This window comes from Brevibacillus sp. NRS-1366 (assembly GCF_050467985.1).
On record NZ_JBITPN010000002.1, the window covers coordinates 287,638 to 344,250 of the forward strand.

53 protein-coding genes and 1 pseudogene (1 of these 54 only partly in view) are annotated in these 56,613 nt (G+C 47.5%); 39 read left to right on the top strand and 15 right to left on the bottom strand.

The features are described from left to right. A protein-coding gene (locus ACIFQN_RS02090; RefSeq protein WP_429831349.1) for an MFS transporter crosses the window boundary here: on the bottom strand, positions 1 to 358 show its start. It extends 1,028 nt beyond the left edge of the window; the window shows 358 of its 1,386 coding nt (coding positions 1–358); its start codon is at positions 356 to 358; the stop codon falls past the left edge of the window. Between the two features lie 159 nt (positions 359 to 517). On the opposite strand from ACIFQN_RS02090, the gene ACIFQN_RS02095 reads away from it, so the two are divergent. The 6 genes from ACIFQN_RS02095 to ACIFQN_RS02120 all read left to right on the top strand — a co-directional run bounded on the left by ACIFQN_RS02095 (position 518) and on the right by ACIFQN_RS02120 (position 4,621). Beyond that, entirely contained in the window at positions 518 to 1,186 is a 669-nt protein-coding gene (locus tag ACIFQN_RS02095) for a helix-turn-helix transcriptional regulator (RefSeq protein WP_429831350.1), read from the top strand. Between the two features lie 155 nt (positions 1,187 to 1,341). Further along, positions 1,342 to 1,782, top strand: a complete 441-nt coding sequence (locus tag ACIFQN_RS02100) for an Rrf2 family transcriptional regulator (RefSeq protein WP_429831351.1) — start codon at positions 1,342 to 1,344, stop codon at positions 1,780 to 1,782. 60 nt (positions 1,783 to 1,842) lie between these two features. Beyond that, positions 1,843 to 2,232, top strand: a complete 390-nt coding sequence (locus tag ACIFQN_RS02105) for an IDEAL domain-containing protein (RefSeq protein ID WP_429831352.1) — start codon at positions 1,843 to 1,845, stop codon at positions 2,230 to 2,232. 31 nt (positions 2,233 to 2,263) lie between these two features. Further along, positions 2,264 to 2,827 (top strand): thioredoxin family protein, encoded by a 564-nt coding sequence (locus ACIFQN_RS02110; protein WP_429831353.1) that lies wholly within the window; start codon positions 2,264 to 2,266, stop codon positions 2,825 to 2,827. Positions 2,828 to 2,870: 43 nt separating this feature from the next. Next, positions 2,871 to 4,085 carry an MFS transporter gene (locus ACIFQN_RS02115; RefSeq protein ID WP_429831354.1) on the top strand — a complete coding sequence of 405 codons (1,215 nt, stop codon included), beginning with the start codon at positions 2,871 to 2,873 and terminating at the stop codon, positions 4,083 to 4,085. A 113-nt stretch (positions 4,086 to 4,198) separates the two neighbouring features. Beyond that, entirely contained in the window at positions 4,199 to 4,621 is a 423-nt protein-coding gene (locus tag ACIFQN_RS02120; RefSeq protein ID WP_429831355.1) for a hypothetical protein, read from the top strand. A gap of 60 nt (positions 4,622 to 4,681) precedes the next feature. On the opposite strand, the gene ACIFQN_RS02125 is transcribed toward ACIFQN_RS02120, so the two are convergent. Both ACIFQN_RS02125 and ACIFQN_RS02130 read right to left on the bottom strand, forming a co-directional pair. Beyond that, positions 4,682 to 5,083, bottom strand: a complete 402-nt coding sequence (locus tag ACIFQN_RS02125; RefSeq protein ID WP_429831356.1) for an ArsR/SmtB family transcription factor — start codon at positions 5,081 to 5,083, stop codon at positions 4,682 to 4,684. Then, positions 5,084 to 5,500: an SRPBCC family protein gene (locus tag ACIFQN_RS02130; protein WP_429831357.1), complete on the bottom strand. Its 417-nt coding sequence runs from the start codon at positions 5,498 to 5,500 to the stop codon at positions 5,084 to 5,086. It lies immediately after the preceding gene. Positions 5,501 to 5,824: 324 nt separating this feature from the next. Here ACIFQN_RS02130 and ACIFQN_RS02135 point away from each other — a divergent pair, with 324 nt between their 5' ends. Both ACIFQN_RS02135 and ACIFQN_RS02140 read left to right on the top strand, forming a co-directional pair. Further along, the gene (locus tag ACIFQN_RS02135) at positions 5,825 to 6,781 is read left to right on the top strand and encodes a Gfo/Idh/MocA family protein (RefSeq protein WP_429831358.1); all 957 of its coding nucleotides are present in this window, start codon (positions 5,825 to 5,827) and stop codon (positions 6,779 to 6,781) included. 109 nt (positions 6,782 to 6,890) lie between these two features. After that, positions 6,891 to 7,721, top strand: coding sequence for an alpha/beta fold hydrolase (locus ACIFQN_RS02140; RefSeq protein WP_429831359.1), 831 nt, complete (start codon positions 6,891 to 6,893; stop codon positions 7,719 to 7,721). A 99-nt stretch (positions 7,722 to 7,820) separates the two neighbouring features. On the opposite strand, the gene ACIFQN_RS02145 is transcribed toward ACIFQN_RS02140, so the two are convergent. After that, on the bottom strand, positions 7,821 to 8,705 hold the full coding sequence (locus ACIFQN_RS02145) for a LysR substrate-binding domain-containing protein (protein WP_429831360.1): 885 nt from the start codon (positions 8,703 to 8,705) through the stop codon (positions 7,821 to 7,823). Positions 8,706 to 8,843: 138 nt separating this feature from the next. On the opposite strand from ACIFQN_RS02145, the gene ACIFQN_RS02150 reads away from it, so the two are divergent. The 10 genes from ACIFQN_RS02150 (at position 8,844) to ACIFQN_RS02195 (ending at position 19,788) form a co-directional block, all read left to right on the top strand. Next, positions 8,844 to 9,779 carry a dipeptidase gene (locus tag ACIFQN_RS02150; RefSeq protein ID WP_429831418.1) on the top strand — a complete coding sequence of 312 codons (936 nt, stop codon included), beginning with the start codon at positions 8,844 to 8,846 and terminating at the stop codon, positions 9,777 to 9,779. 53 nt (positions 9,780 to 9,832) lie between these two features. After that, positions 9,833 to 10,900 (top strand): P1 family peptidase, encoded by a 1,068-nt coding sequence (locus ACIFQN_RS02155; protein WP_429831361.1) that lies wholly within the window; start codon positions 9,833 to 9,835, stop codon positions 10,898 to 10,900. Beyond that, the gene (locus ACIFQN_RS02160; RefSeq protein WP_429831363.1) at positions 10,897 to 12,213 is read left to right on the top strand and encodes a serine hydrolase domain-containing protein; all 1,317 of its coding nucleotides are present in this window, start codon (positions 10,897 to 10,899) and stop codon (positions 12,211 to 12,213) included. The genes ACIFQN_RS02155 and ACIFQN_RS02160 overlap by 4 nt, the downstream gene beginning before the upstream one ends. 307 nt (positions 12,214 to 12,520) lie before the next feature. After that, positions 12,521 to 13,861 carry an ABC transporter substrate-binding protein gene (locus ACIFQN_RS02165; protein WP_429831364.1) on the top strand — a complete coding sequence of 447 codons (1,341 nt, stop codon included), beginning with the start codon at positions 12,521 to 12,523 and terminating at the stop codon, positions 13,859 to 13,861. Between the two features lie 18 nt (positions 13,862 to 13,879). After that, positions 13,880 to 14,830, top strand: coding sequence for a carbohydrate ABC transporter permease (locus ACIFQN_RS02170; protein WP_429831365.1), 951 nt, complete (start codon positions 13,880 to 13,882; stop codon positions 14,828 to 14,830). Then, positions 14,830 to 15,663 carry a carbohydrate ABC transporter permease gene (locus ACIFQN_RS02175; protein WP_429831366.1) on the top strand — a complete coding sequence of 278 codons (834 nt, stop codon included), beginning with the start codon at positions 14,830 to 14,832 and terminating at the stop codon, positions 15,661 to 15,663. Before ACIFQN_RS02170 ends, ACIFQN_RS02175 begins: the two co-directional genes overlap by 1 nt. 726 nt (positions 15,664 to 16,389) lie before the next feature. Beyond that, positions 16,390 to 16,557 (top strand): hypothetical protein, encoded by a 168-nt coding sequence (locus tag ACIFQN_RS02180; RefSeq protein ID WP_429831367.1) that lies wholly within the window; start codon positions 16,390 to 16,392, stop codon positions 16,555 to 16,557. 28 nt (positions 16,558 to 16,585) lie between these two features. Next, complete coding sequence (locus ACIFQN_RS02185) at positions 16,586 to 17,221, top strand: hypothetical protein (protein WP_429831368.1); 636 nt, start codon at positions 16,586 to 16,588, stop codon at positions 17,219 to 17,221. Further along, positions 17,218 to 19,026 (top strand): fumarate reductase flavoprotein subunit, encoded by a 1,809-nt coding sequence (locus ACIFQN_RS02190; RefSeq protein ID WP_429831369.1) that lies wholly within the window; start codon positions 17,218 to 17,220, stop codon positions 19,024 to 19,026. The genes ACIFQN_RS02185 and ACIFQN_RS02190 overlap by 4 nt, the downstream gene beginning before the upstream one ends. Before the next feature lie 33 nt (positions 19,027 to 19,059). Then, positions 19,060 to 19,788 (top strand): fumarate reductase iron-sulfur subunit, encoded by a 729-nt coding sequence (locus ACIFQN_RS02195; protein WP_429831370.1) that lies wholly within the window; start codon positions 19,060 to 19,062, stop codon positions 19,786 to 19,788. A gap of 597 nt (positions 19,789 to 20,385) precedes the next feature. Here the strand turns inward: ACIFQN_RS02195 and ACIFQN_RS02200 are convergent. From ACIFQN_RS02200 to nikC, 9 genes are all read right to left on the bottom strand, one after another. Continuing rightward, entirely contained in the window at positions 20,386 to 20,838 is a 453-nt protein-coding gene (locus ACIFQN_RS02200; protein ID WP_429831371.1) for a hypothetical protein, read from the bottom strand. A 125-nt stretch (positions 20,839 to 20,963) separates the two neighbouring features. Further along, on the bottom strand, positions 20,964 to 21,863 hold the full coding sequence (locus tag ACIFQN_RS02205; RefSeq protein ID WP_429831372.1) for a DMT family transporter: 900 nt from the start codon (positions 21,861 to 21,863) through the stop codon (positions 20,964 to 20,966). Between the two features lie 40 nt (positions 21,864 to 21,903). Next, positions 21,904 to 23,238: a sodium:solute symporter family transporter gene (locus ACIFQN_RS02210; RefSeq protein WP_429831373.1), complete on the bottom strand. Its 1,335-nt coding sequence runs from the start codon at positions 23,236 to 23,238 to the stop codon at positions 21,904 to 21,906. After that, positions 23,235 to 23,939, bottom strand: a complete 705-nt coding sequence (locus ACIFQN_RS02215; protein ID WP_429831374.1) for a response regulator transcription factor — start codon at positions 23,937 to 23,939, stop codon at positions 23,235 to 23,237. The genes ACIFQN_RS02210 and ACIFQN_RS02215 overlap by 4 nt, the downstream gene beginning before the upstream one ends. Before the next feature lie 4 nt (positions 23,940 to 23,943). Continuing rightward, the gene (locus ACIFQN_RS02220) at positions 23,944 to 24,732 is read right to left on the bottom strand and encodes a sensor histidine kinase (protein WP_429831375.1); all 789 of its coding nucleotides are present in this window, start codon (positions 24,730 to 24,732) and stop codon (positions 23,944 to 23,946) included. A 94-nt stretch (positions 24,733 to 24,826) separates the two neighbouring features. Beyond that, positions 24,827 to 25,816 carry an ABC transporter ATP-binding protein gene (locus tag ACIFQN_RS02225; protein WP_429831376.1) on the bottom strand — a complete coding sequence of 330 codons (990 nt, stop codon included), beginning with the start codon at positions 25,814 to 25,816 and terminating at the stop codon, positions 24,827 to 24,829. Positions 25,817 to 25,820: 4 nt separating this feature from the next. Next, positions 25,821 to 26,843 (bottom strand): ABC transporter ATP-binding protein, encoded by a 1,023-nt coding sequence (locus tag ACIFQN_RS02230; RefSeq protein WP_429831377.1) that lies wholly within the window; start codon positions 26,841 to 26,843, stop codon positions 25,821 to 25,823. Positions 26,844 to 26,855: 12 nt separating this feature from the next. Then, positions 26,856 to 27,776 carry a nickel ABC transporter permease gene (gene nikB / locus ACIFQN_RS02235; protein ID WP_429831378.1) on the bottom strand — a complete coding sequence of 307 codons (921 nt, stop codon included), beginning with the start codon at positions 27,774 to 27,776 and terminating at the stop codon, positions 26,856 to 26,858. A gap of 13 nt (positions 27,777 to 27,789) precedes the next feature. Further along, positions 27,790 to 28,689 carry a nickel transporter permease gene (nikC, locus tag ACIFQN_RS02240; protein ID WP_429831379.1) on the bottom strand — a complete coding sequence of 300 codons (900 nt, stop codon included), beginning with the start codon at positions 28,687 to 28,689 and terminating at the stop codon, positions 27,790 to 27,792. A 182-nt stretch (positions 28,690 to 28,871) separates the two neighbouring features. Between nikC and ACIFQN_RS02245 the strand changes: the two genes are divergently transcribed. The 3 genes from ACIFQN_RS02245 to ACIFQN_RS02255 are packed head-to-tail and all read left to right on the top strand — an operon-like array spanning position 28,872 to position 32,623. Further along, positions 28,872 to 30,116 carry an amidohydrolase gene (locus ACIFQN_RS02245; RefSeq protein ID WP_429831380.1) on the top strand — a complete coding sequence of 415 codons (1,245 nt, stop codon included), beginning with the start codon at positions 28,872 to 28,874 and terminating at the stop codon, positions 30,114 to 30,116. A gap of 9 nt (positions 30,117 to 30,125) precedes the next feature. Further along, positions 30,126 to 31,349, top strand: coding sequence for an amidohydrolase (locus tag ACIFQN_RS02250; protein WP_429831381.1), 1,224 nt, complete (start codon positions 30,126 to 30,128; stop codon positions 31,347 to 31,349). A gap of 53 nt (positions 31,350 to 31,402) precedes the next feature. Then, positions 31,403 to 32,623 carry an amidohydrolase family protein gene (locus ACIFQN_RS02255; RefSeq protein ID WP_429831382.1) on the top strand — a complete coding sequence of 407 codons (1,221 nt, stop codon included), beginning with the start codon at positions 31,403 to 31,405 and terminating at the stop codon, positions 32,621 to 32,623. 186 nt (positions 32,624 to 32,809) lie between these two features. Here the strand turns inward: ACIFQN_RS02255 and ACIFQN_RS02260 are convergent, their stop codons facing one another. Continuing rightward, positions 32,810 to 34,201 carry a purine-cytosine permease family protein gene (locus tag ACIFQN_RS02260; RefSeq protein ID WP_429831383.1) on the bottom strand — a complete coding sequence of 464 codons (1,392 nt, stop codon included), beginning with the start codon at positions 34,199 to 34,201 and terminating at the stop codon, positions 32,810 to 32,812. A 451-nt stretch (positions 34,202 to 34,652) separates the two neighbouring features. Here ACIFQN_RS02260 and ACIFQN_RS02265 point away from each other — a divergent pair, with 451 nt between their 5' ends. The 8 genes from ACIFQN_RS02265 to ACIFQN_RS02300 all read left to right on the top strand — a co-directional run bounded on the left by ACIFQN_RS02265 (position 34,653) and on the right by ACIFQN_RS02300 (position 43,041). Then, complete coding sequence (locus ACIFQN_RS02265) at positions 34,653 to 35,528, top strand: 5-oxoprolinase subunit B family protein (protein WP_429831384.1); 876 nt, start codon at positions 34,653 to 34,655, stop codon at positions 35,526 to 35,528. After that, positions 35,521 to 36,492: a biotin-dependent carboxyltransferase family protein gene (locus ACIFQN_RS02270; protein ID WP_429831385.1), complete on the top strand. Its 972-nt coding sequence runs from the start codon at positions 35,521 to 35,523 to the stop codon at positions 36,490 to 36,492. Before ACIFQN_RS02265 ends, ACIFQN_RS02270 begins: the two co-directional genes overlap by 8 nt. 16 nt (positions 36,493 to 36,508) lie before the next feature. Then, positions 36,509 to 36,757, top strand: coding sequence for an acetyl-CoA carboxylase (locus ACIFQN_RS02275; RefSeq protein WP_429831386.1), 249 nt, complete (start codon positions 36,509 to 36,511; stop codon positions 36,755 to 36,757). A gap of 30 nt (positions 36,758 to 36,787) precedes the next feature. Then, the gene (locus ACIFQN_RS02280) at positions 36,788 to 38,137 is read left to right on the top strand and encodes an acetyl-CoA carboxylase biotin carboxylase subunit (RefSeq protein ID WP_429831387.1); all 1,350 of its coding nucleotides are present in this window, start codon (positions 36,788 to 36,790) and stop codon (positions 38,135 to 38,137) included. Positions 38,138 to 38,175: 38 nt separating this feature from the next. Beyond that, positions 38,176 to 38,952, top strand: coding sequence for a LamB/YcsF family protein (locus ACIFQN_RS02285; RefSeq protein WP_429831419.1), 777 nt, complete (start codon positions 38,176 to 38,178; stop codon positions 38,950 to 38,952). A 148-nt stretch (positions 38,953 to 39,100) separates the two neighbouring features. After that, complete coding sequence (locus tag ACIFQN_RS02290; RefSeq protein ID WP_429831388.1) at positions 39,101 to 41,167, top strand: sigma 54-interacting transcriptional regulator; 2,067 nt, start codon at positions 39,101 to 39,103, stop codon at positions 41,165 to 41,167. Between the two features lie 14 nt (positions 41,168 to 41,181). Continuing rightward, positions 41,182 to 42,066 carry a 5-oxoprolinase subunit B family protein gene (locus ACIFQN_RS02295; RefSeq protein ID WP_429831389.1) on the top strand — a complete coding sequence of 295 codons (885 nt, stop codon included), beginning with the start codon at positions 41,182 to 41,184 and terminating at the stop codon, positions 42,064 to 42,066. Continuing rightward, on the top strand, positions 42,067 to 43,041 hold the full coding sequence (locus tag ACIFQN_RS02300; RefSeq protein WP_429831390.1) for a biotin-dependent carboxyltransferase family protein: 975 nt from the start codon (positions 42,067 to 42,069) through the stop codon (positions 43,039 to 43,041). It begins immediately after the preceding gene. A 77-nt stretch (positions 43,042 to 43,118) separates the two neighbouring features. Here ACIFQN_RS02300 and ACIFQN_RS02305 read toward each other — a convergent pair whose 3' ends face one another. Next, a complete protein-coding gene (locus ACIFQN_RS02305; protein WP_429831391.1) occupies positions 43,119 to 45,074 on the bottom strand; it encodes a sigma-54 interaction domain-containing protein in 1,956 nt (651 codons plus the stop codon). Positions 45,075 to 45,336: 262 nt separating this feature from the next. On the opposite strand from ACIFQN_RS02305, the gene ACIFQN_RS02310 reads away from it, so the two are divergent. From ACIFQN_RS02310 to ACIFQN_RS02355, 10 genes and pseudogenes are all read left to right on the top strand, one after another. Next, complete coding sequence (locus tag ACIFQN_RS02310; protein ID WP_429831420.1) at positions 45,337 to 46,839, top strand: aldehyde dehydrogenase family protein; 1,503 nt, start codon at positions 45,337 to 45,339, stop codon at positions 46,837 to 46,839. Positions 46,840 to 46,912: 73 nt separating this feature from the next. After that, positions 46,913 to 48,055 (top strand): ABC transporter substrate-binding protein, encoded by a 1,143-nt coding sequence (locus ACIFQN_RS02315; protein ID WP_429831392.1) that lies wholly within the window; start codon positions 46,913 to 46,915, stop codon positions 48,053 to 48,055. Positions 48,056 to 48,132: 77 nt separating this feature from the next. Then, entirely contained in the window at positions 48,133 to 49,095 is a 963-nt protein-coding gene (locus ACIFQN_RS02320) for an ABC transporter permease (protein ID WP_429831393.1), read from the top strand. 13 nt (positions 49,096 to 49,108) lie between these two features. Further along, positions 49,109 to 49,897 (top strand): ABC transporter permease, encoded by a 789-nt coding sequence (locus ACIFQN_RS02325; protein WP_429831394.1) that lies wholly within the window; start codon positions 49,109 to 49,111, stop codon positions 49,895 to 49,897. Positions 49,898 to 49,905: 8 nt separating this feature from the next. Next, positions 49,906 to 50,976 carry an ABC transporter ATP-binding protein gene (locus ACIFQN_RS02330; RefSeq protein ID WP_429831395.1) on the top strand — a complete coding sequence of 357 codons (1,071 nt, stop codon included), beginning with the start codon at positions 49,906 to 49,908 and terminating at the stop codon, positions 50,974 to 50,976. A gap of 176 nt (positions 50,977 to 51,152) precedes the next feature. Further along, positions 51,153 to 52,658: a spore germination protein gene (locus ACIFQN_RS02335; RefSeq protein WP_429831396.1), complete on the top strand. Its 1,506-nt coding sequence runs from the start codon at positions 51,153 to 51,155 to the stop codon at positions 52,656 to 52,658. A gap of 2 nt (positions 52,659 to 52,660) precedes the next feature. Then, on the top strand, positions 52,661 to 53,869 hold the full coding sequence (locus ACIFQN_RS02340; protein WP_429831397.1) for a Ger(x)C family spore germination protein: 1,209 nt from the start codon (positions 52,661 to 52,663) through the stop codon (positions 53,867 to 53,869). Next, positions 53,866 to 54,966, top strand: coding sequence for a GerAB/ArcD/ProY family transporter (locus ACIFQN_RS02345; RefSeq protein WP_429831398.1), 1,101 nt, complete (start codon positions 53,866 to 53,868; stop codon positions 54,964 to 54,966). The genes ACIFQN_RS02340 and ACIFQN_RS02345 overlap by 4 nt, the downstream gene beginning before the upstream one ends. Before the next feature lie 172 nt (positions 54,967 to 55,138). Next, positions 55,139 to 55,789: pseudogene (locus ACIFQN_RS02350) on the top strand (amidohydrolase family protein); the annotation flags it as partial. Between the two features lie 534 nt (positions 55,790 to 56,323). After that, the gene (locus tag ACIFQN_RS02355) at positions 56,324 to 56,527 is read left to right on the top strand and encodes a GNAT family N-acetyltransferase (RefSeq protein ID WP_429831399.1); all 204 of its coding nucleotides are present in this window, start codon (positions 56,324 to 56,326) and stop codon (positions 56,525 to 56,527) included. The last annotated feature ends 86 nt before the right edge of the window (positions 56,528 to 56,613 follow it).

Below are 56,613 nucleotides of genomic sequence, written 5' to 3' on the forward strand. Positions count from 1 at the left end.
CGCCTGCACCAAATCCTTGCAGAGCGCGTGAGCCGATCAGAACGTACATGTTGGTTGCGACAGCGGCCACGACCAGACCGACAGCAAATAATACAATGGCGATGCTAAATAGCATAGCTGGTCCTTTTCTATCAATTTGGCGACCTATCACCAATGTACCGACTATTTGTGCGAGCAGATAAGCGCTGAATATCCAACCGAAGAGATGAATGCCTTGCAAATCGCCGGCGATGGCGGGGGCGACCGTCGTGACGGCCAATCCTTCAAACCCGATAGTCATCGCAGCCAATATGATGCCGATCGATAATGCTAGATAGCGTGGTGCAAAAATGCTTTGTTCAGAAGACAACCTGTTCACCTTCCTTCATGTATTCAAAAGTAAATGCAAAACCCGGATGGTTTTTAAAGAAATTTCTTTATAAAGAAAGATCTTTACAAACAAAATATACCAATGGTTTTGACTTTGTCAACATTTTTCTTTATAATGTTTTTAGGACCAAATTTGAAGGTGAATGGAATGAAAAAAAAGAATTCCCAGGCAAAAGAAGGGGCCGAAAGAACAAGAAGAGCCATTGTGAAATTGCTCAAACAAAACGGACCGATGGATGCCAATCACTTGGCAACCGAGCTAGGTGTTACCGCAATGGCAGTGCGGCAGCATTTGTACGATCTGCAAGAGCAAAAGCTGGTCACCTTCTCAGAAGAGTCAAGAGCGATGGGGCGACCTGCGAAGATGTGGACGCTTACCTCCGAGGCGAATCGGCTTTTTCCGGACGGGTACGCCGATCTTACAGTCAGTTTGATCGAATCCATGAAAGAAGCGTTTGGAGAAGAAGGTCTGGATAAACTGCTGGAGATCCGCAACAGAAAATTAGTCAAGGATTATCAGAGCAAAATTCCGACGAGCCTTCCATTGAAGGAAAAATTACAGGCATTCGCAGAGTCACGTACGTCTGAGGGGTATATGGCCGATATTATTGAAAACCCCGATGGCTCATTCTATTTGGTGGAAAAGCATTGCCCGGTTTGCGAGGCGGCAAAAGCGTGCACCGGCATTTGCAACAAGGAATTGGAAATGTTCCAGGAAGTCCTTGGCGACGGTGCCCAGATCTCAAGAGGCGAGCATATTTTAAAAGGTGACAACCGCTGCGTGTATGTGATAAAACCGGAAGAGACATCTGATTGAGCGTGCAGTTGATGCGGAGCAAAACGAAAAAGGAGCCCTGCCAAGGCTCCTTTTTCCAGTGTATAAGAATGTATAATCGCGAAACTTGTGTTATTGACTTTCTTAACTGTACGCAATATGATTACAGTATCGCTCTTGAGGAGGCTGTCTGTGAAGTGAATAGTGAATTTACTATAGCTGTCCACAGTCTAGTCTTATTGGCTCACATACCGGACCATATGGCTAGCAGTGAGCTTATCGCAAAAAATGTACGTACCAATCCAGCCAGAATTCGCAAAATCATGAGTATTTTGCGTAACCAGGGCTTCGTGAAGACAAAAGAGGGAATCGGTGGCGGCTATATTTTGGGCTGTGATCCAACAAAGGTCACTTTGGCCCAGATTTATCGCTCCGTCTCCAATGGAACATTGAAGCCGCATTGGTGCTCAGGAGATCCGGAAGAATCATGTCTGGTTTCTGCTAATATGCATAATGTAATGGATCAAATTTTTTGTGAAGCAGAAGTCTATTTTACGAATTACCTGGATCGGATTACGATTGAATCGGTATTGGAAAAAATTAAGCAAGGATCATGCCAAGTAAGGAAAGAAAAGTAGGGACGATGTTCCTTAGCCAAACTGTAACTTTTATAACAACAATTAAGGTGGTGCGACAGTATGAATCACGGAGAGCTTGTGGAAATTGGGGATTGGGTCACTGGCAAAACCAAAAATGGAGAGTTAATACACGGCTTTGTTGAAAGCACTGATTCATTACGAGGTACCGTGAAAGTATATGTGGTGGACAGTGACAACGACATCGCAGTAGGCAAAAGCATCGTAACGGTAAAACAATGGATTGATGTCCTTCCGGTGTCGACCTTCGAGGATGAAGAGCATATGAGTGATTTGATCGATCTGGCGCTGGTAACCAAAGATAAAGAGTGGTTTAGAGAGCTCACTGCGAAAACAGCGAAAAGGCAGGCATCGCGATCAAGCGGGGGCTTTATAGCGAGAAAATCAAGCATTCGAAATCGGTTAGGCAGTTCCGCAATTTGGGAGCAATAACACATTTACAATAAAGGCAGGGGAATGTAAGATGGCTACGGTCGATCACAGTGTTTGGTATGAAAAAGGGATGACATTCGGTCAGTACTTGGAGAGTATGAAGGTAAATCGGGATGAAATGACACGCGTTTATGAACAGCTCGAATTTACCGATGAAGACCGGGCCGTCTGGCAAGAGGTTGCCAAGAAAAATGGGAAAGGTATCGTCCTTACTGCTGATTGGTGCGGAGACGCTGCCTTGAATGTTCCTGTTTTGCAGCGGATAGCAGAAGAGAGTAACATCGAGTGGCGTTATCTCATTCGTGACGAGAACCTGGAACTGATGGATCAGTATTTGACCAATGGAACATCCAGAGCGATTCCGATTTTCATTTTCCTCGATCAGGAAGGTCACGAAACAGCGGTGTGGGGACCACGTGCCCTAGAAGTACAGGAGATGATCACTTCTTTGCGTTCTACCTTGCCAGCAACGGATTCCCCTGATTTTGAAGAGAAACAGAAAGACCTGTACCGTTCCTTCAAAGAAAACATCACGTCTGATCCAACCATCTGGCGTGCCGTAATTGAAAGTGTGAAAGCGAAGCTCCAAGGATAAATAGAGAGAAAAAACAAATCTATAAACGGATAGGAATGGATAAATGAATATGAATGCTTCTGGGAATAGTGGGCGACCGATTCTCTTTCTAATGATTAACATGTTTATTGCGATGCTTGGAATCGGCCTCATTATTCCAATCCTGCCCGAGTTCTTAAAGGAATTCGGAGCGGGTGGAAAAACAGCCGGTTACCTTGTCGCGGCATTTGGATTAACACAGTTTCTTTTTTCACCCATTGCGGGGGAATGGTCGGATAAATACGGTCGTAAAATGATGATCGTATCTGGTCTTGTATTGTTTACCATCTCCAATTTGGTTTTTGCTTTGGCGGAACACACATGGGTACTGTATCTTTCCCGTTTGATCGGGGGAATCGGTGCAGCGGCGATGATTCCGTCCATGCTTGCCTATGTAGCAGATATCACAACCGAGGATAAGCGCGGAAAAGGGCTTGGACTTCTAGGCGCGGCGATGTCACTTGGCTTTGTTATTGGCCCTGGGATTGGTGGTTTCCTAGCGGAGCTGGGGCTGCGGATGCCATTTTACATTTCAGCCGCGGTTGCTGCTGTGGCGTCGATTGGCTCCATATTCTTTTTGTCCGAGTCTCTTTCCAAAGAAAAACAGTTGGCTGCACGAAACGATCAGTCAAAGAAGGAAAACATTTTTCTGCAACTGGGTTCTTCCTTTAAATCGTCGTATTTCATCATGCTCGTGCTGATTTTCACGATGACCTTTGGCTTAGCCAATTTTGAAGTGATCTTTCCACTGTTTGTAGATGCCAAATTCGGATATACACCTCGTGATATTTCCATCATTATTACAGTGGGGGCACTCGCCGGAACGATTGTTCAAGCAGTGCTGATCGGTAAGCTCATTACTCGTTTTGGCGAGAAAAAACTGATCAACTGGACATTTTTCTTTTCCGCAGTTGCCATTGTGCTGATGCTGCTATCAGGTAATTTCTGGTATATGCTTGTGCTCACTGTTCTCTTCTTTACCCTGACGTCGATCATGCGTCCAGCGATCAACACGCTGCTATCCAAGCAAGCGGGAGATGAACAAGGTTTTGTCGCAGGGATGAACAATGCTTATATGAGCTTAGGGAATATTTTTGGCCCGGCAGTTGCGGGAACTTTGTATGGAGTCCATCTGAATGCACCGTACTTGTTCGGTGCGATCATCTTGGTACTCAGCTTGTATTTGTCGCGCATGGAAGGGCGTCGAAGCATGAAGCCGGTTACGGCTTCATCCAATTAAGTTCAATCAAAGAGCAGCACAAAGGGGGATAAACTCTTTGTGTTGCTTTTTTTTTTGCCCGACGAAGGCCCTGCTTGCTTGAAAAATGTCCCATTCCAGAAAAAAAGACCTGTATGCGATTGGATAATACGTCCAGTTGTGGCAGTTGGGATTATTTGGGACACTTGGGAGTAGTGGTTTTTGAAGGGGGAACGTTCTTTGAAAAAAGGGACAGTCCTGATCCTGCTGGCAGCGCTGCTTTTGACAAGCTGCAGCCAGCCGGGTTCAGAGGTGCAAGCTACGCCTGTCAGCCAGGAAGCCGAGAAGCAAGCAAAGACAGCGGCTGCAACAGAAACAACAGCGTCCTCACTCGAGAAATTATGCAAACCGATAATATGATCATTGATCGGAAACAGCAGATCTGGCAGTACGCCGTGGATACAGGTAATCGGCTGTGGAGAGAGTCTGTCCATAACGGAAATCAGGAATTCCGAGATGTGATTAAGGAAGGGCGTCAAGGAAATCAAGAGTCAATCGAGAAGCGAAATTCCCAGTAAATGAAAAGGATAGCGACATCAGATGTATCTCGTGTCGCTATCCTTTTTGTTGCGGACAAGCTATTTTTTATCAGGTACTTCTATTGTTTGCCCTTCATTGTTGTGAACAAGACGTGGACCGGCAGGTTCGTTGTCTGTGGTCGGATTGTTTTCTACCAGTCGCTTGAGGGCATTCAATTTATTGTCCCAGAAGCGCTCGTAGTAGGATAACCAGCTTTGCAGCTCTTGAAGCGGCTCGGGCTGCAGACGATACCGTGTCTCACGCCCTACCTTTTGCTCCTTGACCAGACCGGCATCGCTGAGAATGCGCAGATGCTTGGAGACGGCAGTACGGCTGATGGGAAAATGCGAGCTGATTACCGTCACAGCCATGTCACGATCGGTGAGCAATTCAAGCAGCTTGCGGCGAGTCGGATCGGCTATCGCCTGAAATACGTCGTGCTTGGCAGGTGAGGCGCCCATTTACGCTTCCACGTACGCCTTCAGCTTCGGCAGCACACTTGAATCCCAGCCTTGGTTCATTCGATCGCGTACAACTGTATGCGTTTCACCGAACTCGGTAACGGTATCTTCCGACCAGCCGGAGTGGATCAGCGTAAATTCTGTCCGTCCATCCAACTCTTTTAAGGCAAAGGTAATGACCCAGTCTTTCCCCCATTTGAACACAAGGCGGTTAGGCGGATCAATCTCCTGCACTTCGCAAGGCGAGTCGCCATATGGGGAGTGGATGGTGAAGGCTTGTCCTGCCACAGGCTGAAAATCGTTGGGCATGAACCAGGCGGCGATGCCATCTGCTGTTGCGACTGCATCCCATACTTTTTGCAGCGGTGCCTGAAATACTTGGGTTTGGACAATGTCTGGAATGGAGTGGTTGGACATAAGGAATTCCTCCGTATCATAAAGTTTGTTTGTAACGAGTACCAAAAAAATAGGAAACCAAAACGTTTCGCTTTTTGAGTATACGAAACCAAATGGTTGCGTGTCAATGGGACACGCTCGGGAATGAGGAGAATCCCTGTCCATTCAGAGTATCCCCCGTTACAATTTATCGCGTAGTGTCACAATTACCAGTGATGTACGGGATCGAACGGACGACGCTTGTAACTCTCTTTTTTTCAATTCAATTGTTTATTCACAAGGAAAGTTCAGGTAAATGGAGAAATGGGGTAGGGAGAACTTTCATCAAGAAACGAGGGAAACGAGATGAACCAGAAAAAATGGAATGTAGGTGTCATCGGTGCAGGTGTAATGGGTGAGCGCATGATGAATGCGATGCGTACTCACGAAAAATTTCGCGTAGCAGCAGTGAGTGATGTATCAGCAGAAAGGGCACAAGAAGCAGCTAAACTATCCGAAGACGTGCCTTGGTATACAGATTACAAGCTGTTATTGGAAAAGGAAGAGCTGGACGTCATTTATTTGGCCGTTCCTCCGAAGTTCCATCACGCCATCGCTTTGGATGTGCTGGCTCACAAAAAGCATTTGCTGTGCGAAAAGCCATTGGCGAATTCTCTCGCGGAAGCGGAAGAAATGCTGGCAGCTGCAAAAGAGGCGGGAGTGATTCATGCGATGAATTTCCCGCTCTACTATCAGGCGATCTTCCCGCAGCTGCGCTCTCGCTTGGAAGAGTTGGGGACGATCCGCCGAATCGACATTTTGACTCATTTCCACCAGTGGCCGCGTCCATGGCAGCAAACGCCTTGGCTGTCTGGCCGAGAGCAGGGTGGATTCATCCGCGAAGTCCTGCCCCATTTTACCCATTTGACGTATGCGTTGTTCGGCGATGTAGAGGTCGTTCGCTCCGAGGTCGAATATCCGGCAGATCCAGCCGCTTGCGAAACAGGGGTATCCGCTTATTTGCGATTGGCAGATGGGACGCCTGTTACGATTAATGGGCTCGCTGGTATTGGTCATCAGGAGCACTTGGATTATCGGATATATGGTACAGAGGGCACGCTTAGCGTCGTGAACTGGGCGAATCTTTTTGTCGGTGGAAACGGGGATGCGCCTGTACCGGTGGAGATCGCACCGTTCGACCGCCTGTCATTGCTATTAGATGAGCTGGCGACTGCGATAGATGGCGGCGAAGCTAGACTGGTTACTTTTGAGACGGGTGTGAAAGTACAAAAGGTGCTGGAAGCGCTGCTCGGTCACGAATAAGAAGATTCATCATGAAAAGGCGAGGATATCGCCTTTTTTTCGTAACAATGATGACAAAACAATTCTGACATCCAATATGTTAAAATCTGGATGAGGAGTCCGGATTTCAGTGAAGAGGGTGAAGGGATTGGGACAAACAGGGTTTGTAACGGTTAAGGAAGCGGACATTTATTACGAGATCGCAGGTAAAGGAAACTCGATTGTATTCTTGCACGGAGCTCCATTGGACAGTCGGATGTGGGAACCGCAGATGGACGCACTTTCCAAACAGTTCCAGGTCATTCGGTTTGACCTGAGAGGTCTTGGAAAAACGAAAGATCCCGGCTTTCCGTTTACCTTGTATGAGGACATCCATTCTCTCTTGCAAACGCTGCAGATAGAAAAGGCATCATTTGTGGGGGCATCCTTTGGCAGCTATGTGGGTGTAGAATTCGCTCTAGCCTATCCTGAAATGGTAGAGCGGCTCGTTCTTGTTTGTCCAGGCGGCTTCGAGCCACCATCTGAGGACAGGCAGCAATGGTTCAAAAAGATGACGGAAGCATTCCATCACGGAAATATAGAAGAAGCGCTGGATATCAATCTTCATCTGCTTTTAGATGGTCCCGAGCAGCAAAAAGGGCGCGTGCAAGAAAGGCGCGAATGGCTCAATGAGATCTTTCGCGAAATTTTTAGCCAGTCAGCAGCGCAGGGGAATAAACCGACATGGCTTGAGCCCGACCCTAGGGGACGCTTGGAGGAAGTTTGGGTACCGACATTGATTGTTTCCGGTCAGTTGGACCATCCCGATTTTATTCGAACAGCAGAGAGACTTGCCAGTCAAATTTCCCATGCCAAACATGTAATGCTTCATAACTCCGCGCATTTTCCCAACATCGACAGTCCAAATGAAATGAATGAATTAATCGAACGCTTCTGTTCAGCGGACATCCTCTCAAAGTAATACGTAAAAAGAAAAAAAGCTCGTAACCATTAGGCTACGGGCTTTTCGGTGGCCCTTCCAATACCTTGCTTTGCATGATCAGGAAGCAAGTTCATGAAGTTATACTTTCTGATTCAGTAAAAAATCAACAAACGTTCGCATGATCCCGTGAAATGGCGTATCCTTCAGGTAGATCAGTTCAAAATTGCGATTGATTTGGGGCAGATTGAGCACCGCTACTTCTTTCAGCTCACCCTCTTGCAAATCCCGGGTAATGGCAAAACGGGGCAAAAAGGCGATGCCCAGCTTTTGCTTGACCATCCGTTTGACCACTTCGATATTGTCTGCCTCCATGACGACGTTGTTTTGCAGCTGGTAATGACTGAAGGCATTGTTGATCAGCTTCCAGTCGAGCGAGCCGCGATTGAACAGGATCAGTGGCTCGCGGGCAACCTCTTCAATCGAAACCTGGTGGCGGAAGGCGAAGGGATGCTCTGGGAAAATGGCCAGCACCATATCATCGGACATCAATTGAATGCGATTAATTTGCGGATGGGTAACAGCCCGGGCTATGCCGAACGATACCTCGTGATTAAGCACCATATCGAGCACCTGGTGGGAATGTCCGGTGAGAATCGTCAGCTTGATCTTGGGGTAAAGCTGCTGAAATTGCTCAACCAATGCAGGCAGAATGTAAAAGGCCGAGACGAATACTGCCGAGATGGTCAACTCGCCTTCTACGTCGCCGTGGGAGCGCTGGATAGCCTGCTGCCCTTCCTGCAGCAGGTGCATGATATTTTTGGCGTATGGAAGGAACAGGTCTCCTTCTTTGGTTAGGGAGATGGTATGCCCCGTGCGCTGGAACAATTTACAGTCCAACGATGTTTCGAGTGCCTTGATTCGCATGCTGACGGTTGGCTGGGAAAGGTACAGCAAATCAGCCGTTTTACTGAAGCTCCCAGTCAGGGCAACGAATATAAACGCTTCAATTTGCTCCATATTCATAGAAATTGCTCCATTATGCAAAATTTTTAAGATGCCTATTGCAATATTTTATTGGAATCGCTCTCAAAAATACCTTACCGTAAAATCAGGAGAATAGGTAGTGTACTTTAAAGAAAAAGATAGGGGACAACGATGGCAATGACAAGCATGAATATCATTGATTTTCACTGCGACGCTCTTTTGAAAATCTGGGAGAATAAAGGGAATCTGGCCTTTCATGATGCAGGAGAGCTGGATGTCAATAAAAAACGTTTGCTCCAAGGCGGGGTAAAGGTCCAGTGCTTTGCTATTTTCACGCCTCCGGACATGCCGTCCGAGCAAAAATTTCAGGCGGCCTTGGATCAAATCCATTACTTCTATGTAGAGGTGCTGGGCAAAAATCCAGAGATGAAGCAGATTCGCAATTGGAGTGAGTTGGACCTTTTGCAGGAGGGGGAAATCGGGGCCATACTTACTCTGGAAGGAGTCGAGCCGATCGGTAATGATCTGAAAAGGCTGAACATTCTTTATCGATTGGGCGTGCTTTCTGTCGGGCTGACGTGGAATCCTGCGAATTTGGCGGCAGATGGTGTTTTGGAGCCGAGAAATGCAGGATTGACGGCGTTTGGCAAGGAGATCATTCAGTTCCATAACGAGCACAAAATCCTGACAGATGTTTCTCATCTGAGCGAGCAAAGCTTTTGGGATACATTGGAGGTTGCTGTATACCCAATCGCGAGCCATTCCAATGCGAGAGCTGTGTGCGACAACCCGCGCAATCTGAATGACGAACAGGCCAAAGCCATGTTTGCAAAAGGGGCAAACGTGCATGTTGTCTATTGCCCGATGTTTGTTAAAGAGACGGGTGTTACGACGATTGATGACCTGATCCGCCACATTGACCATTTTTGCTCGCTGGGCGGGGTGCGCCAGATTGGACTCGGCTCAGATTTTGACGGGATCACGACAAAGGTAATGGGACTCGAGCATGCGGGCGTGAGTCAAAATCTGATCAATGAGCTGCTCAAGCGCTATTCAGAGGAAGAAGTGCGCGGGTTTGCCTTTGAAAACTTCTTGCGCAATCGCCCAGTGTAGGACCCGTGAGCAGGCGAAATGGACGTTGTTGATAGAAAGGATCGGGATCGAGGATGAAGATGGTTCAAAAACAAAAAATTCGTGCTTATGGTGTGACGGTAGGTCAGCTATCTACAGGAGAAAAAAACGATATCACCGACGTACCTGGGGTGCTTGTCGGGCATGTGACGATTCAGCGTGAATTGGATGAGGCGGGGGAAGAGTACGCCTGCACAGGTGTGACAGCGATTTTGCCGCACAAAGACAGTCTGTTTCGGGAAAAAGTGACCGCTGCCAGCTACGTGATCAACGGTTTCGGTAAGACGACCGGGCTCGTCCAAGTCAATGAGCTGGGTGTCCTAGAGTCTCCGATCATGCTGACGAATACATTTTCTGTACCCGCTGTCACCCAGGGAACGCTTGAATACATGCTGGATACGAATGAAGAAATCGGAGATACCACAGGGACGGTCAACATCGTGGTAGGAGAATGCAACGATGGGCATCTGAATTCAATTCGCCACTGTGTCGTGCGACCGGAAGATGCACGTGAAGCGATCAAGCGAGCATCAAATGCTCCGGTAGAAGAGGGAGCGGTCGGTGCAGGGACGGGAATGGTCGCGTTTGGCTACAAGGGAGGAATCGGTTCTTCTTCACGCGTCATCACTGTAGGTGAACAAGTGTTTACATTGGGTGTACTTGTGCTCAGCAATTTTGGCAAAAAGGAAGAGTTTCTCGGGGACAAGCTGTTTGTGGAAAGCATGAAGGAAGTACCGGCCATAGACAATCAAGAGGACGGTTCTATCATTATCGTAATGGGAACAGATGCACCGCTGAGTGACAGGCAGCTCTTGCGTGTAGCCAAACGAACAGGTATTGGCCTTGGGCGCACTGGCAGCCATTTCGGCAACGGGAGCGGCGATATAGTGATCGCTTTTTCGACCGCGCAGCGCATCTTGCATCAGACAGATGACTTCGTGGAATCACGTGTGCAAGTCCGTGAAGATCACCCAGCCATGAACCTGTTGTTTGCCGCTGCAGCAGAAGCAACCGAGGAAGCGATCTACAATTCTCTCTCCCAAGCGGTGACAACGAAAGGGAGAAAAGGTCGCATCGTACACGCATGGGGGGATGTCCAGTGAATCAGTCGAAGATATCAGCTTTGACAGACTACGTAAACCAATTCATGGAGGAGCACAACGTTCCGGGTCTTTCCATCGCCATCTCCCATCAAGGTGAGGTCATCTACCAAAATGGCTTTGGGGTTCGTGATCACGATAGGAAAGAACCGGTAACGCCAGAGACGCTGTTCGGGATTGCCTCAGTCAGCAAATCTTTTGCTGCTGTTGCGATCATGCAGCTCGTGGCAGAAGGAAAGCTGTCCGTGGATGATCCTGTCAGCAGATACGTTCCGTCCTTTCGAATTGGCGGGAAAATCAATGCGGACAGGATCAAAATTCGCCATCTGCTCTCGCATACCTCGGGGGTTCCTCCGCTTTTGCGCCGCGAAGAATTGACGAAATTAAATGATCATTTGGCGTATCTAGGAGACTTGGACATTGATTCCCTGGGTGAGCCAGGCGAGTATTTCAGCTACTGCAATGACATGTTCCTCTTGCTCGGGGCCATCATCGAGCGCGTCACCGGCCGCCTCTTCCGCAGATATGTGACAGAGCAGTTGCTGGAGCCTTTGCACATGCATCGCAGCACCTTCAGTCTGGAGGAAGTAGCCCGCCTGCACAATGTATCTGTTCCCTATGTTCAAAAAGGGAACAAGCAGGTGGAGCCGGCGCCTTGGCCTGCACTGGGAAATTACGAGGTCGGCGGAGGGATTCGTTCCAATGTGCTGGACTTGATGCAGTACGGGCAAATCTTTGTCAATGCAAGGCAATATCAGGAAAAAGAGATTGCCAGCGAATCGCTTTTACGCTCTATGTGGCAGCCTGTCCATCGTTTGACGAGAAACGCATGGTATGGCTATGCGCTCAGAATGGTGCCTGACTATTCCGGGGTTACGCTGGTCGAGCATGGTGGAGGACAGCCTGGTGTGTCATCCAACTTTGGGTTTGTTCCAGAGAAAGGGCTGGTTGTCGCAGTCCTGTGCAATCTGGATAACGTCCCGATTCGCAATGTGTGGCTGGCCGCTGTCAATGCTGCCTTGGAATTGCCGCTGGATCAAAAGGATGGCGAAGAGCCGAGCTATGAGGCGAGCAAAGAAGAGCTGGATAGACTGGTCGGGACCTACCAATCGGCAGAAGGAGGAAATCTGCGTCTATTCCAAAGAGACGGCATCCCTGTGGCTGATGTGGCAGGAACCGAATTCGAGCTGAGGGCAAGCGGCAGCGACACGCTCGTCTTTCTGCAAAACGGCAGCCCCCTCCGCTTCTTCTTCAAAGCAGAGCGCCAAGCTTGGGCGGTATTGCTAGGAATGAGAATGCTAGTTCGGGCGAAATAATAGAGAGCATTCGCCCAAACAACGAATTAACATCCCGTCTCACGATCCAAAAAGTGAGCGGGATGTTTTCATTTGATTGCATCGCGGCCATCACCGCACAAAGAAGTCTTCTACCCCCAGTGAAACTATCAAACAGACCGGAACGAAAAAGAGCAAAAGCTGTTTCCTCTCCTCCACTAAAGCCCGCCCAGAGTGAAGCGAAAAGTAGTAAAGATAATGCAAACATTGGTAAAGATATCAAAACCAATTATTCAGAATATTTATTATAATACGAACTGTCCTACAAATATATAAAGGGGGTTCGTGTATGGGAATTCGTTCCTGGATTTCTATGGCACTCAATCTGAGTGTCGTGACAGCATTGTTGGTAGGATGTAGTCAGCCTGCCGCCACTCCACAGGCTCAAGCGCCGACGTCGGGAGCTGGCAACGAGCAGAGCGGACAGACCGTCAAGCTGAAGATGGTAGAGAGCATTACTAGCCCGCAGCGGACCGAGCTGTTAAAAGGGATGCTGGCTCAGTTTGAGGAGAAAAATCCGGGAATCAAGGTCGATTTGATTTCTCCCCCGTTTGAGGGAGCTGACCAGAAAATTACCCAGATGCTGATGGCAAAAGAAGAACTGGACGTACTGGAAGTGAGGGAATTCAATGCCAAGCAGTTTTCGATGAACGGATTTATCGAAAATTTGAAGCCCTACACGGATAAATGGAAAAACTACGATCAGCTTACAGATGTCGCCAAGCGACGCGCCACCTGGGTAGAGAATACCCCGTACTACATTCCAAATGGCCTGTATCAGCGCGTCCTGTATTACCGGACGGATTGGTTCAAGGAAGCGGGTATTGAGGTTCCAAAGACATGGGATGAACTGCTCGCTGCAGCCAAAAAGCTGTCTGATCCAGCCAAAAACCGCTTTGGCTACAGTTTCCGGGGTGGACCTACGGGATGGGACTACGCACTGATCACCATGTGGGCATACAACGGCACACAAGTGGATCCGGCTTCCGCCTTTTTCTTAAAGGATGGACGCACGATTTTCTCTACGCCAGAGTCGCTCGAAGCGATGCGCTATTACAAACAGCTTTACAAGGAAGCATCACCGCCGGATTCTGTTAGCTGGGGCTTTCAGGAAATGGTACAGGGCTTCGTAGCAGGCTCGACAGCTATGCTAATTCAGGACCCTGATGTGATCGACGGAGCTAAAGAAAAAATGCAAGAAGGCACGTGGGCAACTGCGCCGATCCCCATTGGACCATCAGGAGTAGCGCAGCAGGTAGTAGGCGGTCCTGGCTGGGGCATGACGGCATACTCGAAGCACAAGGAAGAAGCGTGGAAGCTGATCGAATTCCTCTCTGATCCAGAGCAAGCCACCCATTTTGCCAAAAAGACGTCTGTCATCCCTGTAGTGAAAAGCGCTGCAGAAGATGAGTTTTACAAGACTGGCTACTTCAAGCCGTTTATCGAAATGAATCAGCAATCATCTACGTTCCTCGACGTTTCCAGGCCGGTGGATTACAAAGGCTGGGGGGCTTGGCAAAGCACTGCGGACAAAGAGATTCAAGGCTATTTAATGGATCAGCTCTCTGCAGAGGATTTGTTGAAAAAGTGGGACCAATACTGGACGAAAGAAAAAGCCGAGCGTAAATAGACGAGGGGGAAGATTCACGTGCAAACACAAAAACCCATCGTCATGACTCCGAAGACGATCGTACCGGAACGAAAAAAACCGTTCCGGCTATCAAAAGAAGGTGTCTTCATCCTTCTATGCCTGTTGCCAGCGGTATTGTTTGTTTCGGTATTTACGTATTATCCGCTTTTGCGCGGTGTCATCATGTCGTTTCAAAACTACACGCTGTTTGACCTGATGAATATCCAGTTTATCGGATTGGACAACTTTATCAACGTATTGACGAGTCCTGAATTCCCGCGGGTGGCGATAAACAGCTTCTACTGGGTAGTGATTTCCTTGTTTTTTCAATTGCTGTTTGGTTTCGCGCTTGCCCTCATGATGCGCCGCAGTTTTCGCGGACGGGGAATTTACCAGGCCTTTGTTTTTTTCCCGTGGGCCATGTCCGGCTTCTTGATCGGGCTGATCTGGCGCTGGATGTTTAATGCGCAATTCGGCGTGATCAATGATCTCTTGCTAAAGACAGGTCTGATCGATGCCCCGATCCCTTTTTTGGCTGACGGAAAATGGGCGCTTGCCGCAGTTATCATCGCGAATATTTGGTATGGGGTCGCCTTCTTCGCCATCATGATCCTGGCTGCACTGCAATCCATACCCGAAGAGCTGTACGAAGCAGCGGCAATGGACGGAGCTGGGCGGATTCAACAGTTTTGGAGTGTGACCCTTCCGTACATTCTTCCTACGATGCTGGTGACGATTTTGCTTCGGGTCATCTGGATTCTCAACTTTCCCGATATCATTTATTCGATGACAAACGGGGGCCCAGCAGGCTCTACCCACATTTTTGCAACATATATGATTGATAAAGTCATCTTTGGGCAGGATTACGGTCAAGCCTCGGCGATCGGTGTCATCATTGTCTTGATTCTGCTGTTGTTTACGATTTTTTACGTGAAAGCGACCAAAGTGGAGAAGGGAGGGGACTTCTGATGGATCGTGATCATCTATGGTGGAAAACAGGCAGAGTTGTTGTGCTGGGAGGATTTTTGGCTTTTGCGATTTTTCCCCTGTACTGGATTGTCATCACATCGCTCAAAGGTCAAAAGGAAATCTTTTCGCTGCCGATTCGCTATTGGCCTGAACAGGTTACCTTTCTCAACTACATTGAAATTTTTCGGATTTCCCACTTTCAGGTATACATTTGGAACAGCTTTCTCGTTTCACTGTTTGCTTCTGCGGTGGTTGTGGTGATCGCCATGCTCGGTGGCTACGTACTGGCCAGGTTTTCCTTTCGGGGGAAACGGCAGGTGATGTTTGGTTTTTTGATTACCCAGATGATTCCGATGTTTATCGGGATGGCGCCTTTGTACGTCATGATGTCCAAGATGCATATTTTAAACAGCCTGGCATCGCTCATGCTGATCTACACGGTGATGCTGATCCCTTTTTGCACGATTATCATGTCTGGTTTCTTTCAGCGAATTCCCAATGCTTTGGAGGAAGCGGCGATGATGGATGGCTGCTCGCGGATTAGTGCCTTGTTTCGGGTCATTGTGCCGATCATGCTTCCAGGGATTGCAGCCACGTTTATCTTTGCCTTTGTCCAGTGCTGGAACGAGCTGATCATGGCCGTCCTGTTCATTGATGAGGAGTCGGTCAAAACCATTCCGGTAGCGATGAACGCCTTTATCAAAAAGTACGATATCGAGTGGGGAGCGATGTCAGCAGCCACAGTGCTGTCGGTTATCCCCACGATGCTGTTGTTTGCTTTTTGTCAGAAATATTTGGTCGAGGGGCTTACGCAAGGGGCTGTGAAAGGGTAGCGATGAGAGCACTTTTCCATTACGGAAAGTGCTCTTTTTAACGTGTAGGAAAGTTTAAAAGTGCTTCACATTGTAAAAGCATCATTGCTTTAACTTTCTGGAGCGCATAACAAGGTGCTTCAGCGTCTGCATCTGGCTTAACTTCGGTAAAACCTTTCGCTAAATCACGGTCGCTCCTCAGCGAATAGACCTCGGTTTAATTTTGGTTTGTCCATATAAAAACTTCCTGGGGGTCCCCCAGAAAAAGGAAGGGGGAAGACTCATGGCTGGCCGAGGAAAAGGGAGAAAAAAGCGAAGATCTTTGGGGCCCATCCGAGGAGGAACGGAAAAAACGAAACACGCTTTTAAGCGTCCACTTCTGAGAAGCTTCCTGAATCGGCCACTTTGGACGCGGTTTCGCTTTTTCCGTGGAGCCGTGCAGGGATGACCCTTCAGCAAGGGACCCAAGAATCTGGAGCGTTTTCTCCCTTTTCCGCTCCTCCACTACAGCCTCACAGACCACCTACCAAAGGACGCGGGTGATTTTCTCGCGTTTTTCTTAATGTTATACGTGCCACTGGTAATATCTCATGCGCTTTTACCTCGAACAGACTGCATGTTTGTGGATCGTACTGAATATTCTATAACATAAAACATCCATCATCCAGCTGACCCATCTTAGATCAACAGGACGTCTTTCTTACGGATCCACCAAAGCAAATCCCGTATGGAAAGGAAGGAGCCCGGATGAATGTTTCTCACTGCTGTGGCGCTTCGACAGTGATGGTAACTCGATCGGATCATCCCCACATTTATGATGACATGTATGATTTACGGGTCCCTGTCCTCGTCTGTACGAAATGCGGAAAGGTGCTTGATCCAAAATCAATCGAAGGCGGCAAAGAAGAGCAATAGCAGGGATTGGATAGGAGGGAGAACGAATATGCATTTGCAGAGAGCCTTGACCCTGAGAAGCAAAGCGGACTTTTTGGTTGAATTAGTCCAGACGGTCAGTGGCTTGTTATTGGTTGGTTTTTTATGGACACATATGCTTTTTGTCGCCAGCATTCTTTTGGGAGTGGAGGCATTTAACACACTCGCCCATTTCATGGAGCAGTTTCGGCTGTTGGATATTGCCGTGGTTTTCATCATATTAACGGTTACCGCTCACGTCGGGGCGGTGCTTCGCCGGATACCCGGCCGCTGGCAGGAACAAAAAATCGTGTGGAAGCATGCCAAAATGATCAAACACGATGACACCTGGTCGTGGCTGTTCCAGGCGGTTACGGGAAGCGCCATGCTGATCTTGATCATCATTCATGTTTTCACTGTCGTTTACGTCGGGATTGACGCAAAGCTGAGTGCGGATCGGGTTCATTCATGGATGCTATGGTTTTATCTCGTTTTTTTGGTATTGGCTGAGTATCACGCCAGTGTTGGCCTTTATCGTGCCCTTGCCAAATGGGGATTCGTGCAGCGTCAAAGTCTGAAACGAGTGTTAACCGTCGTTACCATCTGTACGATCGCTTTGGGTTGTGTGAGCTTGTGGGTATTTTATTCGCTGGGGGGTTCCGCATGAATCGATATGACAGTTTCACTTCGGACGTATTGATTGTCGGAGCCGGGCTGGCTGGTGAACGCGCTGCCATCGAAGCGTGTTCACAAGGTCTTCATGTCATCATCTTAAGTTTAGTTCCCCCCAGGCGCTCCCACAGCTCAGCTGCACAGGGTGGTATGCAGGCTTCGCTCGGCAACAGCGCCATGGGCAAAGGAGACAATCCCGATGTCCATTTTGCCGATACGGTCAAAGGTTCCGATTGGGGTTGCGACCAAGATGTTGCCCGTCTCTTTGCGGAAACAGCACCGATTGCCGTTCGGCAGATGTCATACTGGGGAGTTCCGTGGAACCGTATCGCTGCGGGCACGCGTATGTATGACGGAAAAGAAATCTATGAAGATCCGGAAAAAGAAGGACTGATTACGGCCCGAAACTTCGGAGGGACAGCCAAATGGCGCACGTGCTATACAGCAGACGGTACCGGACATACCCTCCTCTATACCATGGATAGTGTTGTCATCAAGCTGGGAATAACGGTTCACGATCGAACCGAAGTTCTATCTTTGATTCAAGACGGCACGTGCGCAAGCGGCGTAGTAGCCAGGTGCTTACGTACCGGAAAACTCCGGGTGTATACGGCAAAGTCTATTGTAATGGCGACAGGCGGGTATGGCAGGCTTTACGGCGCCTCCACCAACGCGATCATTAATGAGGGGAACGGTATGTTTGTCGCTTTGGAAACGGGAGTCGTTCCCCTCGGAAATATGGAGGCCGTTCAATTCCATCCGACAGGCATTGTCCCCTCCTGGATTCTGATTACGGAAGGCGCCCGCGGCGATGGCGGATACCTGCTGGATAAGGATCTCCACCGATTTATGCCTGATTATGAACCCAATAAGAAGGAACTCGCTTCCCGGGATGTGGTTTCACGCCGCATCATGCAGCATATTCGCAAAGGATACGGTGTTGAAAGTCCGTACGGGCACCATGTCTGGTTGGATATAAGACATCTAGGTGAAAAGCACATTAATACCAATTTGCGGGAGATTGCCAATATTTCTCGCAATTTTACAGGGATTGACCCGGTCCATGATTTAATCCCCGTTCGCCCGACTCAACACTACAGCATGGGCGGGATCCGCACCAATATGGACGGAATGGCTTACGGGCTGGAAGGATTGTTTGCCCTGGGCGAAGCCGCTTGTTGGGATATGCACGGCTTTAACCGTTTAGGCGGAAATTCGCTCGCCGAAACAGTCGTTGCCGGTATGATCGTAGGCGATAAAATTGCCAGATACACCAAGGAAGCCTCCCTTCATCTATCATCTGCTCAGATTGAAGAGCATGTGCGATTCCAGGAAGACCGGATCCAGGCCCTGATCGACTGCCGAAACGGGAAAGAAAACGTCTATGAGCTGCGCCGTCAGATGGAAAATATCCTCAGTGAAAACGTGGGAATTTTCCGTTCGGAGGAACCCTTGCAAAAAGCAGTTGATCAGCTTCATGAACTGCATCAGCGCTCCCTTCACGTAGGCCTTCGCAGCAAAGGTCAGGGTGCCGATCCTGAGCTGGCTTCCGCTCTGAGAATAACTGGGATGATCAAGTTAGCTTATTGCATTGCAGGTGGAGCATTGGCGCGAACCGAAAGCCGAGGCAGTCACTTCCGCGAAGACTACCCAAAAAGAGATGATGAGAACTGGTTAAAGCGGACATTGGCCTACTGGCCGACTGGTGCCGATCGACCAGTATTGGAATACGAACCTGTGAAAATTACCGAATTGCCGCCTGGTGACCGGGGATACGGCGAAGCAAGCGCCAAACGATGATCTTCTGATTTTGAGCGGAATGGAGGAGAAAAGATGGGTCAGCGGCAATTGACATTTCATATCTTTCGTTACAACCCGGAAATACCGAAAGAGAAACCGACCATGGAGTCCTACGTGCTGCAAGAAGAAACGGGCATGACACTATTTATTGCGCTTTCGAAAATTCGCGAAGAACAAGATTCTACATTGAAATATGATTTTGTCTGCCGTGCAGGCATCTGCGGCTCTTGCGGGATGTTGATTAATGGCAAGCCCACTTTAGCCTGCAAGACATTGACCAAGGATTTACCATCGGATATCACCCTCATGCCCCTCCCCGTCTTCAAACTACTCGGCGATTTGTCGGTGGATACCGGCACGTGGTTTCGGGATGTTTCGCTGCGGACAGAATCCTGGGTACATACGGAAAAAACCTTTTCCCCTCAAGCACAGGAAGAGCGGATGGATAATGAAACGGCCTTGAGCATCTATGAAGCGGAAAGGTGCATTGAATGCGGTTGCTGCATTGGCGGTTGCGCCACCGCCAACATCAAGCCGAACTTTATCGGGGCAGCAGGTGTCAACCGTGTAGCGAGGTTCATGGCCGACCCGCGAGACGAACGGGATGAGCAGGAATACTTCGATGTTGTCGGGTCAGAGGATGGTATTTTTGGCTGCATCGGCCTGATGGCATGCGACGATAATTGTCCGATCGGAATCCCGTTGCAAGGGCAGCTCACTTATGTCCGCAGGAAAATGGCGGTTGCTGGATGGAGACGGTGACCCGCAGCGTTAAAAAAAAGAGCACTTCTCCTAAGTGGAAAGTGCTCTTTTCCCTTTTATCGTGAAGAAAGAAAGTCTTCCTCTGTTTTCCTTAACCTGTAGGAAAGTTTAAATACTTTACAGTGTGAAAGTATCTTTTGTTTAAACTTTCCGGAGCGTATATCAAGGAATTTATAAGATTTTGGTGGGAAAACATGACTCATAATAGGCACCGATTAGTTTGGCAGCGGCTGTAGTGTTGCAGGAAGTTTAATTTTGGTTTGTCCATAAAAAAACTCCGTGGAAGGCTCCCAAAAGAAGGCAAGGGGAAGACTCAAGGTTGGCCTAGGAAAAGGGAGAAAAAAGCGAAGATCTTTGGGGCCCATCCGAGGTGGAACGGAAAAAGTGAAACACTCTTTTAAGCGTCCACCTCTGTGAAGCTTCCTGAATCGGCCACTTTGGACGCGGTTTCGCTTTTTCCGTGGAACCGTGCAGGGATGACCCCTCAGCAAGGGACCCAAGAATCTGGAGCGTTTTCTCCCTTTTCCGCTCCTCCACTACAGCCTCACAGACCACCTACCAAACGACGCGGGGTCACTTCAACTTCCCGCGTTTTTCTTACGAGGCAGCTGTCGCAAGTTCAAAACGCACCACAGTCTCTCCTGGAGCGGCGCGCTTTTCCAGCTCTACGATACGCCAGTTTTTCGAGATCGCCTGGCGCAGCCATTCCAGCTCATCGGCTTTTAACCGCACCTGATCCAAAGTATCCCCGGTTACTTGATAGTCCCGCTCGGCTTGAATATCGTAGCGTTTGTTCAACAAAAACTTGATTCCGTTAAAGGTGGTGAACTTGATCTGGTAGCCTACCCGGATCGCTGCCTCTAATGTCTTCGGGTCATTTTTTGACAATTCAAAGAGAAGGGTAAAATCGAATTTTCCGCCTTCCACGTCTTGAAAGGCCTCTATGTTCCCTGTTCTGAGCTTGTGAATTATTTCCTCATCCGCCAATCCATGGGCACGAGCCGCCTCAAGCAGCATTGTTTCCCATTGGGACAGTTTTACGGTAGACATAGGTAGCTCCTCCTCGACATGAGATTTCTATTCATCACCGTCTAGTATAAGCAGAGGAATTGTAAATCACAACCATAATTCCGACTATTTTTGTATGAAAAGGAAGGGCGTTCCTTCCTATTTCGTCAGGATGAAAAAGACGAGAGCTCGCGCTGCTTTTGCGATTGAGGCTCCTTGGAGGTTGTCGTCAAGGTTACGCCCCCGATAATCAGCACAGCTCCAAACAATTGCACAGCGGTAACGGGCTTCGCCAGTAAAAAGAAACCAAAGACCATGGCAATAAAAGGTTCCAGATTGGAAAACATCGCAGCCTTCGCAGCACCGACCTTTTGCAACTGGCTATTCCAGATGAGAGTGACGATACCGTGCATGATGACGGCAGTGACGAACAGCAGCAGCCATGAAGAGAGCGACGGACTAATGGTTACGGCAGGCAGGCTGACGAGCACAAAAGGCAGCATCGAGCCAAATCCAATCAGATTAGAGAAGAGCGTCGTGACAAGGGGAGGAAGCCGATGTCCCAATACTCGTACCAGAATAATGGATGCGGCAAACGTAAGCATTGTCAAAAAGATCCAGAGAATGCCGGCGTCAAAGTGAAGCTCTGCTCCTGTGTAAATGACGAACAGTACACCGGCAGTACCAATGATCGACCCGATTGCCATTCGTCCGGTTAACGATTCCTTCAAGAACAATGCTGCCAAAATCGCGGTCGTTATCGGTGTCAGTGCCAAAATGAGTGCTGAGGTAGTCGGGTCAGCCGTCACCAGCCCTTTGTAAAATGACCATTGGTTAATAAAGACACCAACAATTCCGAGGGCGGATACGAGTAGCCAATCCCTCCGAGAGAGCACAGGGATTTTCAAGCGCCCTTTTGACCAGACCAGTAAAAATAGCGAGATAAACAATAAGCGCATCGCCGACAAAAAGAGCGGAGAAAACTCGGCAACGAGCATTTTTCCAAAGACAAAATTACTGCCCCAGGCTGTGACGCAAAAGATGAGCAGTAAATAAGAGCGTAGCATAAAATCGTTCCTTCCTGTTCAATCAAAAGCGGGTATGGATTTATCGCGACTCTGGACGCTCTGGTGTTCGGATATAGCGCTTCCATAGCCAGGTGACACACAAGTAGGCAAGCAGGGTCAGAGCTGTGCTGGAGGAAGCGATCCAGATCGCTTTCATATTATCCACAAATGCCCTGCTGCCGTAGCCAGTAGCCAAGCCGATCACCGCGCTGATCAAAATGAAATTATGTGCCTTTCCCTGTGTCAATACGATGACGACGACCGGTAAAAACAGCGAGGCGTAAATAATGCCGAAGAAAAACAGCAGGTCGAGCAAGGTAGGCTTGAAATAGAGGGTGAGACAAAAGGACAGCGCCCCGATGGCAATCGCAAGGATGTAGCTCAGGCGAATCTTTTGCCGTTCTGTCGCATGGGGCCGAAAAAGCTGATAGACGTTGTTTACCATGAGGCTGATCATGGAATGAAGCCCTGCGCCAAAGGCTGAGGTAATGGCACCGAATGAACACAGGACAAACAGAATAAGCAGAAACATCGTGTCGATTTTTCTTACCAAATCAAAAAGAAGTGAGTAAATGTCATCGAATCCGCCGGAAAAAATCACGATAATGATCAACGAAGAAAAAGACAAGGGGATCGTGGCAAAGATCAGGCCGGACAAAAGGAAAGTAGGTACCACTTTCTTTTCTTCCATCATGTAAAGTCTCTGCCAAGAAGCCTGATCGACGAATACTTGTCCAAAGCCGATCAATAGCCCCGTGATGATAAAAAAGAGTCCTTCGTAATTGTTGAACACCAGCAGATAGGGATGATACAGGCGCAAGCCGTTGTATACATGCTCCACTCCTTTGCCCACAAAAAAGTAGACGGGAATCAAGATAGCCGCCGCAAAGGTAATGAGAATTTGGACGAGGGCAAAACGATGGATGGAGCGTATCCCTCCAATCCCGGCAAACAGGACACAGAACAGAAAAAAGCAAAGTAGACCCAGTGGGATGGGCAAGCCAAACAAGATGTTAAGAAGCACACCCCCTGCCATGCCCTGGACAAACATACCCTCGATGGTCGTAATCAAGAGGATGATGATCATTAGCCAGTAGCCAAAAGGATGCAGCTTGCCCTGCATATAATCTCCAATTGTCATTCCCTCGGAAAATTCACGTCGAACACGGCGCCCCAAAAGACCAAAGGCACTCAGGGCAAAGGCTCCCATCAAGGCAAAGCCAATGCCGCCAAAGATCCCGTATTTGACCAAAGCCTCGGGCGAGCCGAAGATGGTGTTGCCCGTTACCCAGCGAGCGAGAATGGAGACGACCCCGAGCCCAATCCCGATCTTGGCAGCACCCAGCACGTATTCACGAAACGATAAGTAGGTCAAGTCACATTCCCCTTGTCCCTATATTCTTTAGGTGTTTTCCCGACCACTTTCCGGAAAATGGTGCTGAAATAATGCTGACTGTTAAAGCCGGTTCGCTCTGCAACCGTAGAAATACTCCAGTCCGGATGACCAATCAAGAATTTTTTGGACATTTGTATCCGGTACTGCATCAGGTACTCGGAAAAGGAGACACCCACTTCTTCATGAAACCGCCGACTCAAATAGGTGGGATTAATATGAACCTCAGAAGCCAGGTCAGCGAGGTTTAGCTTTTCTGCAAATTTTTGGTGGATGATGTTCATCGCATCGGAAATAATGCGTGTGTATGCCGAGAGACCAGGGCTCTTTTGATATTTTTTCAAAATCTCGACCAGTTCGCTTTCGATGACGGGCTTGGTCACGTAGTCCACAACACCGAGACGAATGGACTGTTTGGCGTAGTGAAAATCTTGATAAGCAGTCACAATGATCAGCTCAATGTCTTGGTGCTGCGTTCGCAGCTCTTCGCCAAGCGCCAGTCCCGATTTCCCTGGTAAATTAATGTCCAGAAAGGCGAGATGAAGAGGCACCTTCTGGCTGACTGCCATGGCTTGACTGCCATCTGCGGCCTTGTAGAGATTCCACAAGGGAAACATTGGCTGGATCAGATACACCAGTTGATCCAGCTCCAACGGTTCGTCATCCACGAGTAGCACGTTCATTTTCTCACCTCACGTCGATTTGTTCGTAAATAAAGGGCCATTGCACCGTCACATGGGTTCCTCCCTCAGTGACAGGGGACAGCTCCAGGGAGGCATGATCACCAAAACAAAGGTGGAGCCGCCTGCGGATGTTGTCCAATCCGTGACCGCTCTTCTCATGATGCTGATCCGTTTCTGATTCGACATCACTCTGGAATTCCGTGAGTCCAGATGAACCGTTATCGATGACCTCTAATAGGACAGCTTCATCCCTTTGGCTGATACGGATCTCCAATAGCGCTTCTCCCATTTTCCGCTCCAGGCCATGCTTGAAGGCATTCTCCACTAATGTTTGCAGGACGAAAGGGGGGATGGATGCCATGAGCAGCTCGTCTGGACAGTCCAGCCTGATCCGAAGCCTGTTGCCAAAACGCAGCTTTTGAATCTCCAGATATTGCTGTGTATACTGGATTTCCCTGGACAACGAAATCAGCGGTTCGGTTGACTTGTACTTGAATTTGAGAAACTGGGAAAGGACTTCCAGCGCTCTCACCAGTTCCTTTGTTCGATTCAGCCGCGCCAGACTCAAAATGACATTTAAGGTGTTGAACAGAAAATGGGGTTGTATTTGTTGGTTCAATTGATTGTAAAGAGCTTTTTGCAGCTCTTTTTCCAGCTCGATCTTTACATTTCTGTTTTCCAGAAGATCAATTCGCTTTTCAAAAATAAACAAAAACAATAAAGCAATAGCTCCTATGATAGGAGCCAAAATGAACAACAGAATGAGCAACGTGAACCCTTCGAAGCTTATCATGAGATCCCTCTGTACGAAAAACCGTAGTGATAATCGCAGTTCCATCATATCATGTTGCTGTTATCGATCTTTTCTTTTTAGAAAAATTTAATCTCTATTGAACGAGATGGCACGCAACCTGGTGTGTATCATGCAAACTCGTCAAGGCCGGCACTTCTGTTTTGCAACGCTCGACAGCATGTGGGCAGCGAGTATGGAAACGGCAGCCCTGTGGCGGATTGATCGGAGATGGGACGTCTCCTTTCAGGATGATCCGCTCCTGTTTCTTGGTCGCGTCCGGCACAGGTATGGCAGACAAGAGTGCTTGCGTGTAAGGATGCTGCGGGTTGTCAAACAGCGATTTTTTGTCTGCGATCTCGACGACCTTGCCCAGGTACATCACCATGACCCGATCGGAAATATGCCGTACAACGCCCAGGTCGTGGGAAATGAATAGGTAGGTCAGCTTAAATTGACGCTGCAACGATTTTAGCAGATTCAACACCTGAGCCTGAATGGATACATCCAGCGCGGAAACGGCCTCGTCACAAATAATCAGCTTGGGCTGCATGGCCAGCGCACGAGCAATCCCGATCCGTTGCCTTTGTCCGCCACTGAACTCGTGAGGGAAGCGGTCAATCTGGTCTGGACGCAATCCTACGTAGCCCAAAAGCTCGATGATTCGCTCACGGCGCTTGTTCGCTGGCACGATGTTTTGAATCGCCAGCGCCTCGCCGAGAATTTGGGACACGGATTGACGAGGATTGAGGGAAGCAAACGGGTCCTGAAAAATAACCTGCAGATCCTTGCGTATGTCACGCATTTGCGATTTGGACATGGCCAAGAGGTCCTTGCCCTCAAATGTAACGGACCCGCCCGTTGGTTCGTCCAAACGGAGAATGGCACGGCCAGTGGTGGACTTGCCACAACCGGATTCACCTACGATACTGAGTGTTTCCCCTTCGTAAATCGTGAAGCTGATGTCGTCAACGGCTTTCACGTGATTGACGGTACGACCAAAGATCCCGCCCTTGATCGGGAAGTGCTGCTTGAGATTGTTTACCTCAAGCAGAGGCTTTTTCTTTTGCACTTGCTGAGTTGTCATTTTGTCATACCCCCATTCCCGTAACAGTCTTGTCGGCGCCGTCCCACTCAGGAGTATACATCCAGCAGCGCACTTTGCTCTCGTCTTCCTGCTCCAACAGCTCAGGCAGTTTGTTGTGGCACAGCTGCGTCGCATGCGGACAACGCGGAGCAAATCGGCAGCCCTGTGGCATGTTGAATGGGCTAGGAACATTGCCCTTGATCGCTTGCAGCTCTTCGACATCTTCGTCCAGACGGGGGAGAGAGTTCATCAGGCCCACCGTATACGGATGCTTCGGATTTGCAAACAAGTTTTTCGCTGTCGTGTATTCAACGACTTTTCCTGCGTACATGACCGCGACACGGTCACAGGTTTCTGCGACAACCCCCAGGTCATGGGTGATCATGATCGTGCTCATGCCCATTTCGACCTGCAGCTTTTTCATCAGATCCAAAATTTGGGCCTGAATCGTAACGTCCAACGCGGTAGTCGGCTCGTCCGCAATCAATATTTCCGGACGGCAAGCCAGTGCCATGGCGATCATCACGCGTTGGCGCATCCCGCCAGACAGCTCATGCGGTTCTTGGGTTGCTCGTTTTTCAGGAGAGGGGATACCTACGAGTCTCAGCATTTCTACCGCTTTTTCCCATGATTCCTTACGTCCCATGTTTTGATGCAAGCGAAATACTTCAGCAATTTGCTCGCCAACGGTATACACCGGGTTGAGCGAGGTCATCGGTTCTTGAAAAATCATCGAAATTTCATTGCCGCGAATGGCGCGCATCTCGGCTTCCGATTTGGTTACGAGGTTTTGTCCTTTAAAGAGGATTTCTCCTCCTACAATTTTTCCCGGAGGGCTGGCAATCAAACGCAAAATCGAGAGGGATGTGATACTTTTCCCGCAGCCCGATTCACCTACCAGACCCAGCGTCTCTCCTTTACTCAGAGAGAAGTCAACGCCGTCCACAGCTTTACTGACGCCATCTTCCGTGAAAAAATGCGTTTGCAGATTGCGAACGTCTAGGATTACATCTTGTTGCCTTGGCATGGTGCTCCCTCCTTAGCTCAGATCAATTCGTTTATTGAAGTAGCGGTACAATACGTCGACAAGCAGGTTGACGAAGACGAAAATAACGGAAGCAATCAGTACGCCGCCCTGTACGACCGGAAGATCGCGCATCCGGATCGCATCTACGATCAATCGACCAAGGCCATTGATGGCAAAAACGGATTCTACGAGAACGGTACCGCCGAGCAGGAAACCAAATTGCAAGCCCACGACGGTAATGATTGGAATCAGCGCATTTTTCAGCGCATGCTTGTAAATGATGACAGTTTCTTTCAAGCCTTTCGCTTTTGCGGTACGAATGTAGTCCTGGCGTACAACGTCCAGCATACTGGAACGAGTCATCCGGGCAACAATCGCAGCGCCCCCTGTACCGAGGGTGATGGCTGGCAAAATGACGTGCTGCCATGTGCCCCAACCCGCAACGGGGAAGAGGTGAAGCTTTACCGAGAAGTAGTAGATCAAGCTCAAACCGAGCCAGAAGCTTGGCAGGGATACACCGAGTAATGCGATGATCATGATCGTAATATCAGCGGCGGAGTATTGCTTGGTAGCGGAGATGATACCTGCAACCATGCCAAGCACGATCGTAACGAAAATACTTGCCAGAGCCAGCTCGATTGTAGCAGGCAAACGAGCCATAATCTCGTCAAAAACCGGCAGATTGGAACGAAGCGATGTACCCAAATCACCAGTCGCGACATCGGCGACGTAATGAACGTATTGCAGCATAATCGGCTGATCGAGGCCGAGTTGTGTGCGGATTTTTGCGATTGTTTCCGCGGAAGCGCCTTCACCTGCAAGCAGAACGGCCGGATCACCAGGCACCATCTGCATGATCAAAAAGACGACCAGAATGACACCGAGCAGGACGGGAATCATCTGCAGCAAGCGACGGATAATGTAGACAAACATTGAGCATTCCCTCCTATTGTTTCATTCGTGGGTCGAGAGCGTCCCGCAGGCCGTCCCCGAAAATGTTGAAGCCGAGAACCAGTGTCGCGATGGCAAGACCAGGGAACATAGCCAGATATGGAGCCGTAAACAAAAAGTCGCGTCCGTTGCTTAGCATTGCACCCCATTCCGGCAGTGGAGGCTGTGCCCCGAGGCCAAGGAATGACAGGCCAGCGGCTGAAAGAATAGCAGTAGCCAAACGCATGGTTGCTTGAACGATGATTGGAGACAGAATGTTTGGAAAAATGTGTTTGAAAATGATAGTGAAGTCATTTGCACCAAGTGAACGAATCGCATCAATGTACTCTAGTTTTTTCACAGTTAAGGTAGAACCGCGTACGATCCGGGCAAATACAGGGATCGAAAACACACCGACGGCGACCATTACGTTGAACAGACTCGGACCGAGTGCGCTGACGATTGCCAGGGAAAGCAGGATACCCGGGAATGCGAGCAGAACATCAATAACACGGGAGATGATGGTATCTACCCATTTTCCGTAGTAGCCGGAAAGCAGTCCAAGAATGATTCCGAAAAAAGCACCAATAAAAACAGAGACAAAACCGACGGACATCGAGAGGCGTGTCCCGTATAAGAGACGACTCATTACATCTCGACCCTTGTCATCTGTACCCATCCAGTGTTCAGCGGATGGCGGCTTCAATTTGTTTACCAAATCAATCTCGTACGGATCATGTGGTGAGATGAGCGGGGCCAATAGGGCGATTGCGATGTAAAACACGACGATACAGCCGCCTACCATGGCTAGTTTGTTTTTTCGAAGTTTCCTGTAAAAAGTCCGCCATCTGCCCGGACGCGCAGCCGTTGCCTTTGGCGGAAGAGCTTGATTGGTTGGAGCGTACTCAACCTTCATGATGTTAACCCCTCCTTTGCTTATGTCTCAAGTTATCAGAAAAATGTATGAAGTAAAGGCAATTTGAACAAGTCGTAAAAATAGTGAAAATAGACGTAAAGATTGTGCAAATCAAGCATCGGTGGTTCTTAGATAATGGGTAGGGAAGGCATGTTTAAACAATAAGAGAGGATGGATGGTGGATGGGCACTACCTATTGGTTGACCAATGTTCGTTTGGAGACGGGCTATCGCTTCGAAAACGGTGTCGTGGGTGGAACTGAGGCATCCTTGTTTCACATCTTGATAAAAGACGGAAAATTTGCACGGATTGCTCCGGCGGCCGAGACACTTGCAGACGGTATTGCTCAAAAGGATGCCAAAGGTCTCCTGGCGCTTCCGTCGTTTGTAGAGAAGCATGTGCACCTGGACAAGACCCTTTTGGGAGAGCCGTGGCGGGCAGTCATCCCGGTGTCTGGCATCATTGAGCGCTGCGAAATTGAAAAGCGCACATTACCGGGCCTGCCGACGACAACTGAGGAGCGCGCAAAGAATCTATTGGCAGTCCTCCAATCATATGGATCGACACATGTGCGCACACACGTAGACATTTATCCAGAGGTAGGGATCACCAATCTGGAAACGGTAAAAGAGGCGCTCACCGACTATTCGGATCGACTGTCCCATGAGATCGTGGCATTCCCGCAGCATGGACTGCTGCGCACAGACGCAAAAGGCTTGCTGCGCGATGCCTTGCGTCAGGGCGCTACCCATGTAGGGGGCGTAGACCCTGCCACTGTGGATGGGGATATCGAGGAATCCTTGAGCCAAATGATGGAGCTGGCTGTGGAAGCAAATGCGGGAGTAGACCTGCATCTGCACGACCCCGGACATCTGGGAACATTCACGATGAAGCGCTTGGCGCAGATGACGGTAGACGCTGGCTGGCAAGGCCGCGTAGCGATCAGTCATGCGTTTGCGCTTGGAGACGTCCCCACACCGGAAGCGGAGGAAATGGCGGCAATCCTGCGTGAGGCAGGGATTACGATCATCACCAGCGTTCCTTACAGCCGCGTGATTCCACCTGTGCAGCTGCTGCACCAAAACGGAGTGGAAGTAGCGGTGGGTTGCGACAATATTTTTGACACCTGGCAGCCTTATGGCAATGGAGATGTATTGGAACGACTGTGGCGGTTGGCTGAGCGCAACCGTTATCTGGACGAATTGTCCCTGTCGCAGTCTTTGCGCTTTATTACAGGCGGCAAAACGACTCTGGATGCGCAGGGCACACAGCAGTGGCCAAAAACAGGCGATGATGCGAGTCTCGTCCTGGTAGAGGCAACGTGCTCAGCAGAAGCGATCGCGCGTCGTGCGAATCGCCACGCCGTATTCTTTAAAGGCACCCTGGCTGCAGGTCAAGTGGAAGAAGTGACCGTAGTAAAGGAGTAGTGATTGCCCATGAAGGCTTCCCCGTATTGGATCATTAATGCTCGTTTGGAAAGCGGGTATGTGTGGGATCAAGACGTCATTACAAAAACACGGACAGAGCTGTGCGATCTGCTGATTGAAAATGGAAAGATCACCCGTATCCTCCCCTCCAGTGAAATTTTGGAGGATGGGATTCCGAAGCAGGACGCAAGGGGCCTCTTGATTTTGCCGTCGATGGCAGAAAAGCATATTCATTTGGAAAAAACGTACTACGGCGGTCCATGGAAGGCGACTACACCTGTACGGAATTTGTTTGAGCGGCATGCGGAGGACAGAGGGCTTTTACCGATGTATTTGGGGCAATCGCAAGCGGGAGCAGAGAATATCCTCTCTCTCCTGGTGCAGACAGGAGTCACCCATGTCCGTACGCATTGTCACGTGGATACTGAGGTAGGTCTTGGATTTTTGGAAGGCATGCTCGGGGCGTTTGCCACCTTTGCAGACAGACTGTCTCACGAAATTGTTGCGTTTCCTCATTACGGCATGCTGCGCACCGATGCAAAGAATTTTGTCCGGGAAGCGCTGCAAAATGGGGCAACGCATGTGGGTGGCGTCGATCCAGGCGGGGTAGATGGAGATATAGAGCGTTCACTAAATACGATGCTGGAGCTGGCGGTGGAGGCAGATGCGGACATTGATCTGCATCTGCACGACCCAGGCCACCTCGGGGTGTTTACGATCAAGCGTCTGGCAGCTTTGACAGAAGAAGCAGGCTGGCAAGGACGCGTTACCGTAAGTCACGCGCTGGGGCTGGGGGATGTATCGCTGGAAGAAGCGAAAGAGACGGCACAACGTCTCGCGTCCCTGGGAATTTCAATTGCCTCGACGGTCCCGATCAATCGGCCGACCATTCCGATTCCTTTGCTGCATGGGGCAGGTGTGGCCGTTATGCTGGGAAACGACAGCTTGACAGACAACTGGACGCCATTTGGCAGCGGGGATCTACTCGAAAAGGCAGGACGACTGGCTGAGCGTTTTCGACTAGCCGATGAACGGAGTTTGGGTGTGGCTCTCGGTTTTGTTACCGAAGGACGGATTCCGCTCGACGATTCCGGCAACCGGATTTGGCCGTTGGCTGGAGATGAGGCTAGCCTGATGGTTGTTGAAGCCTCTTGCAGTGCAGAGGCCGTAGCGAGACGTGCCAAGCGCCGGGTCGTTCTTTATCAGGGCACGCGGGTAGCGGGTGAGTGGTAAGTTGTTTCCCGGATTTTTTGAATATCCTCGAATAGAAAGGATGTCATGAATAGATGTCTACAGCCTATTGGTTAACCAATGTCCGCTTGGAGAGCGGATACCGCATAGAAAATGACAAGGTGGTTGCAACCGAAACCGAGGTTGCCCATCTATTGGTAGAGGATGGCCGGATTGCGCAAATTGTCTTTGGAGTAGATGCCCCGCAAACAGAACTGTCTGCACAAGATGCCAGCGGTTTGTTGGCCCTGCCATCTTTTCGCGACATGCATATCCACATCGATAAAACGTACTATGGCGGTCCGTGGAAGGCGGTCACTCCGGTTAAAAATATTTTGGGACGATTGGAAGAAGAAAGTCAATTGATGCCAAAGCTGTTGCCAACTGCTCAAGAACGCGCAGAGAAAATGCTGGCGCTGCTGTTGTCAGCGGGCTCCACGCAGATTCGCTCTCATTGCAATATTGACCCCTATATCGGTCTGAAAAATCTGGAAGCGACACTGGCTGCGATGGAAACGTTCAGCGGGAAGCTGCATTGTGAGGTCGTCGCATTCCCGCAGCAGGGCCTTTTGCGCAGCAATCAGGTAGAAAACATCCGCCAAGCATTGAAAATGGGCGCAACGTTCGTAGGCGGAGTCGACCCGGCAACGGTGGATCAGAACATCGAAAAATCGCTCGCGACTATTTTTGAGCTGGCCGTAGAAGCAAACGCACCAATCGACGTTCATTTGCACGACCCGGATCATCTCGGTATTTTCACTTTCAAGCGTCTGGCGAAAATGACAGAGGAAGCAGGCTGGCACGGACGAGTCACGATCAGCCATGCGAATTCGCTGGCGGACATCAGTCTTGAGGAAGCGGGAGACGTGGCAGAAATGCTGGCTGCTCTGGGCATTTCGATCACCTCTACGGTTCCCGTGATTAAGCCTACGATCCCAATTCCGCTTTTGCGTGAGAAGGGCGTATCTGTATCGCTCGGCGATGACAGTATTACCGACCACTGGTCACCGTTTGGTCAAGGAGACAGCTTGGAAAAAGCAGGCCGTCTGGCAGAGCGCTTCCGTATGCAGGATGAGCGTTCCCTATCCCAAGCCTTGGGCTTTATCACAGGCGGCAAGACACCGCTTGATAAAGAAGGCAACCGCATGTGGCCGAATGTTGGAGACGAAGCGGACATTGTATTCGTCCATGCCGCTTCGGCTGCCGAGGCTGTGGCGCGCCGCTCAAAGCGTCAAGCCGTCATGTTCCGTGGGAATGTCGTGTCTGGCGCTTTGTAAACGAGCCTCTGATTTTGTCCCAATTGTTTGACAGGATGCGCCAACAAGGAAAGAGGTAAAGCCGTTTTGGTTTTGCCTCTTTTATAATGAAAAGCGAGTTTACGTGAAACAAAAAACAGCAGACCCCTGCTTGAATACAGGCGTCTGCTGTTTGCTTCCTTCATGTTTGCAAATTGGACTCTTATCTCACGCAATCATCTCATCTTGTGGGATGTCGTCCGCTTTTTTTCTTGCATAATATTTCCCCTTCGTGATGGTCGCTAAAACAATCGTAAGGATAAAGGCAAGAATGGCCGACAGGAAAGCTGCTGTATTTTGCAGGAAAGACCCAAAAGCTCCAAATGCTGCAAAGGACCCTACAACACTCGAACTAATAATGGAAATGACTCCGACTGGATTCCACGGATACAGATTTTCACTGCGGTGCTCAAAATAAAGCGGACCGATTTTTAATGTTCTTTTGACAACAAAAGCGTCTGCAACCACAATTGCTGCCCAAGAGAATAAGAATACGCCCTGGAAAGTCAACATGGGTCCAATGTGATCAAGTGCCCCTGCTAACATCGCCCCGATAGCAGCGATCGCGGTAAAGGCAACCCAGAAGGTTCGGCCAGGTGTAAATTTGAAAATATGCTCAAAGAAATTGGATAGGGAAAGCGAACCGCTGTACAAATTCGTAACATTGATCCGGAGTTGTGTGAGAATCGTAAACAAAGCGCCGCCTATTCCAATTGCGTGAACAAAATAGACTCCCGGATTTGCTTCCCTCAATCTTACGCCAAACCAAATCCCGATTACCCCCATGACAAAGAAACAAACGAGCTGAGGTATAAAGCCGACAGCAAAAACACCTATTTTAAATTCTTCTTTTTTAATAAAACGAGCATAGTCAGACACCAACAATGCCATAATCCCAACCAGGCCGTTCATAATACCAATGCAGCTTAACAACCCAACGCCGCCGATTTCCACTCCTTGCGGCAAAAATGTCCAAATGCTTTCTTTGTACACGGGCACCATATTTGCTGCTGCGATAATACCGGCACTTAACAGGATGATAAAAATCGGCAATGACCATTTTTGCAATTTTTCAAGCTGCTTGATTCCAAACCAGTTAAAGGGGATAACAGCCAATCCGAAGAAAACCATCAATAACCAGAGAGGGACAACCTGTAAATATTCATGAACGGCACTTGCCATAATGGCTCCTTCGATTGCACAGTACATAATAAAATTGATTGCATAAATAAAAGAAGTGAGCGAGGCACCTATATAACCAAATCCGCCGCCACGCGCCAGCAAGTTGGTGTTTAAACCCGACTTTGCCGAATAGTAAGCAATGATAATTCCCAAAACCCCAGCAACAACAGTAGCGTAAACCTCCGCTAATAACGCGTTTACACTTCCAAAAGAAAGAGCCATCATGCTGCCCATTTGCATAAAGACCATCGCTGTCGCGACACCGAGTGTAACGTTCGTAATACTCCACCATTTCAGACGGTAATTTGCAGGTACTTTTTCGAGTGCGTAATCTTCTTTTTTTTCGTTGCTGTTTTCTTGATAGATCATTTCAGCCATTCTTAAAACTCCCTTCCCGTTAGGACTGTGTTTGTAGCAGTAGAAGCTTGTTACGGAAATGAATGAGCTTCAATTTTCTCCCCCTCTTGTTTAAGTTTATTGTCGAATTTCGTCGATACATCAGTGCAAATAGTATGCCAATTCCGAATAATAATATAAATCTCGTTCCTATCCATATACCGATGGGAGAATGAAAGAGTGTGGTAGCGAACAAAGATACGCTTTTCTTTCAATAATGAAAAATAACCTTTCAAAAATGAAAAATAATAGATTGTTATTTTCCTAATACTTCCATGGTCATGAAGACATGATTTATCGCTGTTTCTTTGTTAATAGGAAAAAGGCCGAACAAAAAATGGTTGGCATGATTGTTGCTTTTTGTGATAACCAGTGTAACCTCTTTTCAATATTGAAAGGGGTTTCATGAAAACTAAAGTGAGGTGAGACAACATTGACACGTTATGAATACGGTGGAGATGAGTTCGTCTTTGTCGAATTAGCAGAACAAATGAGCTTGGAAGTAAATTTTCGGGCAATGGCCATAACCCAAAAAATCAGAGAAAAAAATTGGCCTGGCATTTTGGATGTTTGTCCGGCAAATGTCTCTTATATGATCCGCTTCAATCCTCAAGTCGTACATCCGAATGAATTGATAGAAGATTTGAGGCAGTTGGAATACTCAGTCTCCGATCTCGATCATATCGAAATTCATTCAAGAGTAGTGGATGTTCCGATCCTCTTTGAAGATCCCTGGACGCATGAAGCGCTGATGAGATTTCGGGATCGACATCAAGACCCGACTTCAACCGACTTGGAATATGCCGCCCGAATAAACGGATATCCGAACAAGGAGCAGTTTATAGAGGCATTGACCAGTTTTCCTTTTCTGGTTTCCATGGTCGGATTTGTTCCAGGGTTGCCATGGTGCTATCAGATGGTTCCGCGTGAACAACAGATAGAAGTTCCGAAATACGTTCGTCCACGTACCTATACACCTGAGAGGGCATTTGGTTTTGGTGGAGCATTCGCCTGCATTTACCCTGTGCAAGGAGCAGGTGGTTATCAATTGTTTGGTGTAGCGGCTGCTCCTATCTACGATAAAGATCAGATTCTGCCTGATTTTAAAAAATCGATGGTGTTTCCGCGTCAAGGCGACATCTTCCGCTATCGAAGCATTGATATGGAGGGATTTTCAAAAATCAGAGCTGCGGTAGAGAACGGAACGTATCGCTACCGTACGAAAGAGATTTCCTTCTCGCCGCGACAAGTCATCGAAAACCCTAAAAATTTCTCCGAAAATGTTTTGGAGGTGTTGTACCGTGATTAAAGTTTTGGAACCAGGGTTACAAACGACAGTGCAAGATTCGGGGCGCATTGGATACTATGAGATCGGAATGCCTCCATCCGGGGCGATGGATAAATATTCTTTTAGCATCGCCAATTTGCTTGTCGGGAATGCTGAAGATGCAGCAGCTTTGGAAGCTACTTATATGGGACCAAAACTGGAGTTTCAAACAGACACCGTCATCGCGATCACTGGCGCAGAGATTCCTCCTAAAATTAACGGGGTAAAGGTTTCCCAGTGGGAAGCGATTCATGTCCTGGCTGGAGACATTTTGTCGTTTGATTTTGTCAAGCAAGGGGCCAGGGTTTATGTGGCGGTGGCAGGCGGTATTAATGTGCCGGTTGTATTGGGGTCCCGTTCTACCTACACGCTTTGCGGTATCGGTGGTTATGCAGGACGAGCCTTGCAGGCTGGGGATGTCCTGTATGTCGGTGAGAATCAGCAGCATGACGTTAAGCCTGGAACGCGAATTCCTGCCGATCTGATCCCGGAATTTCCCAAGTATCAAGAAATTCGGGTTGTTATGGGGCTATGCAGCTATCGATTTACGGAAGACAGCAAGCAAAAATTTTTATCCATCGACTGGTCGGTGACACCGGAGGCAAATCGGGTTGGTTACCGTTTTAAAGGGGAACGGTTGGATTTTGTGCCGCGTGAACAACCTTTTGGTGCCGGAAGCAATCCTTCCAATGTTGTCGATTTGGGATATCCTATCGGTTCCATACAAGTACCGGATGGCGCGGAACCGATTGCTCTTTTGAATGATGCGGTAACCGGTGGTGGATATGCAACAATTGCGACCATTATCAGTGCAGATTTAAGTCGCATGGCCCAAATCAAAACAAATGAAAAAGTCCGCTTTGTTTCAGTTTCCATCGAAGAAGCACTTGCAGCACGTATAGATCTGCAGAACAAAATCCAACAATGTAAAATAGCGGTTATGTAAAAAAGGAGATGTTGACATGTCTGAAAAAAATTCGATCGTTGCTCCTATTCCAGGTGTATTTTATCGCAAGCCTAGCCCGGACCAAGATGTTTATGTGCAGGAGGGACAGATAGTCAAGCCAGGGGATACCGTTGGAATGATTGAAGTGATGAAAAATTTTTATGAAATCAAAGCGGAAGAAGAAGGCATTATCGAGCGTTTTGTGGTCGAAAGCGAAGAGCTCGTGGACGCAGGTCAAGAAATTGCCATCATCCAAAAAAAATAGCCCTATTGATCCGGGAGAGGAGCAAACATAATGAGCCACTTTGAAAAAATATTGATCGCCAACAGGGGAGAAATCGCTCGCAGAATTATTCGTACCTGCAAACGGCTGGGGATTAAAACAGTTGCCATTTATTCAGAAGCCGATATTGACGCCCCTTTCGTTAATGAGGCTGATGAGGCTGTTTGCATAGGAGCCCCGCAGGCAAAGAAAAGCTATCTGGATATGGATAAAGTGATTGAGGCTGCCAAGCAAACCAAAACGACAGCCATCCATCCGGGATACGGTTTTTTATCGGAAAGTCCCGAGTTCGCTCGGCGGTGCGAAAAAGAGGGGATCACCTTTATCGGACCGGGCGCCGATATCATTGCGATGATGGGCAGTAAAATTGAAGCACGCCGTCAGATGCAAAGAGCTGGAGTCCCTGTCGTACCGGGATGGGATGGCAAGCTGGACACTGTAGAGGAAGCATTGAGTGTCGCAGAAAAGCTGGGGTACCCCTTAATGCTGAAGGCCAGCTTTGGCGGCGGTGGAATTGGCATGCAGGTAGTGTACACGCCCGAAGAGCTTGGAAATGTTTACAGCTCAACGATGCAGCGGGCTCTATCTTACTTCGGGGACGGGACTCTCTTTCTGGAAAAATGGATTGAGAATCCCCGTCACATCGAGGTGCAGGTAGCCTGTGACCATTATGGAAACACGCTACATTTGTATGAACGGGAATGCTCTGTGCAAAGAAGAAACCAAAAAGTCATCGAGGAGAGTCCATCTCCGTTTTTAGACGAAAAGAAACGGTTGGAGTTGTTGGAGAGCGCCTTAAAAGGAGTAAAACAGATTGGCTATACAACTATCGGTACGATGGAATTTATTTTCGATGAAACTGGCGAATTTTATTTCCTCGAGATGAACACAAGGCTGCAGGTAGAGCATCCGGTCACAGAGGAAGTAACGGGGATTGATCTGGTCGAGCTGCAAATTCAATTGGCCGCTAAAGAAAAAATGCCTTATCAGCAAGAAGATATCAAGGTAATGGGGCATGCGATCGAATGCCGTTTGTATGCTGAAGATCCGAAAACGTTTTTTCCTTCTCCAGGGGTTATACAGCGGCTTGTCCTTCCTGAAAAGGACGTGAGACTGGACTTTGGGGTGATCGAAGGAAACAAAGTGACGCCGTATTACGATCCGATGATCGGAAAAATCATCACGCATGGTGCCAATCGGACAGAAGCCATTGAAAAAATGGGACGAGCCTTGCAGGGAATTCAGGTAGAAGGGCTGACTGCCAATACTGAGCTCTTGCAGTTGGTGGTCAGGGACAGCGACTTTATCCAAGGAAATTATACTACTCGTTACTTGGAGAAATTGTTGCAGCTTCAAGTCTGAATTGCCTTTCAATTTTGTACAAGAGCGGGGAGATGGCAGTGATAAAAGTTGACTTGAATTGTGATATGGGCGAAAGCTTTGGCATGTACAAGCTCGGAAATGATGAGGAAATGATGCAGTACATCACTTCAGCGAATATCGCTTGTGGATTCCACGCCGGGGACCCGCATGTGATGAGGAGAACAACGGAGCTTGCGAAAAGATACGGAGTGGGAATCGGTGCACATCCCGCTTTTCCTGATGTAATCGGTTTTGGACGACGGTACATGAAGTGTACGCCTGGTGAAATCAAAGACTATGTCACCTATCAAACGGGGGCGCTTCGCGAGTTTGCAGCTGCGAATGGATTGCGAATCCAGCATTGCAAGCCGCATGGAGCACTGTATATGATGGCGATGGATGATGAACAGCTAGCGCGGGCAATCCTGGAGGCAATCGCTGATATGGATTCCCAAACAGTGGTATTTGCCTTGAACAACTCGGCTGTCGCAGAAATAGGCAAGCAAATGGGGATTCCGGTTGCGCTTGAAGCCTATTCTGACCGTGAGCATACCGCCACAGGCTCCATCGTTCTTACGAGGACGGGGCCAAGCATTCAAGATTATCGCGATATGGCGGAAAGAGTCGTAAGAATGGTCAAGGAAGGAAGGGTCGTTACCCATACGGGAGAAGATGCTTCCATCATCGCCCAAACGGTTTGCATTCATGGTGATACACCAGGTGCCACGGAGCTTGCCAAAGCGATTGTAGAAGCGTTAAAGCAAAACGAAATAAAAATCGCTCCCATCCGTGAAGTACTAGGGGTAGGCTGTTGATTTTCAACAGCCTCTTTCTTTTTTGAAAAATGTAAATCGTAAATGATGTGTAATTTGTTGGGATATTTCAAATATGAATAACATCAATCTTCATGTTTGGTATAGTAATATTACATACCATGTCTCGTTTCGTAGGGGAGGGTAATCATTGATTGTATGGAAGGATATTTTGCAGCCGATTCAATCGATCGTTCATCACGATATGACTGTTCAAGAGGCATTAACTATTTTGAAGGAAAGCCATTCTGGCGTAGTGTTGGTGTATGATGAAGCCTCCTGCATCGGATATTTGGATTCTGATACTGTTTTGCAGCAGCTCGCAAGCTCGCTGGATTTATCACAAAAAATCGTTTGCAAGAAGGATATTCTGAAGGTTCCCGAGGACCATGCGATCGAATTTTATCACAACATCTCATTGATACTTGGAGTAGATCATAAAGGCGAGATTACCGGTTACAACAAAGTCCAAGTAGCTGTTCAACAATTGAATCAGCTAAAGCTGCAGCAATTCAACCAGATCCTGAATGGAGCTGGAATTGGCATTATCCATACAAATGCTGATTTTGAAATCACGTTTATCAATGAGACAGCAGAAAGCATCTTCGGGCTCCCTCATTCCTTTCTTTTAACCCGAAATTATAAATCGTTATTGACCATCGACAAGAATCTGGATGAGGTTCTTGCTGGAAAACAATTTGTAAGTGTCGATTGTTCTCTTAACTTCAAATATATTACGGGCAATTTTTCTCCTTTGTGGGTGAATGGACAAGTTTTCGGTATCGTGCATATTTTCTTTCGCAAGGAACAGTGGGAAGAAACCGTTCAAGAACTGGATTTTGTCCGCAGCATGTACGAAGATTTACAAGCGATCTACTCCTCTTCCCATGAACAAATTTTGGTTGTGGATGCCACAGGAGACATTATCCGCTTATCCGGGACATTCTTGAAAGACTTTTGGATGGAAGAGTATCCTGAACAGATTATCGGAAGAAATATTCGTCAATTCGAACAAGACGGAATATTTTGCCCCAATATTTTTGACTTATGCGTGAAAAAAGGAAAAAAACTAACCAGTATTCAAGAAACGGTAAAAGACCGGAGAATTTGGTCGGTAGCTACGCCGGTGTTCCACGATGAGAAACTCGAAAAAGTTGTCATTGTGTCCAGGGATATTACGGAGATGAACCAGCTTCAGGAAGAGCTGCAGGTCGCTCAGAAGAAATCAGATCAGTACAAGCAGGAGCTAACCCAATTAATTCGTAAAAATGAACAGGGCAAACAGCTTATCTATCGATCCAGAGTGATGGAGAATTTAGTGGACGAGATGAAGCAAATCGCTCAGGTAGACTCGACGGTTTTGCTGAACGGCGAGTCAGGAGTAGGGAAGGAAGTTTTTGCCCACGCGATTCATGAGTCGAGCAAACGGAAAGGGAAATCTTTTGTTCGGGTAAATTGCGGAGCGATTCCCGAAAGTTTGATCGAGAGTGAATTGTTTGGTTATGAAAAAGGAGCGTTCACAGGAGCCGACCAGAAAGGAAAGCCGGGTTTGTTTGAACTTGCGAATGAAGGAACGATTTTTCTGGATGAGATTTCCGAATTGCCGTTGAACATGCAGGTAAAACTACTGCGAATCCTCCAGGAGAAGGAAATTACCAGAGTTGGGGGAGTGAAAACGGTCAGCCTCAATGTTCGTGTTGTCGCCGCAACAAACAAAAATTTGAAGGAACTCGTACTAGAGAGCAAGTTTCGTGAAGATCTCTATTATCGCCTCAATGTCATTCCATTGTATATTCCGCCGTTGCGTGAACGGATAGAAGATATCGTTCCTTTGTCCATTAGTTTCCTACAACAATTCTATCAAGCCTATCAAAAAGAAAAAAGCTTGTCTCTTGAGGCAATAGAGGTGCTGGAAAACTATAATTGGCCAGGGAATGTCCGGGAGTTGCACAACATTATCGAGCGGTTGATCGTCACCACCAAAAACGATTTCATTCTAAGGGACGATGTGCTGTCTGTGCTTTATGGCGAAAAAAGGGGGAGAACGGCCAAGCCCTTGATATTTGACGTAATCCCACTTAAAGAGGCCGTAGCGGAATTGGAAAGCCAACTCATTGAACTGGCTCTGAAAAAATACGGAACGGCTACAAAAGTAGCGGAAGTATTGGAAATCAGTCAAGCAACGGTGAGCAGAAGAATTAACAAACGACTGAAGTGAAGGGGGAATTGCCTATGTTTACATTACCAGAAACGCGCTTTGATTTTGCGGGTGATGAATACATTTACGCCGAGATTTCCCGTGATATGAGCGCCGAGAGTAATTTAAAAGCATTGGCAATCACGAACGAACTAAGAAAACGGAATATCCCGGGAATTATCGAAATTTGTCCATCCAATGCATCTTATTTGGTTCGATTTGATCCGGATATGATCTCAGCTGATGATCTTTTGGACTATTTGAAACAGATTGATATTACGAAAAGCAATCCGTCCGAACTTAATCTTCAGGTGCGCATCATTGAAATACCGACCTGGTATGATGACCCGATTACGCGGGAATACTCTGAGCGCTTCAAGAACCGTCATCCAGATCCTCAATGCACAAATTTTGAGTTTGTCATGAAAATAAACGGTTTTAAGGATGGTCAAGCATTTATTGAAGCACATTCGGCAATGCCTCACCTTGTCACGATGATGGGATTTACTCCGGGAGCTGCGTGGGAGTTTCAGTTAGGGGTTCCAAACGAAGAAATCATTCAGACGCCCAAGTATGTAAGTCCAAGAACAGATACACCAAGTCAAGCGGTCGGATTGGGCGGTGCGTTTACCCTGATATACCCTGTTTCCGGTCCGGGAAGTTATCAGTTGATCGGGATGTCTGCAGTACCCATTTACGATACCGAGCATCGGCTGGAGGATCTAAAAGATAGCTTGTTTTTGGCTAGACCTGGGGATATATGGAAGCATCGGCCGATTGATGAACAAGAGTACAATAAAATCGTCGAGCAGGTAAAACAAGGTACGTATCGGTTTCACACAAAGAATGTAGAGTTTTCACCAGAAGAGTACTTTCGTAAAGGGAAACAGTATATTCAGCAGTTGATGGAGGTTTTCTAATTGATACGGATCATAGAGCCGGGCTTAGAAACAACCGTTCAAGATTTGGGAAGAAACGGCCATTATCATCTTGGCGTACCTCCTTCAGGTGCGGCTGACAAATATTCCTTTATCGTTGGCAATCTTCTATTGGGAAATCCTATGGATTATGCCGGGATGGAAATTACTCTGTTGGGACCAGAGGTGGAGTTTCGAAAAAACACAGTCATTGCAGTAACGGGTGCACCAGTCGATGTTTTTTTAAATCGTGAACCGATTCCCATATGGGAAAACATCAGAGTCCAGGAAGGCGATGTGTTGTCTTTCTCTTTTTCACAAAATGGTACAAAAGCTTATCTTTGCGTTTCAGGAGGCATTCAGGTTCCTACCGTATTAGGGAGTAAATCTACCTTTATACCAAGTCATCTTGGCGGGTATCTTGGCCGAAAATTGCAAAAAGGTGACGAGATCCCAATAGGTGAACCGCTTCCCGGTGTATTTAAGCGAATCGGCAAAAGAGTACCTGCTGAGTTTATCCCTCACTTCCAAAGAGAGAATTACGTACGGGTGGTCATGGGACTCTCTGGGCATTGTATCAGTGACGATGGGGTTAAATCCTTTTTGAATACCGATTGGAAGGTATCGACGGAATCGAACAGGGTGGCGTATCGATTTAAAGGGGCTCGAGTCACTTTTCATGATTTTGATCCTCCCTTCGGAGCAGGAAAGAGCTCATCCAATGTTGTGGATGTTGTCTATCCGATTGGTGTAATCATGGTGCCAAACAGTGAAGAAATAATTGTACTGCTTAATGACGGGACCTCTGGAGGCGGCTTTGTCACCATTGGCACGGTTATCAGTTCTGATTTGGATATCATTGCCCAATCCAGGCCGAATACAGTTACCCGGTTCATGGCCGTGACAGTATCCCAAGCCATTTCGGCCAGAACGGAAAAACAGGAACGGATTAAGCGGCTATCCGATTCCATAAAATAAAAGGGGGTCTATTTGTCCAGTTGATGTTCATGGACAAATGGACCCCCTTTGTTTTCAGGTCGCTGAGCAGATTTTTTTTATGATCCTTTTAACAATTTCCTTAGATTATGAATTTGGTTTGTGACATAATCGGCAGTAAAATCGGAGCCTAATATGGCAATAATTTTGCCTGACTCATCTTTGATTGGAGCGACGCTAGATTTCACGTGACCACAAATGATGTCCTCGTACAAGGGAGTTACACCCACTCTACCTTTCATGGCCTGGTACATGCATTTCATGATTTCCGGCGGTCCGAAGTATGCATCTCCCGGCTTCAGCTTCAGCCGCTTGTCCGCGACTAGATTGATCACTTCCCGCCTGCAATTAACGGTAAAGATATAATTCCATTCAATTTTCCCTTCGAGCTCACGAATCAGCGATAGCTTGTTTTGCAGCTTGAGATAATAGGGATTGTCAGAAGACAAATTTTCCATTAAATGCTTGACGTCTGTTGCATCTATGGAAGTCGCAGTGACGATGGTAACCGACATTAATTGTTTATCCAGCTCATCCTCAAAAATTTTGGATTGCAAGAAATCGGCCGGGGGCTTGCTCCTGTGTTTTATTTTTTCTTTAATCTTCTGGTATTTTCTGCTCATGGTCGGTTGGCTAAGCTCTAAAACTTGTGCAGCCGTTTTGAGAGACTTGTATTGATCCATCGCCATTACGATCAACGTTTCTTCCACATGATCTAGGGCTTCCTGCAACGGCATGATATTCGTAACGATTGGTTTGGATGTTTTCGTCAAATTTTTCCAAGGGATCATTTTATTCAGCAGTTGGGAGTTCACCTGCTTATCTTCACTCGTGACAACGACCCTTTGAATGATATTTTCTAACTCGCGGACATTTCCATACCAAGGGTACACCTTTAAAAGATCGATCGAATCCGGAGTCAATTCCACCTCCCGCTTATATTGAAGGTTGTACTTGTTGATAAAATGATGGGCCAGAAATGCGATATCTTCTGCTCTTTCTCGCAGAGGAGGAATCGTAATCGGCACGACATTCAGGCGGTAATAGAGGTCTTCCCGGAAAGAGCTCTTTTGCACTAATTCCTCCAAATTTTTATTGGTAGCTGTGATTACTTGAACGTCAATTGGTATCGGATCGATTTCACCGATCGGGGTGACTTCTCTTTCCTGAAGGACGCGAAGAAGCTTGACCTGAAGATTGAGAGGCATTTCCGATATCTCATCAAGAAACAAGATCCCATGATTTGCTTGCGTGAAGTAGCCGACTTTCCCCTTTGGGTCCGCGCCTGTAAATGCTCCTTTTCTATATCCGAATAATTCAGATTCCAGCAATTTTTCCGGAATGGCCCCGCAATTGACCTTGACAAAGGGCTGGTTCGACCGCTCTCCTAGTTGATGGATGGCGGAGGCTACCATCTCTTTGCCCACGCCGGATTCCCCGATTAATAATACGGTTGCAGCAGAGCTTGCGACCTTTTCTGCTTGTTTTAATACCTCTTTCATATTATCGCTATAAATGACGAAAGATTTCGATAATCTGTTTTCTAAAAAATCAAGTTCCTTCTTTAATTTTTCAGAATTGCTTTTGATCTTTTGCAGTTCGCTTTTTAGCTTAGCGGTTTCCGTAATGTCTCGGGAGGCGACTACAATTCTCTCCAGTGTTCCATTCTCATTAAAAATGGGAGTTCCTGTCGCGAGTATTCTGCGGCCGTTCCACGTTTCCTGAATGACGGATATTTTCGTATTGTTCGCTAGGACTTGATGAGTGACGGAAGGCGTGAGCAACCCCTTTTTTTCCAGATCGAGGATGTTTTGTCCAATAATCTGATGGGGTTTCACGTTCCAAAACTCCTCGAGAAATTGGTCGCTTACCCGTATGATTGTCCCTTCTGGATCAACGACTAATATTTCATCATAGATAGAAGATAAAATGGCGTTTAAATCTTTATTTGTTTCTTGTAATTCCTCAATTTCAAGAGCGGATAGATGGTTTTGTTGAGAGGTTGTCTTTTCCATGCCGAATCATCACCTTCTAACCATAACAGAGTTTATATGTCCATCTATTATACAACCGTCATACGGAAAAGAAAAATAATATCGAAAATTGAGTCTTCGATTTTATTTTTGAATGAGAATTTTAAAAATGAATTTTTTCGCACTTGAGAAACAAAGAAAACAGAGCGGTAAACCTGCTCAAGAGCCAGTTTTATTGTTGGCATGCTCCTTGCTAAAACATAACAGCAGAAAAGGAGGGGCGAAATTGTCAAACTTATCAAAAATGGAACAACTGTCCAAAGGCTCGTCCACTGAGCATGTAAAGATGTTTATCAATGGGGAATGGGTGAATAGTTCTTCAGGAAGCACGAGGGATATTGTCAATCCGGCAACGGGAGAGGTGATCGCAACGGCGGCTGAAGGCACAGCGGAGGATGTGGATACGGCTGTACAAGCAGCTAAATACGCATTTTATGACGGAGGTTGGTGGGATACTCCGGCTGTGGAGCGAGCCAGACTTCTGTTCGCGGCTGCTCAGAGCTTGGAAGAGAGAATGGAAGAATTCGCTCTTCTGGAAACGCTCAATAACGGTAAGCCATTGCGGGAAGCACGCTACGATGTATCTGATGCAATTGCTTGCTTTCGCTACTACGCAGGCTTGGCAACCAAGCCGACCGGACAAACCTATGAGGTGCCGGATGGCCAGCAAGCGATGGTCGTTCGGGAACCGATCGGTGTTTGCGGACAAATCGTCCCGTGGAATTATCCGCTGCTGATGTCCGTGTGGAAATTGGCTCCCGCTTTAGCTGCTGGAAATACGATTGTCTTTAAAACGGCTGAGCTTACGCCAATGACCGCTGTGAAATTGTTTGAAATTTTGGAGCAAGCAGGATTTCCAAAAGGGGTCGTTAACCTCGTTCTCGGTCAAGGGTCTGTAGTCGGTCAGGCGATTGCCGAGCACCACGATGTGGATAAAGTGGCCTTCACAGGGGGGACGGCAACGGGTCGGAAGATCATGGAAGCCTCTTTAGGCAACCTGAAAAAAGTCACGCTGGAGTTGGGCGGGAAGTCACCGAACATGGTGTTTGCCGATGCTGATATGGATACTGCTGTAGACTATGCCTTGTTCGGGATTTTTGCCAACCAGGGTCAGGTTTGTGCGGCCGGGTCGAGACTGCTCCTGGAAGAATCGATTTACGACGAGTTTATCGAACGCATGGTGGAAAAAGCCCGGCACATCCGGGTAGGGCCTGGCTTGGACGAAAGAAGTCAAATGGGACCGCTCATCTCCGAAGTCCATATGAACAAAGTGTTGGATTACATCAAGATAGGGAAACAAGAGGGGGCTAAGCTCGTCCTGGGAGGAAACCGGATCACGGAAGGCAAGCTGAAGGACGGCTATTTTGTGGAACCGACCATCTTTATCAACACGACGTCCGAGATGACGATTGTGAAAGAAGAAATCTTCGGCCCTGTCCTGGTTGTTCAGAAGTTCAGCGATGAAGCGGAAGCCCTTCGGCTTGCAAATGATACCATCTATGGATTAGCCGGAGCAGTCTTTACCAACAACGTGGCCAAGGCTTACCGGGTCATTAAAAAAGTTCGCGCAGGGATTACCTGGATCAACTCCTATCATCCTACCTACAACGAAGCGCCATGGGGAGGATTCAAACAAAGCGGAAATGGCCGTGAGCTTGGCACGTTTGGTTATGAGGCCTATACGGAAGTAAAGCAGATCAACAATAATCTAAACATTCAACCAACTGGTTGGTTTGACGAAGAGTAGGGCAATGAAGATCTTCGGATGGTAAGGTAACTGTTATAACTAAAGCGCTTACAAGAGAACAGGGGGCAAAAACATGAAGAAATCAAAAAAATGGACAACCATCTTGGTTAGCTTGACTACGGCAGCTTTGATGCTCACCGCTTGCGGTGGCGGTTCCGAATCGGGCCAGCAGACGGGTCAAGCATCCACCAAAACGGGGGCTTCTGCGGATTCCAAGGAGCAATTTAAAGGACAGACGTTAAACCTGTTGACGTGGGAAGGATACGGAGATCCCAAAATTATCAAGCAGTTCGAACAGAAATACGGGGTGACAGTTAGCCCTACTTACTTTGGTTCCGGGGATGAGTTGATCGCCAAGCTGAAATCGGGCGGCGGGAGTGCCTATGATATTATCTCGCCATCTGGCGACATAGCAGGTTTGCTTGTCCAATCCGGGATGGTGGAGCCGATCGACACCGCAAAGCTAACCCATTTCAACGATGTGGTGGAAAAATTGAAGCTGTCGGATGTAGTGAAGGATGATCAAGTCTACGGTGTGCCGTATGTATGGGGACCTGACTATTTGATCTATGACGCAGATGTGGTAAAAGAAGAGCCAAAATCTTGGAATGTATTTTGGGATCCGCAGTATAAAGGAAAAATCTCTTTGTATGACGACATTAGCAATATTTATATGATCGGGCAAATGGATGGACTGGATCAGAAGGACCAGTCAGCTTTATACAATATGACCGAAGAACAGCTACAGACGGCCAAGCAAAAATTGCTGGAGCTGAAGCCTCAGGTCCGAAAATATTGGACAACCGGGGGAGAACTGAATGATTTGTTCGCCAACAAGGAAGTCGCTCTTGCTGTAGGCTGGCCGCTTACCGTGAAAGAGGTTAACGACAAAGGAAGGAATTTAAAATGGACGATCCCTCAGGAAGGAGCTACCGGATGGATTGATCGTCTGATGATTGTGAAAGGGTCAAAAAACCGCGAGCTAGCCGAACTTTACTTGGATTTTGCGATGAGTCCGGAAGCGCAGGCGCATACCGCTGAGGTAACCAATTACGGTGTGGCCAACCCGAAGGCAGGCCAACACATGTCTGCTGAATTGAAGGAAATTACGTATGTCGATGAGATGGAAAAAATGTTTAACAAAATAAATTTCTGGCAGTATGTAAAGGAGCGTTCTCGTTACAACGAAATTTGGACGGAAGTAAAAACAAACTAAGCGTATCCAGTGGAAAGGACGGAGCCCGTTACCCACCGGGCCCTTCCCCTACTATTGGAGAGAAGGAGTGAAAGGGAATGTATCCTTTGAAGCAAACGGAGATCGAGCCTAGATATCCTCCTAAACCTAAGAAAGGTAAAAAGAAGTATCGATGGGCCAAAGGGCGAAAACTACGCTTACTGCCTATCTTGCTCCCACCTGCGATATGGCTCTTTATCTTTTTGTTCTTGCCTTATTTTAATTTGTTTACGTACAGCTTTTGGAAAACGGATCAATTTAATGTCATAAAAGAGTTCCAGTTCAATAATTACACGAAGTTTTTTGCCCCCACAACGGGAGGCGATGCCCCTTATTACGTTCTTCTGGATACGATCGAATTGGCAGGTTGGGTTACGCTCTTTACCCTGCTGCTTAGCTTGCCATTAGCCTATTATATTACGTTTAAAGTGACGAGATACAAGCAAGCGATCTATATGCTGGTGATTATTCCGCTGTGGGTGAGTTATATTGTACGGGCGTATTCATGGAAAATTGTGTTGGGAACGAACGGCGTTTTAAATTCTGCCCTGATTTGGTTAGGCATCACCCATCAACCATTGGATATTTTCTTGTACAGCCAGGTGTCGGTCATCATCGGAATGGTTCATATTTACACGCCTTTCGTTTTGATGCCGATTTATACGGCCATGGAGCAAATCCCGCGAAACCTCATGGAAGCTTCCAAAGACTTGGGGGCGAGCCGCTGGAAAACCTTTGCTCATGTGGTGTTCCCCCTATCCTTGCCGGGAGTGATTGCAGGCGGAACGTTTGCCTTCGTTTTGTCTATGGGAGACTTTTTAGCCCCTTCCCTATTAGGAGGGCCCAATAGTAGTACGATGATTTCGAATATTGTTCAACAGCAATTTGGCACGTCCAACAACTGGCCTTACGGATCGGCGATTGGCATCATGATTCTGGTTTTGGTCCTCTTGGTACTAGAATTCACGGGAAGAGCGGAGAAGCGATATGCAGCTTTAGAAGCTAACCAGGAAAGGAAGTAGGTGAGCGGGAAAGATGTTTTGGCGTAAATGGGATATAAGCACGGCGCTGTTGCGGCTATTTTCTTTCGGAGTTCTTGCCTTTCTCTACCTGCCGCTTGGCATTGTGATCCTGTATTCCTTTAATGGAGATACAGTGAACAGTTTTCCAATTCGACAATTTTCTCTCAAATGGTATCAGGTGATGGCGGAAAATAAAGCGCTGATGCAATCGCTCCTGCATTCCGTGACGGTTGCGGTGATCAGTACGAGCATTGCTGCTTTACTGGCAGTTCCGGGTGCTTTCGCCGTCGATCGGTTTCAATTTATCGGGAAAAAAGTATTTGAGCGCATTGTGCTCCTTCCCTTGATTCTGCCGGGCATTCTGACCGGAGTAGCGATGCTCAGCTTTTTTCAGGAGATTGGGATTCAGCAGTCGATGCTTGCTGTCGTACTGGGTCACTCTACTTTTTTGATCGCGATTATATTTACGCAAGTCTATGCGCGTTTGAAGAAGCTGGACCGGACGATCGAGGAGGCTTCCGCTGACCTTGGCGCGACCCGCTTCCAAACCTTTTATCATGTCATTTTGCCCAACATCAAGACGGCGATTATCGGTTCTGCGTTATTATCCTTTACCTTGTCCCTGGATGAAATCCCAGTTACCTTTTTTTTGAATGGAGTTTATTCGACTTTGCCGATCCAGATTTGGGGGATGACACGGAACGGGATTACTCCTGAGGTCAATGCGATCTCGACCTTGATCTTTTTATTTTCATTAGTCCTCATCGTATTTTCGCTCAGATTAAACAAAAGAGAGGAGTAGGGACATAAATGAAAACAGCCACGATTCGATTGCATCAAATCAATAAAAAGTATGGCGAAAACCATATCGTCAAGGATTTAGATCTGCATGTTTATGAAGGGGAGTTTCTCACCTTGCTCGGACCAAGCGGATGCGGAAAAACGACGACCCTTCGCATGATTGCCGGTTTTGAATATCCGACCTCGGGGGAAATCTTGCTTCATAACCAACCGGTCACGGATTTGCCGCCGAACAAACGTGATGTGAATACCGTCTTTCAAAATTATGCGCTATTCCCCCATATGACTGTAAGGGAAAATGTAGGATATGGATTAAAAATGAGAAAAACGCGGCAGGCTGATATCGATCAGAGAGTAACAGAGGCACTCCGAATGGCTCAGTTGGAGTCTTTCGCCAACCGAAAGCCTCGCCAAATGTCCGGGGGTCAGCAGCAGCGCGTGGCCATTGCGCGAGCGATTGTGAACAATCCGAAGGTTCTTTTATTGGATGAACCGCTTGGTGCACTCGATTTAAAGCTTCGCAAGCAGATGCAATTTGAGCTGAAGCATTTGCAACAAAAATTGGGGATTACTTTTATTTATGTCACCCACGACCAGGAAGAAGCCTTGACGATGTCGGACCGGGTGGCCGTGATGAATAATGGAAGAATCGAACAAATCGATGTGCCAAACAAAATTTACAACCAGCCAAAGACACGTTTCGTAGCCGACTTTATCGGGGAAACAAACTTGCTGCAAGGCAGAGTGGTTCGAAAAAATCACGAGAAAGTGGAAGTCATGATGGAAGGCGTAATCTGCGCTCTGCGTGGCCATGGAAAAGCCACAACGCAAGAAGATGTATACGTTTCCATCCGTCCGGAAATGCTCAGCCTCAGCCAACATCGCCCAGACGGAACCTTCCTGATCGGCAGGGTAGAAGAGCATGTCTTTGTTGGTTCTGCTTTCAAGACGATTGTCAGGCTCTCCTCTGGAAGAGAGATGGTCATTGTGCAGTCCGCTTCCTCCCATGAACCGATCCAGCAGGGAGAAGAGGTGTATATTTCCTGGGATTTGAATAAGTCGGTCGTTCTGGTATCTTAAAGCAAGAAGAAAAGTTGTGGTCAGTCTGAGCCGTCGTAGGATAACAATACCTGCGACGGTTTTTTTGCGTGTGCAATATCTTCCTTACAAGTCTGCTTTTGGCATAAAAAAACCGTCAACGAACAAACTAAACTAACAAAAAAAGTGCAGTTCATAGGAAACGAGCGTGACCGGATGTGAACCAGACATTACATGCGGATTTGGAAGCAAATGAACAAACCTTGAGAGAAATTTTTGACGATTGTTCCGATATCGTGTTTTCTTCGTTATGTACTTCTGATCAAACCAAAATTCTATTGATTTATGTAGAAGGTTTAGTCGATACCAATCTTTTGAATAACACTGTACTAAAACCATGGGTTTATGAAGGACTTCCTGACATTCACCGGAAACCAGAGGGCATTGGCGAGAATCGCGTTCAGCAAATGGTTGCAATCGCCAAAACAAAGGTAGTCACTGGCGTTCCTGATTTGGTGGATGGTGTCATGAAAGGGAACGTAGCGATCCTGTTTAACGGGAAAAATGACGCCTTGCTTGCTGATTTGAAAGGGTTCGAAAAGCGTGCGGTGGAAGAATCGAGAATCGAATTTTCCGTACGTGGTCCCAAAGATAGCTTTACAGAAGTACTTCAGGTGAATACTAGTTTAGTGCGTAGAAGAATTCAGAGTCCAAAACTGAAAATGATAATACGGACGTTAGGGGAATTATCAAAAACGGATGTAATTATCGCATATGTTGAAGGAATTGCAACTGATTCCGTGATAAAAGAAGTAATCAACCGAGTGGAGCGTATCCAGATTGACTCTGTTTTGGAGACAGGGTACATAGAAGAATTCATCGAAGATCAGCCGTTTTCGCCATTTCCACAACTCCAGAACACCGAACGTCCGGACACGGTAGCGGCAAGCTTGTTAGAGGGGAGAGTCGCCATTTTTCAGGATGGCACGCCAAGCGTACTAATCGTGCCAATGACGTTTTGGATGGGGTTACAGGCAGCAGAGGATTACTATGAACATTATATTTACAAAACATTTATTCGCTGGCTTCGCATTGTCGTATTTCATCTCTCGCTTTTTCTCCCGTCTCTCTACGTGGCGGTTACGACTTACCATCCACAGCTCATTCCTACGAACCTACTCATTAGCATTGCCAGTTCCAGGGAAGGAGTTCCGCTTCCCGCAATAGCTGAGGCGTTAATCATGGAATTAATGTTTGAAGTTTTGCTTGAAGCAGGTGTCCGAATACCTAAACCGATTGGCCAGGCTGTTAGCATCGTAGGAGCACTGGTTATAGGGCAAGCCGCCGTGCAGGCAGGCATTGTTTCCGCTCCAATGGTAATTGTCGTTGCTGCTACGGGCATCAGTTCTTTTGTAGTTCCGCGCTACAATCTGGGAACTGCTTTTCGGATTCTTCGTTTCCCATTGTTACTCCTGGCGAGTGTATTTGGGTTATATGGCATTGTCGTAGGAGCGATTGCCATTGTTATTCATCTGGTTACTCTGCAATCGTTTGGTCTGCCCTATTTTAGCCCTGTTGCCCCTCAAATTCCACGCAATCTGGGAGATACTTTTATCCGTGTCCCTCGCTGGAGCATGAAGTATCGCCCGGCATTATTCTCTGGCAGAAATAAGACACGTATCCCAGAAGGTCGGAAGCTACCTCCAAAAAAAGGGAATTCATAAACATGCAGAAAAAATTCACTCTCTTCTTCGTTATCTTGTTAAGCATTGGATTTCTAACAGGCTGTTGGGATCGACAGGAATTAAACGATATCGCTCTTATCATTGGCTCTGCGGTTGATCAAGCAGAGGATGGGGCAATACTGGGGACAGTCCAAATCGTTGTGCCATCATTATCTGGAGGAGGGACCATGGGGAAAACCACTCCCCCCTCTTTTTTTATAGCGACGTCTTCAGGTAAGGATTTTTCAGAGGTCATACAAAAAACGCAAAAAAATGTTTCCAGACGGCTGTTCCGGGGCCACAGACAGGTGTTGTTTATAGGCGAAAAATACGCGAAAAATGGGGTTTCGGATATACTCGATTCGATTACCCGCGACCCGGAATCAAGACTACGAACAGACGTCATTATCGTGAAGGGAAGTGATGCGAAAAATATTCTTTCAGCACAGTATCCTTTTGAGCCTGTTTCTTCGATTGCTGCCTTGAAGCAGCATTTAGCGTTGGGAATCGAAGGGAGTGCTACATTGCGAAATTTCCTCATAGCGGCGTCAACAGATGGGAGCAGTCCGACCTTGTCGGCAATGGAACTGAATGCCAATTCTTCTCCGGACAAAGGACAGATACAATTGGCAGGAAGCCAATTCAAAAAGAACGGATTTCAAATGGCAGGGACTGCTGTTTTTAATAAGCAATTGAAATTGGTTGGTTATGTGGATAATGGAGAAAGCGGTTTGCTGAACTGGATCACGCAGTACCAGAAAAGAATAACGATCTCTACCACGGAGCCGACATTTGGAAGGTTTGGGTTTGTCGCAACCAACACAGGAAGTAAAATCAGTGCGGAAATACACAGGACGCGAATAAAGTTTTATGTAACATTGACTGGTGAAGGAGTGATTAATGAAAACAACACAAAGCTGGACCTGATGGAGACAAAAAATCTGCGGAAATTGGAACAGACACTAAATGATGAAACGAAGAAACGTACCCTTCAAATGATTAAAAAGGTACAAAAAAAGTACGGAACGGACATTTTGGGTTTCGGGGAGGTTGTTCATCGCCAGTTTCCTTACCAGTGGAAAGCCATGAAAAAAAATTGGGAACATGAATTTGCCAAGGCAGAGGTAGAGGTCAATGTCATTCTGAAAGTAAAGCGGGTAGGACTAACGGGGCCTTCTTTACAGCTGCGAAAAGGAGAGATTCTTAAATGAAACTGTCGGGACTGCAAATTTTTTGGATCATGGTGACATTTGAGACAGGAAATACTCTTCTTCTCACGACATCTCCGGCCATTGGCGAAGCACAGCAAGATGTTTGGATCTCCTACTTGATAGCTGGTGTTCTCGGGATTTTCATTGCTTTTGCGGCAACGAGATTAAGTCTTCTGTATTCCGGTCAAACACTTATCCAATTCAGTCAAACCATTTTGCCGAAGTGGATGGGAAAAATCCTCCTCATTTCCTATTTCATCCAATGGTATTCTGTCATTGGTGTGATTCTGAGGGAATTTGCCGATTTTACCATCACGATATTGTTCTTTAGAACCCCTATGTGGCTCATTATTTTGACGATGCTCCTCTTGATGATTTTTCTCACATACCAGGGAGGAATTGAAGGGATCGGGCGATGCAGTGAATTATTTGGACCCATCATTCTTGTCTCCATATTTCTTGTTGTGATGTTAAGTCTGCCAAATACGGAATGGAACCGCATACTGCCGGTTTATGTTGATAACGGAATGAGTAGTATTTGGAAAGCAACATTGCTCCCGGCTTCATTTTTTGGAGAATGCGTGATGCTGACCATGCTGCTTTCCTTTATGGAAAAACCAGAACAAGGACCTTCTCGGGCCATGTGGGGAGTCGGCATTGCTGGCTTGGTTGTTTTCATTTCCACTCTTTGCATTATTTTCGTATTTGGACCTGCTTTGTCTGCAAAGATGTCCCATCCGTTTTTTGATATGGCACGGTATATTTCGATTGCCGGGTTTATCCAAAATATCGACTTATTGATTGTGTTAATCTGGATTATGAGCGTGTTTATCAAACTGTCTTTGTATTTTTTTATATGCAGCTACGGCACTGCACAATGGCTCAATATCAAAGATTGGCGAAAATTGATTTGGGGCGTTGCTTTGGTTGTATTCGTACAGTCTTTGCTCTATCCGGACGTAACGGTTTCGGACGTTAAATACGTCACACAGTATTGGATTCCGTATGCTTTTACAATCAACATGGTTGGTATTCCGCTCATCTTGTGGCTAATAGGAACTATCCGGAAGAAATATAGCTTGGCTAATTACAGGTAAAAGTTGTTACGATATGGATGTGTATGGGGGAAATTGACAGAAAGGGGGCGGTGTCCAGTGGTTTATTTGCTGATTTCTGGTGGATGATATTCATCGCGTCGGAAATAATCCGTGTGTATGCCGAGAGTCCGGGACTCTTCTGATATTTTATCAGAATCTCGACCAGTTCGCTTTAGGCGGAGTCGACCCGGCAACGGTGGATCAGAACATCGAAAAATCGCTCGCGACTATTTTTGAGCTGGCCGTAGAAGCAAACGCACCAATCGACGTTCATTTGCACGACCCGGATCATCTCGGTATTTTCACTTTCAAGCGTCTGGCGAAAATGACAGAAGAAGCAGGCTGGCACGGACGAGTCACGATCAGCCATGCGAATTCGCTGGCGGACATCAGTCTTGAGGAAGCGGGAGACGTGGCAGAAATGCTGGCTGCTCTGGGCATTTCGATCACTTCTACGGTTCCCGTGATTAAGCCTACGATCCCAATTCCGCTTTTGCGTGAGAAGGGCGTATCTGTATCGCTCGGCGATGACAGTATTACCGACCACTGGTCACCGTTTGGTCAAGGAGACAGCTTGGAAAAAGCAGGCCGTCTAGCAGAGCGCTTCCGTATGCAGGATGAGCGTTCCCTATCCCAAGCCTTGGGCTTTATCACAGGCGGCAAGACACCGCTTGATAAAGAAGGAAACCGCATGTGGCCGAATGTTGGAGACGAAGCGGACATTGTATTCGTCCATGCCGCTTCCGCTGCCGAGGCTGTGGCGCGCCGCTCAAAGCGTCAAGCCGTCATGTTCCGCGGGAATGTTGTGTCTGGCGCTTTGTAAGCGATAGGCGCGCTGATTGATAGGATCGTAAACAAAAAAGAGGTAGAACCGCGATGGTCCTGCCTCTTTTTGTTGTCACCTTTCATCCTGGAAGGGAAAAGGAAGGGCGCGTTAATCAAGCTGTAGTGGTGGGAAGAAAACAGGAGAAAACGCTCAAGGTTCTTGGGATACTCGCGTGGATGCTGGACTGTCCGACTCCGTGAAAAAAAACGAAACCCGCGTCCAAAGTAGCCGTATCAATGGAGTTTTTCAGAGGTGGACACTAAAGGCGTGTTTCGTTTTTTTCACTACGTCTTTGTATGTATCCCAAAGACCTTCGCTTATTTCTCTTGTTTTCTTTGGACAACTTTGTTCCTGGCAGCTGCTTTCTTGAGAGTAAATTTCTTCGAAGCGAAAAAACTCTCCCAGTTTTTATTGCTGTTGTTCACTGAAGTGATAGACTGGAAAATAAAGTTATAACTGGTGTCGCCCATAAGCTAAATGGGCAGGATAGTGTGATATACTGTCGGATAGTACTTCTTTCGGAGGTGTAACATGATCTATTTAGAAACATCGAGATTGCAATTACGCGACTGGGAAGAAACAGACGTAGAGCCATTTAGTCGACTAAATGCTGATGAAAAGGTTATGATGTATTTTCCTAAAACCTTATCACCCGAAGAAACAAATGTGTTCTATAAATCAATTGTATCTGAGTTTAAAGGTAAGCGTCAAACCCAGCCCACCTGTTCCCGATAAACAAGTCATGTCACAATAAATCCATCTTAGAAGGAAAGGATGGATGTGAGAATGGAAGAAACTCTACAGGAAATATGGGCAAAACG

Bases quoted from the DNA above. Each gene is read 5' to 3' on its own strand.
- ACIFQN_RS02095 (WP_429831350.1), top strand. From the start codon at position 518: ATGAAAAAAAAGAATTCCCAGGCAAAAGAAGGGGCCGAAAGAACAAGA.
- ACIFQN_RS02105 (WP_429831352.1), top strand. From the start codon at position 1,843: ATGAATCACGGAGAGCTTGTGGAAATTGGGGATTGGGTCACTGGCAAA.
- ACIFQN_RS02110 (WP_429831353.1), top strand. From the start codon at position 2,264: ATGGCTACGGTCGATCACAGTGTTTGGTATGAAAAAGGGATGACATTC.
- ACIFQN_RS02115 (WP_429831354.1), top strand. From the start codon at position 2,871: ATGAATATGAATGCTTCTGGGAATAGTGGGCGACCGATTCTCTTTCTA.
- ACIFQN_RS02120 (WP_429831355.1), top strand. From the start codon at position 4,199: ATGCGATTGGATAATACGTCCAGTTGTGGCAGTTGGGATTATTTGGGA.
- ACIFQN_RS02125 (WP_429831356.1), bottom strand. From the start codon at position 5,083: ATGGGCGCCTCACCTGCCAAGCACGACGTATTTCAGGCGATAGCCGAT.
- ACIFQN_RS02130 (WP_429831357.1), bottom strand. From the start codon at position 5,500: ATGTCCAACCACTCCATTCCAGACATTGTCCAAACCCAAGTATTTCAG.
- ACIFQN_RS02135 (WP_429831358.1), top strand. From the start codon at position 5,825: ATGAACCAGAAAAAATGGAATGTAGGTGTCATCGGTGCAGGTGTAATG.
- ACIFQN_RS02145 (WP_429831360.1), bottom strand. From the start codon at position 8,705: ATGAATATGGAGCAAATTGAAGCGTTTATATTCGTTGCCCTGACTGGG.
- ACIFQN_RS02150 (WP_429831418.1), top strand. From the start codon at position 8,844: ATGACAAGCATGAATATCATTGATTTTCACTGCGACGCTCTTTTGAAA.
- ACIFQN_RS02155 (WP_429831361.1), top strand. From the start codon at position 9,833: ATGAAGATGGTTCAAAAACAAAAAATTCGTGCTTATGGTGTGACGGTA.
- ACIFQN_RS02165 (WP_429831364.1), top strand. From the start codon at position 12,521: ATGGGAATTCGTTCCTGGATTTCTATGGCACTCAATCTGAGTGTCGTG.
- ACIFQN_RS02175 (WP_429831366.1), top strand. From the start codon at position 14,830: ATGGATCGTGATCATCTATGGTGGAAAACAGGCAGAGTTGTTGTGCTG.
- ACIFQN_RS02180 (WP_429831367.1), top strand. From the start codon at position 16,390: ATGAATGTTTCTCACTGCTGTGGCGCTTCGACAGTGATGGTAACTCGA.
- ACIFQN_RS02185 (WP_429831368.1), top strand. From the start codon at position 16,586: ATGCATTTGCAGAGAGCCTTGACCCTGAGAAGCAAAGCGGACTTTTTG.
- ACIFQN_RS02190 (WP_429831369.1), top strand. From the start codon at position 17,218: ATGAATCGATATGACAGTTTCACTTCGGACGTATTGATTGTCGGAGCC.
- ACIFQN_RS02195 (WP_429831370.1), top strand. From the start codon at position 19,060: ATGGGTCAGCGGCAATTGACATTTCATATCTTTCGTTACAACCCGGAA.
- ACIFQN_RS02200 (WP_429831371.1), bottom strand. From the start codon at position 20,838: ATGTCTACCGTAAAACTGTCCCAATGGGAAACAATGCTGCTTGAGGCG.
- ACIFQN_RS02205 (WP_429831372.1), bottom strand. From the start codon at position 21,863: ATGCTACGCTCTTATTTACTGCTCATCTTTTGCGTCACAGCCTGGGGC.
- ACIFQN_RS02215 (WP_429831374.1), bottom strand. From the start codon at position 23,939: ATGAACGTGCTACTCGTGGATGACGAACCGTTGGAGCTGGATCAACTG.
- ACIFQN_RS02220 (WP_429831375.1), bottom strand. From the start codon at position 24,732: ATGATAAGCTTCGAAGGGTTCACGTTGCTCATTCTGTTGTTCATTTTG.
- ACIFQN_RS02225 (WP_429831376.1), bottom strand. From the start codon at position 25,816: ATGACAACTCAGCAAGTGCAAAAGAAAAAGCCTCTGCTTGAGGTAAAC.
- ACIFQN_RS02230 (WP_429831377.1), bottom strand. From the start codon at position 26,843: ATGCCAAGGCAACAAGATGTAATCCTAGACGTTCGCAATCTGCAAACG.
- nikB (WP_429831378.1), bottom strand. From the start codon at position 27,776: ATGTTTGTCTACATTATCCGTCGCTTGCTGCAGATGATTCCCGTCCTG.
- nikC (WP_429831379.1), bottom strand. From the start codon at position 28,689: ATGAAGGTTGAGTACGCTCCAACCAATCAAGCTCTTCCGCCAAAGGCA.
- ACIFQN_RS02245 (WP_429831380.1), top strand. From the start codon at position 28,872: ATGGGCACTACCTATTGGTTGACCAATGTTCGTTTGGAGACGGGCTAT.
- ACIFQN_RS02250 (WP_429831381.1), top strand. From the start codon at position 30,126: ATGAAGGCTTCCCCGTATTGGATCATTAATGCTCGTTTGGAAAGCGGG.
- ACIFQN_RS02255 (WP_429831382.1), top strand. From the start codon at position 31,403: ATGTCTACAGCCTATTGGTTAACCAATGTCCGCTTGGAGAGCGGATAC.
- ACIFQN_RS02260 (WP_429831383.1), bottom strand. From the start codon at position 34,201: ATGGCTGAAATGATCTATCAAGAAAACAGCAACGAAAAAAAAGAAGAT.
- ACIFQN_RS02275 (WP_429831386.1), top strand. From the start codon at position 36,509: ATGTCTGAAAAAAATTCGATCGTTGCTCCTATTCCAGGTGTATTTTAT.
- ACIFQN_RS02280 (WP_429831387.1), top strand. From the start codon at position 36,788: ATGAGCCACTTTGAAAAAATATTGATCGCCAACAGGGGAGAAATCGCT.
- ACIFQN_RS02295 (WP_429831389.1), top strand. From the start codon at position 41,182: ATGTTTACATTACCAGAAACGCGCTTTGATTTTGCGGGTGATGAATAC.
- ACIFQN_RS02305 (WP_429831391.1), bottom strand. From the start codon at position 45,074: ATGGAAAAGACAACCTCTCAACAAAACCATCTATCCGCTCTTGAAATT.
- ACIFQN_RS02310 (WP_429831420.1), top strand. From the start codon at position 45,337: ATGGAACAACTGTCCAAAGGCTCGTCCACTGAGCATGTAAAGATGTTT.
- ACIFQN_RS02315 (WP_429831392.1), top strand. From the start codon at position 46,913: ATGAAGAAATCAAAAAAATGGACAACCATCTTGGTTAGCTTGACTACG.
- ACIFQN_RS02320 (WP_429831393.1), top strand. From the start codon at position 48,133: ATGTATCCTTTGAAGCAAACGGAGATCGAGCCTAGATATCCTCCTAAA.
- ACIFQN_RS02325 (WP_429831394.1), top strand. From the start codon at position 49,109: ATGTTTTGGCGTAAATGGGATATAAGCACGGCGCTGTTGCGGCTATTT.
- ACIFQN_RS02330 (WP_429831395.1), top strand. From the start codon at position 49,906: ATGAAAACAGCCACGATTCGATTGCATCAAATCAATAAAAAGTATGGC.
- ACIFQN_RS02340 (WP_429831397.1), top strand. From the start codon at position 52,661: ATGCAGAAAAAATTCACTCTCTTCTTCGTTATCTTGTTAAGCATTGGA.
- ACIFQN_RS02345 (WP_429831398.1), top strand. From the start codon at position 53,866: ATGAAACTGTCGGGACTGCAAATTTTTTGGATCATGGTGACATTTGAG.
- ACIFQN_RS02355 (WP_429831399.1), top strand. From the start codon at position 56,324: ATGATCTATTTAGAAACATCGAGATTGCAATTACGCGACTGGGAAGAA.